Origin of the sequence: Citrobacter sp. Cm038, assembly GCF_030333105.1 — a bacterium.
In the GTDB taxonomy this organism is placed as follows: domain Bacteria; phylum Pseudomonadota; class Gammaproteobacteria; order Enterobacterales; family Enterobacteriaceae; genus Citrobacter; species Citrobacter murliniae.
This window is the reverse complement of the sequence record NZ_JAOWGO010000025.1, coordinates 632,980-690,650: the sequence shown is the minus strand read 5'-3', so window position 1 is coordinate 690,650 and position 57,671 is coordinate 632,980. Positions and strand designations below refer to the sequence as shown.

Here is a 57,671-nt window from a genome sequence, read left to right as displayed (position 1 = left end):
GATGGCGACTTTCCTTCAATAATAATGGCGTCATAGCCGGCAAATTTCATTTGCGCAGCGAAGAATCCGCCCATATGGGCATCAACCACTAAATTACCTTTTGTGAAGGTCGATAAGGAGGTGATATTGACGCGGGAACTACAAGGCGCACCAGAACCAGTTAGTGGTCCGGTGGCAAAAACCAGTTTATTACCTTCATCAAAAGGTTTGGTACCTGGCGGGACCTCGTCGTACATGATTTTATAACCAAAGCCCATCCCACCGACAAATTTTTTAAATTTACTGGAATCTTCAACGGTGATATTCCCCGTAGTGAGATTGACCCGTAAAATATTACCCGTCCAACCATTAGCCATCATATATTCCTTTGCAAGAAGGTTCGATAGATATACCCGTCACTTTGCAGGCAGCTTTTTCATTCAAAACTGCGATATTTCTGGCAATTAGTGACGCGTATCAGACATCCCTGCTATCAATCAAACAGTAATATCTTTCCACTCGATAATTTTTAATGCTCCAGTCGGACAAGCATTGGCGCATTCCCCACACAAAACGCATTTTGAGGATTTCTTCGTTTCGGTATTTACGGTTGCCATCATCCATGGGCAAGCCGTGGTACAGGCGCTACAACCAATACAGCGTTTATGATCTACCGCAATACAGCCATCTTCCTGTTTCCAGGTAATTGCGCCAATCGGGCAGACTTTCATACATTGCGGGTCTTTACACTGACGACAGGTGTCGGCGGTATAGTTTAAATCGCCATACAAACCACCACCGGAGCCTACGCCATCGTCGCCAAAAAAGAAGTTTCGATGAATTTTAATGCGGGAAAAGAAGGTACCCACAGCGCCATCGTTATAATTTGTACAAGAAATTTCGCAGCGGTGGCATCCGGTGCAACGAGCTCGCTGAGTCACCAGCACCCCTTTTGGTGTGTTGATGAGCCCCACAGTGCCGCTATCCACATCTTCCTGTTTACAGCCAAAAAGCGATAGCAGCGCGGGTGCAATGGTTAATCCCGCCAGCCCCTTCCCGGATATGCGCAGAAATTCAAGCCGCGTTAAACCACAATCTAAAAATGGACGATCAACCTGGTTCATTTATTTCGCATCCTCTTCGCAAACGCTGTAGCAGCAACACTTCCAGGCTAATATTAATGAGCGCAGGTCAGGCCATTTCGGGCCACTCATGTTGCCAACAACACGTGATTATTTGCCCTAACCTGATCGCATAAATGACGGCGGTTAAACTGAATGAATCTAATCCTTTAGGGTTAGGCATATGAATAATGTGGTTATTCTCCCCCTATAACTTTGATCGTTATCAATTAAAAAACGGAAGAAAAATAATTAATGTGGAGTGATATTTATTATCATTAAGGAAATTTGAAATAGTATTTTATATGCGCAACAAATATTTGTGACTATGCTTCAAAATACAGTGCAATATACAATTCGATATGTAATTAAATATATAACGACATTGACAATATTAGTGACAAAGCTAAATTATATTAACTGGAAGATTATTGTGATTAAAATAAGAGGGCGGCAGATTATTTCCGCCGCCCTCTTTTCTGCTTTAACCCGCCAGTGCTTTAATCACGGTCTCAATGGCCTGTTTCTCTAACTCACTGCGCTTTACACGCTGATTGGCGAGAGTCGTTCTCAGCACCCCAGCAATGACGATATGCTTAGGCTCTTGCCCCAGATCGCGCATTTCCAGCACTACTTTCCCGACTACTCTGCACATCTCACGGTACAGCTCGTCGTCTTTAGTCTGATTTCCCATATTTGCCTGCTCGTCATTGACTCAAACCAACAGCATATATCACTCTGCCCCGTTAGACAAAAATCAATGAAAATCAATGAAATGTCATAAATCTACAGCACCCGTTGCAGTCGGTTAACCAACTCTGCAAGGCTCCCGGCCTGCATTTTTTCCATCACCCTTGCCCGGTGGACCTCAACCGTACGCACGGCGATGTTCATGGCGTCAGCGATTTCCCGGTTCATCAACCCTGTCGCCACCAGCGTCGCCAGTTCACGTTCCTTGGGAGTGAGTTGTTGATAGCAGTTGACGATCTCTTGTCGCGAGCAAGCCGCTGCGGATACCTCCAGTGCGCGCTCCAGCGCGGCCTGCAGCGGTTCGGCTGAAACCGGCTTTTGCAAAAAATCGACCGCTCCGCGCTTCATTTGCTCAACCGCCATTGGTACGTCTCCATGCCCGGTGAGAAACACAACTGCCAGCGTACTTCCGCGTCGCAGCATCTCCTCATGTACACCTTGCCCGTCCAGTACCGGCATACGCATATCCAGCAACAATACGCCAGGTTGATGCAGACAGGCCTGAGCCAGGAACGTTTCGCCTTGCTCCCAGCATCGAACGTCATATCCCAAACTTTCCAGTAAAAATGCGCAGGCCTGGGTGACGGCAACGTCGTCATCCAGCAGATGAATTATCGCCACAGCGCCCTCCTTCCTGTGTCTGCTTAAAATATAATGTCACCCTGACACCCGCCTGCCCGTCAGGGGCTGTCTGGTTTTTAATCGTAATCTCACCGCCTGCGTAACGAACCAGTCGCTGGCAAATTGCCAGTCCCAGCCCCATACCTTCCTTGCGGGTGGTCATGAAGGGCTGAAAAGCCTGATAGAGCTGAGCTTCATCAATACCTCCGCCGTTATCCTGCACCATGATGCTGATCCCCATATCCTCATCCTGGGCCGTAAACCACACCGTTTTGGCCCCTGCCTGGGCCGCATTCAGCACCAGATTCGCCAACACCTGCTCGAGCAAAACGGACGGTAGTGTCACCATTAACGCATGACTGGCCTTCGTTTGTAGCGTCACTGCCGGGAACTGCTGCGCCATGCGTAATAATTGCCATACATGGTGAATGGCGTCACGCACGTTAATCGACTTCCAGTCATCAGCCATCACCGGGTTTCCCTGCGCCTGGCTGACCCACAAACGAAGATTATGCAATGTGTCTGCTCCCCGTTGCGCCTGGACATCAATCTGTTCAAGTGCGGGCAACAGTGGATGCTGTTGATCTTGTCCGCGCAGGCGAATCAGGCAGCCTTGCGCATAGTGGCGGATGGCCGAAAGCGGTTGATTGATTTCATGGGCAAATCCGGACGTCATCTCTCCAAGGACGCTCATTTGCCGGGCCGTTTCCAGTGCCTGTTCCTGCTTGCGCAACAGCACATTGTTGCGTTCCAGCTCTCGTCCGCGCCTGCGGACCAGCAGCATGACCCAGATATAATTGAGCGTGAGCAACAACAGCATGACAACCACAGCCCCCATTGCCAGCCGGTGTTGAATAAACCAACTTTTGACATCTAACCACAGATGCCGCTGCTGCGGATGCTGCCGAACGTCGCGTAACAATGCCTCAACTTCACGGGTAGACGCAGGCGCGCCCCAGCGAAAAGTAGCACTTTGCGGCGCGTTAAACAGTACCCGTGTGACGCGATCGGCAAGTTCATCACTCACCACCGGCAGTGCCGCAAATGACCAGTCAGGATAGAGCGGCGTGCTGGATAAGCAGGGAATGGAGGTGGGATAATTGAGCACTGCGATAAAATCCGCTTTATGGATCAACCCTTCTTCGTCCATTTTTTCCAGTAAACAGACGGGTACGATCGCCGCCTGAACGGCTTTTTCGCGTAATAAATACAATAAGGCATCTGCGGGAAATCCAGTGAATCTCAGACGCAGATCGCGCTCAGGGCGCAGGCCGACATCGCTGAGCGCCTTATACCCCAGTAAATAACCACCAAACGCCTGAGCATCAATCGCGCCGACTGTTTTACCTATCAGATCGTGTGGGGAAGTTATCCCGCTGTCACGTCTGACGAGGATCGCACTGCCTATCACATTACTCGTCGCTTTCCCGCCGCGTGTGGAACGTAAAGAGGCCAGCCAGCGTAGCGCAGAGCGGCTGTTTAGCTGCACGAATTGCGCCGGATTGGTCACCACAAATTGTACGTCTCCCCGATTGACTGCATCCTGCATTTGATGCAAATCCAGAGGTTGAATATGAAAGCGCTCACCGGGGATTTGCTGATTCAACAGGGTTTCAAGCGGTTGCCAGTGGTTTCGTGTAGATACTTCACCACGCATCGCCAAAATGCCAATGTTCCATGTATCTGCCCAGGTTACACTGCTAAATATCCATACGGATACCAACAACGCCAGGCGTCGTACGACTTTACATCCCACGCAATTATCCCTGTCAATTATGTTGTTTTAGATCAACAACAAGCCGGGTATGTGGTTAACCACAATAGTGCTTCCCCCGCCGCGATTTTTACACTGTAAATCATCAACATTCTTTATTCATCATACGCAAACCAACGGCGTGACCAATGTTTCGTTGTTGCATCGTGACGGGAGAAAATATGGACAGCAGTAAACGGCAGTTTCTCCAACAACTGGGTGTCCTGACCGCTGGCGCATCACTGGTTCCCCTGGCTCAGGCACAATTCCCTTTCTCACCTGAACGGCATGAAGGCTCTCTTCAGCACCGCTACGGCATGCTGATTGACCTGCGGCGGTGTATCGGCTGTCAGGCCTGCACCGTCAGTTGTGCTATTGAAAACCAGACACCTCAGGGGGAGTTTCGTACCCACGTTAACCAATATCAGGTGCAGCTTGAAGGCCAGCAAAGCGTAACCAACGTCCTGCTGCCGCGCCTGTGTAACCATTGTGATAATCCACCCTGCGTTCCCGTTTGTCCGGTGCAGGCCACCTTCCAACGTGAAGATGGCATTGTGGTGGTCGACAACACGCGCTGTGTAGGCTGCGCCTACTGCGTACAGGCGTGTCCTTACGATGCACGCTTTATAAACCATGAAACCCAAACCGCCGATAAGTGCACCTTTTGCGTTCACCGACTGGAAGCCGGATTGCTCCCTGCCTGCGTGGAGTCCTGCGTTGGTGGTGCGCGAATCATTGGCGATCTAAAAGATCCACACAGTCGGATTTCGCAGATGCTGCACGATCATCATGACGCCATCAAAGTCCTGAAACCCGAAAGCGGCACTTCGCCTCACGTGTTCTATCTCGGACTGGATGAAGCCTTTGTTACCCCGTTGATGGGACGTGCTCAACCCGCTCTCTGGCAGGAGGTTTAAATGACCCACTCATTGGTTATTGAAGAGGTTCTGGCGCATCCACAGGACGTAAGCTGGCTACCGTGGGCTGTACAATACTTCTTTTTTATCGGTATTGCCGCCTGCGCCGCGCTCTTCGCCTGCGTTCTCTACTGGCGAAAAAAAAAGCAACCGGAGTTAGAAAACCTCACTCTGCTTATCGCATTGACCTGTGCGATCACCGCCCCACTGGCGCTTACAGCGGATTTACACCAAACTGCCCGCGTCTGGCATTTCTACGCTTACCCAACGCCGTGGTCATGGATGCCCTGGGGGGCGCTATTTTTACCACTGTTCACCGGGTTTCTTGGGCTATGGTTTCTGGCACAACACATCAAACAGTTTACGCTCAAAAGTTACAGCGTCACCAAATGGTTAACCATCGGCAGCGCGCTTTCTGCAATCGGGTTGTTGGTGTACACCGGTCGTGAAGTATCGGTGGTTCAGGCGCGCCCCATCTGGTTCAGTTATGCCTTCCCGGTCGCGATGTTCCTGAGTGCGCTACAGACCTTCTTAGCTCTGCTGATCGCCGCATCGAAAAGTGAAGGCACATTGTTGCGCAAGCTGGCATGGGGACAAAGCGCGTCGTTAATCGCGCTGGCGATGGTGATGGTTATCTGGGTAAGCGGCAATACGCTTTCAGGTTCGGCTATCCGCTACTGGCTGGATATTGCGTCTTCAGCACGCCATTACGCCATCGGCTGGGTGGTGCTGTGGGTTGTTTCTCTGTGCTTTTGTGGACTGGTGTTGCGTCATCCTTTGTCACTTCCGCTGCGCGTTTTGCTGGCTTTAAGTGCAATGGCGCTGTGCTGGCTGATGCGCTGGACACTCCTGATTCAGGTCCAAACCATACCCAAGTTTAACGCGCAGTTTAACCCATACTCCCTGCCTGCCGGCACGGATGGCTGGCTTGCCATACTCGGTACCTTTGGCCTGTGGATAGCACTTATCATTATTGTTCGTGAAGTCCTGAATGCGATCGCAAGGAGAATGCAACATGGCTAATTTAACCCGTCGTCAGTGGCTTAAAGTCGGTCTCACCGTTGGAGGGATGGTAACCTTTGGGCTGAGTTACCGGGACGTGGCAAAACGTGCAATTGACGGTTTACTTGATGGATCTTCAGGAAAAATCACCCGCGATCGAATCATTGGCAACGCATTAATCCCCGAAGCCAACGCCCGGTCACGCTGGCAGCAGAATCCGCAACAGGTGATCTCAATGACGCAATGCTTCGGTTGCTGGACTCAATGCGGTGTACGCGTTCGCGTCGACAGCGAAAAAGGGAAAGTGCTGCGTATTGCGGGCAACCCGTATCATCCGTTATCTCACGAACACCACATTGATTCTTCTGTACCCTTTGCCACCGCTATGGAACAACTGGCGGGTGAAAGCGGTCTTGACGCACGTTCAACCGCCTGCGCTCGTGGCGCAACTTTACTTGAAGGCCTGTACAGTCCACTTCGCATTCTGGAGCCGATGAAGCGCGTTGGTAAGCGTGGCGAGGGTAAATGGCAGCGCATTAGCTTCGAACAGTTGATCAAAGAGGTCGTGGAAGGTGGCGATCTGTTTGGTGAGGGCCATGTTGACGGTCTACGGGCAATACACGATCCCAATACACCAATTGATGCCAGTCATCCCGGCTTTGGTCCGAAATCAAATCAGTTGCTGGTCACCAATACCAGCGATGAGGGGCGCGATACGTTTTTACGTCGCTTTGCCCTTAACAGTTTCGGCAGTAAAAACTTCGGCGCACACGGCGCTTACTGTGGGCTGGCATATCGGGCTGGATCTGGCGCGTTAATGGGCGATCTGGATAAGAATACCCACGTCAAACCTGACTGGGACAATGTCGAATTCGCGCTGTTTATGGGCACCTCTCCGGCACAGTCCGGCAACCCGTTTAAGCGCCAGGCCCGGCAGCTTGCCAGTGCCCGTTTACGCAACGATTTTCAGTATGTCGTGGTTGCGCCCGCCCTACCGTTAACCACGGTGTTGGCTGATGATCGTGGACACTGGCAACCCGTGCGTCCGGGAAGCGACTCCGCGCTGGCGATGGGGATGATCCGCTGGATAATCGACAACCAGCGCTACAACGCTGATTACCTCACCATTCCCGGTGTACAGGCGATGCAACAGGCCGGGGAAAAAAGCTGGACCAATGCCACGCATCTGGTGATCACAGATGAAATCCCAACGCTTGCCGGACAGCATTTAACCCTTGCGCATTTGCACGCAGGCGCGACCAGTGAACCGATGGTTGTTAACGAGGCTGGAGAGAGTGTAGCCGCCAGCGACTGCCAACGCGCACAACTGTTTGTGACACGCCAGGTTACGCTGACTGATGGACAAACGGTAACGGTAAAAAGCGGGTTCCAGTGTCTGAAAGAGTCCGCCGAAAAACTCTCGATGGCGCAATACAGCCAGCAGTGCGGCGTGGCGGAAGCGAAAATAAGTGCCCTGGCCGACGCATTCACCCGTCACGGGCGTAAAGCCGCAGTGATCACCCACGGTGGGATGATGGCAGGCAACGGATTTTATAATGCCTGGGCGGTGATGATGCTGAATGCGCTGATTGGCAACCTCAGCCTGGAAGGCGGCGTGTTTGTTGGTGGAGGCAAATTCAATGGTGCGACCGATGGTCCTCGCTACAATATGGACAGTTTCGCCGGAAAGGTGAAGCCAAAAGGGCTAAGCATCGCACGCAGTAAAACCGCCTATGAATCCTCTGAAGAGTACCGTAATAAAGTCGCCGCCGGGCAATCACCCTTCCCGGCCAAAGCCCCATGGTATCCTTTTGTTGCAGGTCAGCTGACCGAATTACTCGCCTCGGCGCTCGAAGGTTACCCTTACCCGCTGAAAGCGTGGATCTCCAACATGACCAACCCGTTCTACGGTGTGGCAGGGTTGCGCGGCGTAGCGGAAGAAAAACTCAAAGATCCTGCTCGTCTGCCGCTGTTTATCGCAATTGACGCCTTCATGAACGAAACAACCGCACTGGCGGATTACATCGTACCGGATACGCACAACTTCGAAAGCTGGGGATTCAGCGCACCGTGGGCTGGCGTTGCCAGCAAAGCCACAACCGCGCGCTGGCCGGTAGTTGCATCAGCGACCAGTAAAACCGAGGACGGTCAACCAGCGTCGATGGAGTCTTTCTGCATTGCAGTAGCCAAACGCATCGGGCTGCCGGGCTTTGGTGACAACGCGATCACCGATCCGCAAGGTAACCACTACCCACTTAACCGCGCAGAAGATTACTACCTCAGGGTCGCCGCAAACATTGCGTTTATGGGAAAAGCGCCTGTCGCTGAAGCCACACCTGACGATATCTCGCTAACTGGCGTGACGCGGATCCTCCCTGTAATAACGCAAACGCTGAAAGCCGATGAAATAAGCCGTGTCGCGTTTGTCTATTCGCGCGGTGGTCGCTTTGCTCCGGACAAGAGTGGTCGGGTGGAAAACCGCATCGGTAATGCGTGGGAGAAACCACTGCAAATCTGGAATGCGGACGTTGCCGCGCACCGTCATGCGATTACCGGTGAACGCTATAGCGGATGTCCGGCCTGGTATCCTGCGCGCCTCAGTGACGGTCGTTCCATTGATGAATTATTCCCTGAACGGGAGTGGCCGCTGAAGCTGATTTCATTTAAATCCAATACCATGTCCAGCGCGTCGGCGGTGATCCCTCGCCTGCATCATCTTAAACCGGTGAATCTTGTAGCGCTAAATCCGGTAGATGGTCGGCGTTTTGGGGTGTCCCATGGCGATGTAGTTCGTATTACGACCCCTGGCGGTCAGGCACAGGCGCAGATCAGTCTGCTCAATGGCGTAATGCCTGGAGTGATCGCGATTGAGCATGGTTACGGACACAGAGAAATGGGCGCGGCGCAGCATACGCTTGATGGCGAGCTGATGGCGTCTGACACCCAGATAAAATCAGGAATCAATATTAACGATCTCGGCTTTGCCGATCCGACACGTCAGGTCGCCAATACCTGGCTGGACTGGGTTTCTGGCGCCTCGGTACGTCAGGGGCTTCCGGCGAAAATCGAACGGGTGTGATCCGTGTGCCGGATGGTGGCTAAACCATCCGGCACAGTCTGGATTAGTTATTTACCGGGATCACCGCACCTTTATATTTGGTGCGGATCCAGTCCTGGATCTCTTTAGAATGCAGCGCATCAACCAGTGCCACGATATCCTTCTTCTTCTCATCGCCACGATGTACGGTAATAATGTTGGCATACGGGTTATTTTCACCGCTTTCAACGGCAATCGGATCTTTAACCGGATCCAGACCGGCGTCGATGGCGTAGTTAGCGTTAATAACGACCGCGTCGCCCTCGTCATTGTTATACATCTGCGGTAACAGTGCCGCTTCCACGTTAGGCAGGAACTTCAGCTTTTTCGGATTATCAACAATGTCGCTGATGCGTGCAGTGACTTTATCCACCCCGGGCTTAAGTTTAATCACGCCCTCTTTTTCGAAAATCGACAGAATACGACCTTCTTCAGAAACTGCGTCACGCATGATGACCTTGCCACCTTCCGGCAGGTCCTTGAGCGATTTCACCTTTTTGGAGTAAATACCGATTGGCTCAATGTGAATCGCTCCGGCGCTGACGAAATCATAAGTTTTATCGCCTGCATGATCCTTCAATACGCTATTCAGATACGGAATATGCTGGAAGTAGTTAGCATCAATCTCACGGCCTGCAAGCGCGGTGTTCGGCAAAATGTAATCCTGGAACGGTTTAATCTCCAGTTCGATCCCCTGCTTCGCCAGAATAGGCTTCGCCTGCTCAAGAATTTCAGCATGCGGCACGTTAGACGCGCCAACGGTCAGGGTATCTGCCCACGAGGCAAAGCTCAGGGCGCTAAGGGTTGCTGCAGCGAGTAATGTCAGTGATTTTTTCATGATTATGGTTTCCGTATTTTATTAGCGTTTATCTAACAGAGAGGTGATCACATCGCCGCAAAGCTGGATAATGAAGACGATGACAAGTATGGTCACCGTCGCCACCAGCGTGACGTCGCTGTGGTTGCGCTGGAATCCTTCCAGATAAGCCAAATTCCCTAAACCACCTGCACCAATCACACCAGCCATCGCGCTGTAACTAACCAACGCAATCAGCGTCACGGTGATCCCGGACACCAGAGCCGGTGATGATTCAGGCAGTAAAACCCGAAAAATAAGCGTACTCAGACGCGCGCCCATCGAGCGGGTCGCTTCAATGACACCCTTGTCCACTTCACGTAAAGCGATTTCGACCAGGCGTGCATAAAACGGCGCAGCGCCAACAATTAGTGCAGGTAACGCGGCATTGGCCCCGAGAATGGTGCCAACCATCGCTTTGGTAAACGGGATCAACAGCACGATCAGAATGATGAACGGGATCGAGCGGAAGATATTCACCACCAGTGAAATGGCGCTGTACACCGCACGGTTCGGAAATAGACCTCCACGAGCCGTCAGAAATAGCGCCAGTCCAAGCGCAATCCCCAGCACAAATGTCGCCACGCCGGACAGCGCGGTCATGTAGAGCGTTTCCTGGGTCGCGGCAAACAGTTGGTCCCATTTCAGATGGGGAAACAGATTTTCAACCATGTTGAATTACCTCCGCGTCGATGTCGCTGTGGCGCAGATCGGCCAGAATATTGCTGAGCTGTTCTTCGGTGGCCACAACGTGCACCCATAGCTGACCAAATGTGCCGTGGGCGGTTTGCGTCATCTTGCCGTGCAAAATGTTAAATGGCAGGCCGTAACGCAGAGTCAGTTCCCCAACAACAGGCCGGTGTGTGCGGTTTCCGGTAAAGGTTAATTTGATTACTACCCCGCCAAGTTCGCTTGCCAGCTGTGGGTTAAACTCATCCTCCTCAGCATACTGACTTACCTGACGGACAAACTGGCGTGTAATCGGCTGCTGCGGATGGGTGAAGACGCTAAGTACATCGCCCTCTTCAACAACTCTGCCGTTCTCCATCACTGCCACGCGATCGCAGATTTTGCGCACCACATGCATTTCATGAGTAATCAGCACAATCGTTAATTTGAAGCGGCGGTTAATATCGAGCAGTAGATCTAAAATCTGATCGGTGGTTTGCGGATCCAGCGCCGATGTGGCTTCGTCACACAGCAGCACGTCCGGATTGTTCGCAAGCGCCCGTGCAATCCCAACGCGCTGCTTTTGACCACCGCTGAGCTGCGACGGATAAGCATTTTCACGGCCACTCAGCCCAACCAGCGTAATCAGTTCGGCAACCCGTGCTTTAATTTTCGCTTTCGGAGCGCCGGCAATTTGCATCGAGAACGCAATGTTTTCGAAAACGGTTCGCGACCACAGTAAATTGAAATGCTGAAAAACCATGCTGATCTTCAGTCGCGCCTGACGCAGAGATTCTCCGCTTGCTGCTGAGATGTCATGACCATTAATAATCACACTGCCGGATGTCGGTTTTTCGAGTCCATTAAGCAGGCGTATCAGGGTGCTCTTACCGGCACCACTGTAGCCAATAATTCCGTAAATCTGTCCCTGTTCAACCGTCAGATTGACGTCATCGACAGCGGTTATGGAAAGCCTGCCTGGCGTAAACACTTTTGAAATATTTTTCAGGACAATCATGTCGTTTGGTATCCGCTGCTGCTTATCGTTATCCTGCTAGTGCCTTTAGCTGTTTAGCAGTATGGATGTCCAAACGAGTGTAATCAGTGAAGTTAGCTTTTAAAATGAATTAAAACGAATTTGATATAACTTTTAGAAATATGCAAAAATCACATTACCATGTACAGAAAACAGCCATTTCAGACGACAAATGTAGCTTGTTGCGCAACAAACCACGCCCGTGGCCAACCTCTTTATCCATACCGATGAACAAATGCGTGAATATTTTTTGTGAAACTGCACAGAACTCTTTTGAAACGCTGTTTCCATTTTCCTTTTTGATAATTTTCAGCGTATAATGCGCGCCAATTGTCTCTTGAATGGTTTCAGCACATTGACCTGTAATACTCAACGACTACAAAACTCACCTTCCCGTTGGGCTGAAACGCAAGCACACATTCCTCTGCACGCTTTATTGATGTCACCTATCCTTAGAGCGAGGCATCACAACTTTCGCAACTCAGGTTTAGCTTCCCGGCCGTGCGCGACGGAAGCCAGATTTCCATATCCTTCTCAACTTAAAGACTAAGACTGTCATGAAAAAGACGAAAATTGTTTGCACCATCGGTCCGAAAACCGAATCCGAAGAGATGTTAACCAAAATGCTGGACGCGGGCATGAACGTCATGCGTCTGAACTTCTCCCACGGTGACTACGAAGAACATGGTCAGCGCATCAAGAATTTGCGCAACGTGATGAGCAAAACTGGCAAAAAAGCAGCCATCCTGCTCGACACTAAAGGTCCGGAAATCCGTACCATTAAACTGGAAGGCGGTAATGACGTTTCTCTGAAAGCGGGCCAGACCTTCACTTTTACTACCGACAAATCTGTTGTTGGTAATAACGAAATCGTTGCTGTTACCTACGAAGGCTTCACCAAAGACCTGTCCGTAGGCAACACTGTGCTGGTTGACGACGGTCTGATCGGCATGGAAGTTACCGCTATTGAAGGTAACAAAGTTATTTGTAAAGTGCTGAACAACGGCGATCTGGGCGAAAACAAAGGCGTTAACCTGCCGGGCGTTTCCATCGCACTGCCAGCACTGGCTGAAAAAGATAAACAAGACCTGATCTTTGGTTGCGAGCAAGGCGTTGACTTCGTTGCAGCGTCCTTCATCCGTAAACGTTCTGACGTTATCGAAATCCGTGAGCACCTGAAAGCGCACGGCGGCGAAAACATCCAGATCATCTCCAAAATCGAAAACCAGGAAGGTCTGAACAACTTCGACGAAATCCTCGAAGCATCTGACGGTATCATGGTTGCTCGTGGCGACATGGGCGTTGAGATCCCTGTAGAAGAAGTTATCTTCGCACAGAAAATGATCATCGAAAAATGTATCCGCGCGCGCAAAGTCGTTATCACTGCGACCCAGATGCTGGACTCCATGATCAAAAACCCACGTCCGACCCGTGCTGAAGCTGGCGACGTAGCGAACGCCATCCTCGACGGTACCGATGCAGTAATGCTGTCCGGTGAATCCGCTAAAGGTAAGTACCCGCTGGAAGCTGTGACCATCATGGCTACCATCTGTGAACGTACCGACCGCGTAATGACCAGCCGTCTGGACTTCAACAACGACAGCCGCAAACTGCGCATTACTGAAGCCGTTTGCCGTGGCGCAGTTGAAACTGCTGAAAAACTGGACGCTCCGCTGATCGTAGTGGCTACCCAGGGCGGTAAATCTGCACGCGCAGTACGTAAATACTTCCCGGATGCCACCATCCTGGCGCTGACCACCAACGAAACTACTGCCCGTCAACTGGTGCTGAGCAAAGGCGTAGTTGCGCAGGTAGTGAAAGAAATCAGCTCTACCGATGATTTCTACCGTCTGGGTAAAGAAGTTGCACTGGAAAGCGGTCTGGCACAGAAAGGCGACGTTGTGGTGATGGTTTCCGGCGCGCTGGTACCAAGCGGCACGACCAATACTGCATCTGTTCACGTGCTGTAATAATTCCGACGTGAATTAATTTGCTAAAAAAAGCGCCCTGGTGGCGCTTTTTTTATTTTATCAATAGTCATGATTAATAAAAAATCAAATCGGATTTCACTATCTAATTAGAGATTATCTAAGATGAATCCGATGGAAGCTTTCTGTTTTCACACGGTTTTTTAGCCGTTTTTGCACAATTCGATGCTTCTTTGAGCGAACGATCAAAAATAAGTGCATTCCCATCAAAAAAATATTCTCAACATAAAAAACTTTGTGTAATACTTGTAACGCTACATGGAGATTAACTCAATCTAGAGGGTATTAATAATGAATCGTACTAAACTGGTACTGGGCGCGGTAATCCTGGGTTCTACTCTGCTGGCAGGTTGCTCCAGCAACGCTAAAATCGATCAGCTGTCTTCTGACGTTCAGACTCTGAACGCTAAAGTTGACCAGCTGAGCAACGACGTGAACGCAATGCGTTCCGACGTTCAGGCTGCTAAAGATGACGCAGCTCGCGCTAACCAGCGTCTGGACAACGCAGCTACTAAATACCGTAAGTAATAGTATCTGTGTAATAAAAATGGCGCACATTGTGCGCCATTTTTTTTGCCTTTAATTTACGCTTCCCTGTTACTGCGTTGTGCGCATTTCCTCTCCCGCGCCAGGCATTCCATTCTGCGCAGATTTAACTTCCACCCCGTTGGTGGTCTCTTGCGTCTGTCCGGCCGTTACGGTGACCGGATATCCCGCACGCCGATAAAGCGCGCGTTCCACCAGACTATGATCTACTGCATTACTTTCCTTGAACTGAGTAAAACCAGCCGGCAGCACATACGGCATGGTCTGAACGTTCTGTTCTTCTTCCGGCGATAATGGACGATGCACTTCCACGTACCGCATACCGTTTGGTTCAACAGAATATTTTATCGGCTCATTAATCACTCTGACCGGTGTTCCCGTTCTGACCTGAGCAAACAGGGCTTTGATGTCCGGCGCATTCATGCGGATGCATCCGGAGCTCACGCGCAGGCCAACGCTGTCAGGTGCGCTGGTTCCGTGAATAAGGTATTCACCGTTACCATGCGCCAGACGCAGTGCAAAGCGTCCTAGCGGGTTATTTGGCCCAGCGGGCACCACAGGAGGCAACGTAATACCACGCTCAAGAGAACGCTTACGAATGCCTGGCGTAGGTGTCCAGGTGGGATTAGGTATTTTTTGCCCGACCCGGGTTTCCATCACCGGAGTTTCCAGCCCCTGCAGACCGATGCCAATCGGGAAAACCTGAACAATATTTTCTCCCGGCGGGAAGTAATAGAGACGCAGTTCCGCCAGATTTACAATAATGCCTTCACGCGGGGCATCCGGTAACAGCAATTGCGAAGGAATAGTAATCAGGGTTCCGGGTTTCGGTACGGGAGCGATGGTGTTATTGGCTTCGAGGATCAGCATCGCCGCGGTGTCGAACCGACGGGCTATTGCCTGTAAGTTCTTATCGCTCTCCTGCACGGTATAGGTTTGATTCTGCCCAACAAGACGACTGTTTGCCTGGGGCAAAGGATAATCGACCGCCCAGGCGGCCTGTATAGCGCTGTAAGCGCCGATCAGCATTAGAGTAATAATAGACGCGCGTTTCATACTCACTCACCCCCCTGGCGTTATTGCCGGATACTGGTGAATACCTAATCCGGCCTACGAGTCACTGCGTTGTTCTGTACATAATCATCCGGGTCAACCTGAAGGATGATATGTTTTATCAGTTTAGCTAAGAGTTGCAGCTTTCGTGCGAATAGCGCGAATCATCGCTTCAAGCCCCTGTGAACGAGACGGTGTGAGATGCTGTGCGAGCGCCATTTTTTCAAACCACGGACGCACGTCAAAATTCACAATATCCTGGGCTGTCATCCGGTTATACAAAATGAATACCACGGCGATTAGCCCTTTCACAATTGCCGCATCACTGTCGCCCTGTAATTCAATAATACCGTCAGCATTCTGACGCATTACTATCCATACCTGACTCTGGCATCCCTGAATGCTGTTTTCCGGACAGCGATCGTCGGTATTTAATTCCGGCAAACGCTGACCCAATTCAATAATATACAGGTACTTCTCTTCCCAATTAGCGCAACGCAGAAAATTACGCAACAATTTTTCTTTATCCGGTAGCGCAGCCATAACGCCTCTCTATTAACCCAGTAAGTGATGAATACGTTTCAGTCCCGTCACCAGACGGTCCACTTCTTCATGGGTGTTGTACATGGCAATCGAAGCCCGACACATTGCGGGAACGTTATAGTACGCCATCAACGGCATGGCGCAGTGATGTCCCGTCCGCACGGCAATCCCGTAGTTATCAAGAAAACTGCCGACGTCGTACGCGTGATGCTTACCAAGATTAAACGCAATGACGCCCAGTCGGTCTTTAGGTCCATAGAGGATCAGGTCCGGGACGCTCGCCAGTTGCTCAAGCGCATAGCTCATCATGAACTGCTCATATTCGCTGATTTCCTCGAGCCCTAACGCACTGACATACTCGATAGCGGCTCCCAGACCGATAATCCCCCCGGTGTTAGGTGTTCCAGCCTCAAAGCGCCAGGGGGCTTTAGCCCATGTCGTCCCCTGGGTCAGGCTAACTGTCGCTATCATCGATCCCCCGCCTTCCCACGGCGGCATCTCTTGCAGCAGAGATTCCCTGGCATACAGCACGCCAATGCCGGTTGGGCCGTAAAGTTTATGCCCGGAAAAGACATAAAAGTCGCAATCCAGCGCCTGTACATCCACTTTGTGGTGCATCACAGCCTGCGCGCCATCCACCAGCACTTTCGCGCCGTGCTCATGCGCCAGCGCAATCATCTCCGACAACGGGTTTTCTGTCCCCAGCACGTTTGATACATGGGTAATAGCCAGCAGTTTGCTGCGGTCATCGAACAGCGTCGGCAGCAGATCCAGTTGCAACGTGCCATCAGTATTGAGAGGAATAATGCGCAGCTCTGCGCCTACACGGGCGCACAACATCTGCCACGGAACAATGTTGGCATGGTGCTCCATCTCGCTAATGATAATGTTATCACCTGCCCGCACATTGCTACTGCCCCAACTGTTGGCTACCAGGTTAATACCCTCCGTCGTACCACGCACAAACACCAGCTCTTCGGCTGAACGGGCGTTAATAAACAGAGAAGCCAGCTTACGCACATTCTCCATTTTCTCCGTGGCCTGGGCGCTGAGCGTATGAATACCCCGGTGGACGGCAGCATAACTATGGCGGTAAAACTCAGCCTCGGCATCAATCACCTGATTCGGCTTTTGTGCACTGGCGGCGCTGTCCAGGTAGGCCAACGGCAAACCGTTCACTTCACGCGTCAGGACAGGAAAGTCAGCCCGCACTTTTTCAATCGGAAATGTCATGCTACGCCTCCCGGCAGGCGTTGAGCGATCCGCGCCAGAACCTGTTGTTTCAGCGTTTCATCGCGCAGGGCTTCTGTTAGCTCAGCGGCAAACGCATAGAGAATCATCTGTTGAGCATCCTGCTGGCCGATCCCGCGGGATCGGAGATAGAACATCTGTTCATCGTCGATCCGCCCTACCGTCGCACCATGACTACATTTCACGTCATCAGCGTATATTTCCAGTTGCGGCTTGGTGTCCACTTCCGCCAGTTTACCAAGTAGCAAATTATTGTTGGTCATTTGCCCGTCGGTTTTGATGGCATGCTGCGCCACATTGATCAGGCCATTGAACACTGCCCGACCTTTATCGCTGACGATCGTCTTATGTAGCTGACGACTATTGCAATAGCCCTTGTTATGCTCCAGCCACGTACGGGTATCGCAGACTTCATTTTTTACCGGCATCGCCAGACTGTTAATCCGCAGCGTGGTATTTTCGCCGTTCAGTTGAGTGCTGGTGTTGTGACGCAATACCGCATCGCCGAGCAAAAAGCTGTAGCTTATGGCCGTCGCATCCGCCCCTAACTGCATGTCGTTATGAGCAAAGTGATGACTGACCGGGTTTTCAAACGCCAGCTTGATGTGATGCAAATGGGCGTTTGCCGCCACGTTCATTGTTAAGCGTGCGCCCGTAAAATGACGCGCATCGTTGAGGCTGACGTAATGTTCAACGACAGTGGCTTCCGCGCCTTCCGCCAGTTCAAGATGGTGACGATAATGCGCTGTATTGATCTCATCTCCCGCCAGTCCCTGGGTAATGTGCATGAGTAATAGCGGTTTCGTCGGGCGCTGATTACGCTTGACGTGAATGTGTGTCACGCTACGAGACAGGCTTTCAGTCAGATGCAGAAACACTTCAGGCTGAATCGGCGCCGGTAGCCCCAGGCGTGTGTCGTCAATACTCACGTCGAAACCGCTACCGTCCACGCTGTCGCTGAGCGTCGGGCAAAACTGCCCATCGACAAAAACCAGACGGATGGCATCGATACCTGTCGACAGCGCCTCGCACTGTGTCGAACTAATTTCTGAAAAACGACTGACAAACTGTCCGGTGGTTAATCCTTCCAGCGGGGTATATTTCCAGTCCTCATGTTTGCGCGTAGGCAGCCCCAGACGCAGCATCTGTTGCAGGTGCTGTTGCGCGTGTTGCGAACGATTTTCGCCCTGCGCCTCAAACAGATGGTGCCACTGTTGTAGCACATTACTGCTGTTCACTAAGCCAGCCATATCCTTGCTCCTCCAGCTGTTTGACCAGTGTGAAATCACCGGACTTCACAATTCGCCCCTGGTAGAGAACGTGAACGTAATCGGGTTTGATATAGTCCAGGATGCGCTGATAGTGGGTGACGATAATGAACGACCGCTTGCCGTCGCGTAGCGAGTTCACGCCATCCGCGACAATCTTCAACGCGTCAATATCCAGCCCGGAGTCGGACTCATCGAGAATGCACAGCTCCGGCTCCAGTACCGCCATTTGCAGAATATCGTTACGCTTTTTCTCACCGCCAGAGAAGCCCACGTTCACCGAACGGGTGAGCAAATCTTCCGGCATCTTTAACAACTCAATTTTTTCTTCCATCAAATCCTGGAAGTCAAAGCGGTCCAGAACCTCTTCCCCGCGGTAGCTACGCACCGCATTAAGTGCCGTTTGCAGGAAAAACTGATTGCTGACGCCCGGGATTTCCACCGGATACTGAAATGCCATAAATATGCCTTCTCCGGCGCGGTCTTCAGGCGACAGTTCCAGCAAATCCTTTCCGTTGAATTCAACCGTACCACCGGTCACTTCATAATCTTCACGCCCGGCGAGCGTCGCAGACAGCGTACTTTTCCCTGAACCGTTTGGTCCCATAATGGCGTGCACTTCGCCGGGGCGAATCTCAAGGCTAAGCCCACGCAGAATCGCCTTATCTTCCACACTGACCTGTAAATCTTTAATACTTAACATGTGCTTTCCTTAAATTTCAGCCGACGCTGTGTTCAAGACTAATGGCGAGAAGTTTTTGCGCTTCCACAGCAAATTCCAGCGGCAGTTCAGAGAACACGTCTTTACAAAAACCGTTGACGATCATTGAGATGGCATCTTCTTCGCTGATACCGCGCTGCAGGCAATAGAACAACTGATCTTCACCGATGCGTGAGGTTGTAGCTTCGTGTTCAAGCTGGGCGCTGTTGTTACGACACTCGACATACGGGAAGGTGTGCGCCCCGCAGTCCGCACCAATCAGCATGGAGTCACATTGGGTGTAGTTACGGGCGTTGGTGGCGGTCGGCATGATTTTCACCAGACCACGATAGCTGTTCTGGCTGTGCCCGGCGGAAATTCCCTTCGATATGATGGTTGATTTGGTGTTCTTGCCAATGTGGATCATTTTGGTGCCGGTATCAGCCTGCTGATACCCACTGGTCAGCGCGACGGAATAGAACTCACCGATAGAATTGTCACCGCGCAAAATACAGCTCGGGTATTTCCATGTGATAGCCGAGCCGGTTTCCGACTGCGTCCAGGACATCTTGCTGTTCTCACCTTCACACAGCGCACGTTTGGTGACGAAGTTCAGGATGCCGCCTGTATTTCCATCTCCGGGGAACCAGTTTTGTACCGTCGAGTACTTCACTTCAGCATCTTTGTGGATGATAACTTCCACCACCGCCGCATGCAGTTGGTAGCTGTCACGCACTGGTGCCGAACAACCTTCGATATAGCTGACGTAACTGCCCTCATCCGCCACCAGAATCGTGCGTTCAAACTGCCCGGTTTTTTCCGCATTAATACGGAAATACGTGGAAAGCTCCATCGGACAGCGCACGCCTTTCGGCACATAAATGAACGTACCGTCTGAAGCTACCGCCGCATTTAACGCGGCAAAGAAATTGTCATTACCCGGAACGACAGTACCGAGATACTGCCTCACGAGATCCGGGTGATCGTGAATGGCCTCACCGAACGAACAGAAAATAATACCCTGCTCTGCCAGCTTGTCGCGGTAGGTCGTAGCAACCGATACCGAGTCAAAAATGGCATCTACCGCCACTTCTTTACCTTCGCGGACCGGCACGCCAAGCTGTTCAAACGCGTCCTCAACTTCTTTGCTTAAAAACGCATTCGCGCCCGTCTGTTGCACCGCTCCCGGCTCCGACGCGCAGGTTTCATCACAATTACCGCAAGAAGGTGCAGAGTAATAGCTGTAATCCTGATAATTCAGTTTTTCGTAATGCGCTTTTAGCCAGTGCGGCTCTTCCATCGTCAGCCACGCTCGGAACGCGTTAAGACGAAATTCGAGCATCCACTCAGGCTCGTTGCGCTTCGCGGAAATCGCGCGAACCACCTCTTCGTTGATTCCTTTCGCGAGTTCATCGGTTTTTAGTTGGGTGAAGAACCCCTCTTTGTAATTGAGGTGCCCGCCAGACCAGGTGTTGACATCGTCAGTTGCTTCAGTGTTACGAGACATAGTACCGCCTATACCCCAAAACTTTCGCCACAGCCGCATTCGTTCTGTGCTTTCGGGTTATGAAATTTAAATAACTGATTTAATCCTTCACGAACAAAATCGACTTCAGTTCCGTCGATAAACGGCATCGCCTGTAACGCTACGTAGAGTCTGGCGCCATCCGTTTCAAATAGCAGGTCGTCTTTATCCGGTTGACTGACAGTGCCCAGCACATAGCCGAATCCCGCACATCCCGTTTGCTTCACGCCTAATCGGACGCCCAACATATCGGGCTGTTTTGCCACCAGCTCACGAATATGTGCCGCAGCGGCGGGCGTTAACGTCAATCCACGCCATGCAAAGTCGTCCGGATCAAATGTTCCTGAATGCAATTCCATAGGGTTACCTCGAGTAATTAGCCTTCAAGCTATAACATCATGTTAGTGATAATGATTATCACTTCAACCCCTCAACAGCAGGGGCATTCGGGTTAACCGCCCTTTTTGGCTACTTTTATTAAGCATAGACCCTGCGGCGAGGGTTCACAGAGATGGATTATTTTGTTCAATGCATTGATAAATAATAGATTATGAAAACCAAATCGTTCAGGCAGGTCAAACACGAAAAGATGTATAGATAATGTCTATTTAAGGAATAGGAGAAGAATTGGATGCGGGTAAACACAGGCAATAAAAAACCCTTAAGGCTGCTGGTTAGCAGGCTTAAGGGTTCCGGCCCCATCCGGCGCTTATCTCCGGCACTCACGATGGCTTAGCTCTTGAAGGGGCGTTAGGAATAGTCTCATATCCCGGTGAGCCATTTTTAACACAAACTGCGATTCGCCTGTTTTATAATCTGGCTCACTTCACATTTTTAATTTTGTGTCTGATTGAGGGCATCCAGCAACAGACGCAACCCTGCAGGCTGATGCTCACGCGAAAGGTACAATCCGTAAATCGGCAAGCGTCTCGGCTGCAACTGTGGCAGTAGTCGCACCAATTGTCCCTGCACCAGGCCTTCTCTCGCCTCCTGCTCTGGTACCAGCGCGATCCCCATTCCCGCCAGCGCCGACTCGCATAAAAGCGAAGAGATACCCGCGCTCAAATTCCCTTTTATTGCCACAGAGACAACCTCGGCGTTCTCATTCTGAAAATGCCATGATTTTCCGGCAAATCCGCTGTAGTAGAGGCAATTATGTTGTGCGAGTTCTGCAACCGTGTGGGGAGTACCATGCAGACGAAGATAATCAGCAGAGGCACATAGCACCGACTCACAGTCTCCTAACCGACGGGCGATGCTTCCTGGCTCGGGGTTGTCCGTGATACGGATCGCCACATCAATACGTTCCCCCACAAGGCTAACCGGTTGATTATTAATTTCAACCTCAATACGGAGTTCAGGATAACGCGCCAGAAAAGCGGGCAGCACCGGGGCAAGAATATGCATAGCGGTGAAATGTGCGCAGGCCACCCGTAACGTACCGGAAGGAACTTCGGTCACACTGGCGGCACCAATATCCAGCGACAATTGCGCCAGCGAGCGGGTTTTCACCAACGCCTCCTCACCGGCAGGCGTGATCGTTAACCGACGAGATGAACGGTGGATCAACCGTGCACCGGCCCATTTCTCCATCTCATCGAGATAGCGACTGACCATCGGTCTGGAAAGACCCAGCGCTCGCGCGGCGGCACTCAGACTGCCCAAATCACAAATATGATTAAATACTGTTGCCGCCATGACTCTGTCCATCGCATCCCATCCGATCGTTTTATGAAACTCAGCATGTCCTGATAGAGGAATTCTAACAGATCCGAATTTCCTTAAAATAAGAGACGTGCAAAAGACAATTTCATCTGCAAAAGGTTATTCCATTATGAAAGTTAAAAACCTGGCCCTGCTGTTGCCACTGTTCGCCTCCCCGGTATTTGCTGCCCCACTCCAGCTTGATGTTTACAACCCGCAGGAAAAGGCTATTTTCCCTGTCTCCTCAACGCTGGTGTCTGGTCCGAAAGAGGCCATTTTGTTTGATGCGCAATTCAGCACCAAAGATGGCGAAAAGCTGGTGCAGATGATCCACGCCAGCGGAAAAAAACTCAAAGCTATCGTAATTACCTCCGGCGATCCGGATTTCTATTTTGGCCTTGAACCGATTGTAAAAGCGTTCCCTGACGTAAAAGTAATGGCAACGCCTCACGTGGTGGATCATATTCGCGCCACTAAAGAGGCCAAACTGCAATTCTGGGGCCCCCAGATGAAAGACGGTGCGCCAGCGTCTCTCACCGTACCGCAAGCCACAACACAAACGCGTTTTACCGTTGATGGTGAAACCCTGGAACTCCGCCATCCTGATGATTATGCCGCTTACGTCTGGATCCCAGCCAATCGCGCAATCCTCGGTGGAACCGGTGTAGCTTCTGGTATTCATGTCTGGACGGCGGATACTCAGTCCTCTGAACAACGTGCGCAATGGCGTAATGTACTCAGTGAAATGCAGGCTTTGCAGCCAACTCAGGTCATTCCAGGCCATTACATTGGCGAACTGCCGGCGGGCGATAAAGCGATTCGCTTCACCCAGGATTACTTACAGTCGTTTGAACTGGCACTTGGAGCTAAAAAAGGCCCAGACTACGTGATTAAAACGATGACTGCCGCCTGGCCCGGCCTTGCGGATGCCAGCTCTCTGGAATTGAGTGCGAAAGTAAATACAGGTGAGATGAAGTGGTAAACAAGATTTAACGCAAAAAATAACCCCGAACAGGTGTCGGGGTTTCATCACGATTAGCATACTGGAATCAATGAACGCCCAGGCGCCAGGCAAAATAGATCTCTTCTTTCAGTTCAGTCGAAGAGAGCGTCAGTAAATCGGCAAACTCCAGCTCCAGTTGTTTCAGTCTTTTCAAATACTGAGCAGGTGAAAGATCGGTTTTATCACGACGTAAAAATTCTATTGCCAGTAGGGCCGGGTCTAATTGGGTAGACATATCATCCTCGCTTGTGTTCAAAACCTGCACAGTATAGCACCTTCCTCTGCACACATTATGACCAAAAGCAAAATGCGTCACAGTATCGCTGTCGTCAGACGCGAAGTGCAGCACAATCTCCCCTGTTCATCGAAGATTTCGATTTGCCAGACCTGGTGACGAGAACCGGTATGCAGAGCGCTACAAACGCCTCTGACGCGTCCTTCACGCGCAGAACGAATGTGGTTGGCGTTCACTTCCAGTCCCACCACTTTTTGATCACCCTGAGTGCAAAGATATCCGGCGACCGATCCAATACTCTCAGCCAGCACCACGGAGGCTCCTCCATGTAACAGGCCAAATGGTTGTTTCGTGCGATGATCCACCGGCATTGTCGCTTCCAGAGTATCGTCACCGATATGCACAAAACGAATATCAAGCAACCCAACCATGTTCCCCTCACCCATGGCATTCAGGGCCTCGAGTGTGACTTCACGTTTCCAGATCATCCTATAATCTCCAGCAGTGCCTGTAATGGATGGCGAACGCCCGTGCCTTCAACGCGTTTAACCTGGCTGCGGCAAGAATATCCTGCGGCCAGACAACGGTTACGCGGCAATCGCTGCATTGCCTGGTGCCATGATAGCTCATAGATCCCCAGTGAGTTCTGGTGATTCTTCACTTCGTGACCATACGTCCCCGCCATCCCACAACAACCTACGCTGACATTTTCCAATTTTGCCCCAAATCGAGCAAAAATGGCCGCCCACTGTGCAGGTGAGCCGGGTAAAGCCGTCACTTCGGTGCAATGTCCAAAGAAGTACCACGGTTCACCGCCGAGGGCAGTCGGTTGCTGCGATTCAAGAACAGTCGACAGCCATTCGTTAACCAACTGTACATGGAAATCACCCCGCTGCTCGCCCAGTGCCAGTTTGTACTCGTCGCGATAGCACAGCACCAACGCCGGATCGACGCCAACCATCGGGATTTTCAGCTTCGCCACACGATTAAGGAATTCGGATGTCTTTTTCGCGGTTTTAGCAAAACGGTTTAAAAAGCCCTTAATATGCTGCGCTTTGCCATTGGGCGAGAACGGCAGCAGTACCGGCTGTAACCCTAGTTTTTCCACCAGGCGGATGAAATCCGCCACCACCTGCGCATCGTAGTAGCTGGTAAACGGATCCTGCACCACCAGTACCGTGCGAGCCTTCTGTTCCGGACTCAATACCTCAAGCTGCTCCAGCGTCATGTTGGCGGAACGGTGTCCTACCAGTTGGCGTTGTAACGACGGAGCTGACAGCAATGGTAAATCCACCATACCGATATGCTTTTTAGCCAGATTGCGCACCAGCGGTTGGTTGATGAAAAAGTTAAATGTTTTCGGAGCGCGCGCCATTAACGGCGCATAGCTTTCGACGGTCGCCACCATATGATCGCGTAGCGGGCGCAGATAGCGCGTGTGGTACAACTGCAGGAAGCGCGAACGGAATTCCGGTACGTCAATTTTAATCGGACACTGCGTGGAACATGCCTTGCAGGCCAGACACCCGGACATCGCCTCTTTCACTTCATGTGAGAAATCATACTCGCCCTTGCGCGCATGCCAGCTGTTGCGGGTTCGGGCAATCAGGGTACGCAAACTGGCACGTTTCTCCGGTAACTCTTTTTCCAGCTTAACAGGATCGATCCCGCGATCGGCCAGCAGACGCAGCCATTCACGTACCAGCGTTGCCCGCCCTTTTGGCGAGTGAATACGGTTGAGGCTGATTTTCATCGACGGGCACATTGGGCTTTTCGCATCAAAGTTAAAACATAACCCGTTGCCATTACACTCCATTGCTCCACGCCATTCCTGCCTTACGGCCAGCGGGATCTGGCGGTCATAAGTGCCGCGTTTAACCGCATCCACTTTCATCATCGGGGCATCAACGCCCTCTGGTGGACAGATTTTGCCAGGATTCAGACGGTTTTGCGGGTCAAACACCGCCTTCACTTTGCGCAGTTCGCTATACAGTTCATCACCGAAAAACGCCGGGCTGTATTCTGCCCGGAACCCTTTTCCGTGCTCACCCCACAGCAGACCGCCGTATTTTGCCGTCAGTGCCACTACATCATCAGAGATGCGTTTCATCAGCACTTCCTGCTGCGGATCACACATATCCAGCGCCGGTCTGACGTGCAGTACACCCGCATCCACGTGACCAAACATGCCATAGCTCAGGCCATGGCTGTCGAGTAATGCGCGGAACTCGGCAATATAATCAGCCAAATGTTCTGGCGGTACGCAGGTATCCTCCGCAAACGGAATCGGTTTTGCGGAGCCTTTTGCATTACCCAGCAGACCAACCGCTTTTTTTCGCATCGCGTAAATACGCTCAACACCTGCCAGTTCGGTACACAACTGCCAGCCAATCACGCCGGCCTCCTGGCGGGCGATTAACCCGTCAAGGCGCTCGCAAAGGGCACTAACCTGCGTATCAATCAAAGCTTCGTCGTCACCCGCAAACTCCACGATGTTCAGACCCAGCATCTCTTTATTCGGTACATCGGTAATCAGTTCACTAACGGAGTGCCAGACAATGTCTTCACGCGCCAGATTAAGAACTTTGGAGTCGACGGTTTCCACCGATAACGCACGCGCTTCAACCATCACTGGTGCATTACGCAGCGCCGAATCAAAAGAGTCGTATTTGACGTTTACCAGGCGTCGAACTTTCGGCAACGGCGTGATATCCAGGCGGGCTTCGGTGATAAACGCCAGCGTGCCTTCAGAGCCGGTGAGGATGCGGGTTAAATCAAACTCGGTCATCTCGTCGTTAAAAACGTGCCGCAGATCGTAGCCGGTTAAAAAGCGATTGAGCTTAGGGAATTTATCGATGATCAACTGGCGCTTTTCGCGACAGCGCTGGTATACCGTCTTATAGATGCGACCAATGGAGGTATTCGTGTTGCCGAGCATTTCAGCAAGTTCAACCGGCATGGGTTGGGTATCAAGAATGTCGCCGCCCATTAGCACCGCACGTACACCCAGTACGTGATCGGAGGTCTTACCGTAAACCAGCGACCCTTGCCCGGACGCATCGGTGTTGATCATCCCGCCAAGCGTCGCCCGGTTACTGGTGGACAATTCTGGTGCGAAGAAATAGCCGTAGGGTTTCAGATACTGATTGAGCTGGTCTTTTATCACCCCGGCTTCCACCCGCACCCACCCCTCTTGCGGATTAATTTCAATAATGCGGCTCATATAGCGGGACATATCGACGATGATGCCCTGATTCAGAGCCTGACCGTTTGTTCCTGTCCCGCCGCCGCGAGGGGTAAAAATCAACGAGGAAAAAAGAGGTTCAGCCGCCAGGCGGGCGATAAGCGCCACATCTGCCGTCGAACGCGGAAAAACCACGGCATCTGGAAGAAGCTGATAGATACTGTTATCCGTCGACATTGTCAGACGATCGGCATAGCTCGTTGCCGTATCGCCCGTGAATCCTTGCTGCTCCAGCGCTTGCAAAAAATTGAGCACCAGTTGAACAACACCGGGTGCCTGAGAAATTTGTGGAATCATTATAGTGACCCTTTCCTGCGGTCTGTATTGTGAAGTTATCGTTTGCGTGTTGCGTTGTTTGTTGTATCACATTTTTTTCTAATACGCCCAACACAATTACAGGCAGAATCGGCCTGTTAAAAACCGCTGAAATTGCTCATCATTATAGGGTGTGATTTAAGTGTTCACGTCGCGTCAACGGTCTGACGCACAAAAAAGGTGAAAAGTATTTATGGTAAATTTTCGTCAGCCCAGCAATATCGCGCAAGTGATGCTATCGGTGCTGTTTTTGGCCATCATGATTGTGGCATGTCTGTGGATTGTGCAGCCCTTTATTCTCGGTTTTGCGTGGGCGGGAACAGTCGTTATTGCAACCTGGCCCATTTTACTACGCATACAGAAACTGTTGTGGGGACGCCGTTCGCTGGCCGTCCTGGTAATGACTCTGCTGTTGGTTCTTTTGTTTATCATCCCCATCGCGTTATTGGTGAATAGCATCGTTGATGGAAGTGGACCGTTAATCCATGCCGTGACAGCAGGAGATATGACACTGCCGGACCTTGCATGGCTGAACAGTATTCCGTTGGTTGGCGCAAAAATTTATGCCGCATGGCACAGCCTGCTTGATATGGGCGGTTCGGCCATTATGGCCAAAGTTCGTCCTTATATTGGCACCACCACCACCTGGTTTGTCGGTCAGGCCGCGCATATTGGTCGCTTTATGATGCATTGTGGCCTGATGTTGTTGTTCAGCGCCCTGCTGTACTGGCGAGGTGAGCAGGTTGCGTTAGGTATTCGCCATTTCGCGTGCCGTCTGGCATCTAAACGCGGCGATGCTGCCGTCCTGCTGGCTGCACAAGCAATCCGTGCGGTAGCGTTGGGCGTTGTTGTTACCGCTCTGGTACAGGCTGTCCTCGGCGGTATTGGTCTGGCGGTGACAGGTGTGCCATACGCGACGCTGTTGGCGGTACTGATGATCCTTTCCTGCCTGGTACAGTTGGGTCCCTTACCAGTACTGATCCCGGCCATTATCTGGCTTTACTGGTCGGGTGATTCAACCTGGGGCACAGTGCTGCTGGTATGGAGCGGCGTGGTGGGTACGCTGGATAACGTTATCCGTCCAATGCTGATTCGTATGGGGGCTGATTTACCGCTGATCCTCATTCTCTCCGGCGTTATCGGCGGGTTGATTGCCTTCGGCATGATTGGCTTGTTTATCGGCCCGGTTGTACTGGCTGTCTCCTGGCGTCTGTTCTCAGCCTGGGTGAACGAAGCCCCGGTACCCGGCAACGACCCGGATGAGATCCTCGAAGAGATCGCCGAAATAGAAGATAAAAAATAACCCCAGCTCAGGCGGCGCTGCCGCCTGATTGTTTAACATTGCTAATCAATTCCGTATTTCCTGTTATCTGAATTCAACATATTCCGTCTTCACAGACACATTTGCGTCGCAAATTCTTCACGGCCTTTAAACTATTGAGATGAATCCGATCGACGTAAAAAACCAGCATGCCTACTATTAGCTCAAGGCTTTAGATCAACACATTGATTTATAAGCATGGAAATCCCCTGAGTGAAACAACGAATTGCTGTGTGTAGTCTTTGCCCATCTCCCACGGTGGGCTTTTTTTTATTCTTCAAACAACACCACCTGAAGTACAGCTCCTCCTTCAACCACCCGGCCCTTTTATACGCCATCCGCTTGGTTAAATGCGCCCATTCACTCATTATTAACAAATAATATTGCACAAGATACTGTGACTCTCTTCAAGCCGAAATATCCACAGTAATGCTATTACTATTCCACCGTCTTTTAAGGTGATGAAATTATGAACGCATTTGAATTGCAGGCATTCCGGCATGTTTTTGCTATGACGATTGAAGAAAGCGCAACTTATATCGCTGCTGATGGCAACGTTACCGCCTGGCAACAATGGGAAAACGGCGAACACGAAATCCCGGAGAACATCTCTCGTCAATGTTCAGAAATGTTAGCAAAACGAAAGTTAAGAATTAACGCGATCATTGAAAAAATAAACAACCGTATCGGTAATAACACCATGCGTTTTTTTCCTAACCTCGCCTCTTTTCAGGCAGTTTATAACAGTGAAAATTTTCTCGAATGGAAACTCTATCAATCGACTGCTGTTGAACTCTATGCGCACGATCTTGAGCGTTTGTGTTAGGAGAAAATCTGACGATTATAACTTTGTACTATTAGTAACTGACATAATGCCCACGCTGATGCGAATACGGCATATTGCTATGGCCTGTACACCCGACTCGAAATACAAAATTTCCATTTAGCCTCTTCGCTGAGTAACACATTATGAAAAACGCCTATTTCTCCACTGCGATAGGGCTGTACCTTAATTACCTTGTACACGGCATGGGGGTTATTCTGATAAGCCTCAACATGTCCTCGCTTGAACAACAGTGGCAAACCGATGCAGCAGGTGTGTCAATTGTCATCTCATCTCTCGGCATCGGTCGATTAAGCGTCTTATTACTGGCGGGCTTACTTTCCGATCGCTATGGCCGTAGACCATTCGTCATTTTCGGCATGCTCTGCTATCTGCTCTTCTTTTTTGGCATTATCAATACTCACAGTATTTTCATAGCCTACGCATTTGGCTTTTTGGCGGGTATGTCTAACAGTTTTCTTGATGCCGGGACCTATCCCAGCCTGATGGAGGCGTTTCCCCGCACCCCTGGCACCGCCAATATTTTGATTAAAGCTTTTGTGTCCGGCGGGCAGTTTCTGTTACCGATGGTCATTAGTGTACTGGTGTGGGCTGAGCTTTGGTTTGGCTGGTCATTCCTGTTCGCTGCGGGGATTATGATTGTCAACGGCGTGTTTTTATTTCGCTGCCAATTCCCGGCACATCCCGGGCCTAAACCTTTCGTCAGGACATCACCTCCCGCACAGGAAGGCCCTCTACCTAAACATCGGTGTTCCATTATCGACCTGGTCAGCTACACCCTGTATGGCTACATTGCTATGGCGACATTTTACCTGATCAGCCAGTGGCTGGCTCAGTATGGTCAATTCGTCGCGGGAATGCCGTACACCTCGGCGATTAAGCTGTTGAGTATCTACACCTGCGGTTCGCTACTGTGCGTGCTGATCACCGCGCCGCTTGCGAGGAAACCAGACCGCGCGACACCGCTGTTGATGCTTTACACGTTAATTTCATTTATTGCCCTGCTGACGGTTTGTCTGCACCCCACCCCTTACGTGGTGGTCGTATTTGCGTTTGTTATCGGGTTTTCTTCCGCCGGCGGCGTCGTACAAATTGGCTTAACGTTAATGGCGGCCCGTTTTCCGCATGCAAAAGGAAAAGCAACCGGCATTTATTACAGCGCGGGCAGCATTGCTACCTTCACGATCCCACTGATCACGGCAAAGCTTTCGCAAACCAGCATTGCCCACATCATGTGGTTTGATACCGGTATAGCCGCCATTGGTTTCGTGCTGGCGCTGTTTATTGGCTATCGCAGCCGTGTTGAGTCCAGATATCAGTTAAAAATGGCATCGCTGGTGGAATAGCACCACTGCAATATTGTTCATACCTGCTGCAAAATAATTGGGTTAATTTTTAAAACATCAGTAAAACAACGGCAGTAAGAATTGGGTTTCACAAATTAGCATGCAATATACCTGGTAACTAAAACGCCATGCTATGTGGGTGAAATGACACCCTCTCGGTATATTAATAACATGAACGCCGTCATTTAAATCATAGCGACGACAATATAATAATTTTAACATCCGCAAGGAGTTGTGAAAAATGTCTCAACACAAGGCCTTTAATACGCCATTTCTTCTGGCGATAACCTGTATTTATTTAAGCTACTTTTTACACGGCATTAGTGTCATTACGCTGGCGCAAAACATGACATCCCTGGCAGAAAAATTCTCAACAGATAATGCAGGCATTGCCTATTTAATTTCGGGAATTGGCCTTGGGCGACTGGTCAGTATTCTATTTTTTGGCGTTCTCTCAGATAAATTTGGTCGTCGGGCCATCATCCTGTTGGGCGCTATTCTGTATATGTTCTTCTTCTTCGGTATTCCTGCCAGCCCAAATTTAATGATTGCATTTATTCTGGCTGTTTGTGTCGGCGTGGCAAACTCAGCCCTCGATACAGGCGGCTATCCGGCGTTAATGGAGTGTTTTCCCAAAGCATCAGGTTCAGCCGTTATTCTGGTGAAAGCCATGGTGTCATTTGGACAGATGATCTACCCCATCATCGTCAGTACCCTGCTGCTTAATCATATCTGGTACGGCTATGCGGTTATTATCCCCGGCGTATTGTTCGTCCTGATTACCCTAATGCTATTAAAAAGCCGCTTCCCGAGTCAGATAGTGGATGCTGGCGTCGCGAAAGATTTGCCGCAAATGAACAGCAAGCCACTGGTCTGGCTGGAGGGAGTGGCATCCGTGATGTTTGGGGTTGCCGCATTTTCAACGTTTTATGTCATCGTGGTCTGGATGCCCAAATACGCCATGGCGTTTGCCGGTATGGCGGAAGCCGACGCGTTGAAAACTATCTCCTACTACAGTATGGGGTCGCTGGTCTGCGTCTTTATTTTTGCTGCGCTACTGAAGAAAATGGTTCGTCCTATCTGGGCCAACGTTTTTAACGCGGGTCTGGCAACCATTACGGCGGCGGTTATCTATCTGTACCCCTCACCGCTGGTGTGTAATGCAGGCTCATTTCTCATCGGATTCTCTGCGGCAGGCGGTATTTTACAGCTCGGTGTTTCCGTGATGTCAGAGTTTTTCCCCAAGAGCAAAGCCAAAGTCACCAGTGTTTATATGATGATGGGAGGTGTCGCCAACTTTATTATCCCACTAATCACCGGATACCTTTCTAACATTGGTCTGCAATACATTATTTTGCTGGACCTCGCATTTGCTCTGCTGGCATTTATCACTGCCATTATCGTCTTTGTCCGTTACTACCGCGTATTCAATATTCCCCAAAACGATGTGCGCCTGGGCGAACGTTATTTTCAATAAACAGTTTAATAGGAGTTTCAAATGGACGTAACTGCAAAATATGAACTGATCGGTCTGATGGCCTATCCTATCAGGCACAGTCTGTCGCCCGAAATGCAGAATAAAGCATTAGAAAAAGCAGGATTACCGTTTACCTACATGGCATTTGAAGTTGATAATTCAACGTTTGCCAATGCGATTGCCGGGTTGAAAGCATTAAAAATGCGCGGTACTGGGGTATCTATGCCCAACAAGCAGCTGGCATGTGAGTATGTTGATGAATTAACCCCTGCCGCCAAACTGGTGGGCGCGATCAATACCATCGTCAATGATGACGGCTACCTTCGTGGCTACAACACGGACGGTACCGGACATATTCGCGCAATTAAAGAAAGCGGCTTCGATATTAAAGGTAAAACCATGGTACTGTTGGGTGCAGGTGGCGCATCTACGGCTATCGGTGCGCAAGCGGCAATTGAAGGTATAAAAGAGATTAAACTCTTTAACCGTAAAGATGAGTTTTTCGCAAAAGCGGTTGAGTTCGCCAAACGCGTGAATGAAAACACTGACTGCGTGGTGACCGTTATCGATCTCGCTGACCAGCAGGCGTTTGCAGAAGCGTTGACCAGTGCGGATATTTTGACTAATGGCACTAAAGTCGGCATGAAGCCACTGGAAAATGAATCCATCGTCACCGACGTCTCTTTGCTACGTCCGGATCTGTTGGTAACCGAATGCGTCTATAACCCGCATATGACCAAATTGCTGCAACAGGCACAACTTGCAGGTTGCAAAACGATTGACGGTTACGGCATGTTGTTATGGCAAGGAGCTGAGCAGTTCAAGCTCTGGACAGGAAAAGATTTCCCGCTGGAGTACGTTAAACAGGTTATGGGGTTTGCAGCCTGACGGGCAAGTATCAGTAAATATTTAAAGGGTAATCAATGAAAACCGTAACCGTAAGAAACCTCGTTATTGGCGAGGGTGCGCCGAAGATCATTGTCTCACTGATGGGTAAAGACATCTCAACGGTAAAAAGCGAAGCGCTGGCCTATCGTGAAGCAGACTTCGACATTCTGGAGTGGCGCGTTGACCATTTTGCGGATGTTTCATCAATTGACGCCGTACTGGAAGCCGCCCGCGCAATCCGCGATGTGATGACCGACAAACCGCTGTTATTTACCTTCCGCAGCGCGAAAGAAGGTGGCGAACAGGCGCTGTCTGTAGAAGAGTACCTTGCGCTTAACCGTGCGGCAGTAGATAGCGGTCTGGTGGATATGATCGATCTGGAACTTTTCACCGGCGATGAGCAGGTTAAAGCAACCGTCGAACACGCGCATGCGAAAAATGTCTTTGTGATTATGTCTAATCATGATTTCCATAAAACACCGGCGGCAGAAGAGATTATTCAGCGTCTGCGCAAAATGCAGGAACTTGGCGCAGATATTCCTAAAATTGCGCTGATGCCGCAAAGTAAAACGGATGTTCTGACGTTACTCAGCGCCACGCTGGAGATGCAGGAACGCTACGCCGATCGCCCGGTGATTACTATGTCAATGGCCAAAACTGGCGTTATTTCACGTCTGGCAGGTGAAGTCTTTGGCTCAGCTGCAACCTTTGGCGCAGTAAAAAAAGCTTCAGCCCCGGGGCAGATTTCCGTTACCGATCTGCGTACCGTACTGACAATATTACATCAGGCTTAATAACAAAATATTTCCCCGATACACAAAATCATTCAAGTTGCATCAAGGCAGTAAATAAGCGAATCCCGATGAGCTTACTTAAGGTAAGTGATTCGGGTAGGAGCGTGCAGCCAACGCAGAAGCAGCTTGCAGGATTACGGGTATAAATATAAATAACTCGCTGGCTCAGATATCCGTTTAACAGCGTATATCTGGCAATCAGCTAAGCATTATTAAAGTGAATACTATTTTATCGTATATATCGATAGGTATTCGCACACATATAATCTGGAGTTTATATGAAACTTAAAAGACCTGAACGTATTCAAGGTCGGGTACCGGTATTATCGGCAGCGGACGCAGTGAATTATATTCCTGATGAAGCGACACTTTGCGTATTAGGTGCAGGTGGCGGTATTCTTGAAGCTACCAAATTAATTACTGCATTGGCTGATAAATATAAAAACAACCAGTCCCCGCGTAATTTATCACTGATCAGTCCGACAGGATTAGGAGATCGGGCAGACCGGGGGATTAGCCCGCTGGCGCAGGAAGGTTTAGTTAAATGGGCGCTTTGCGGGCATTGGGGACAATCACCACGGATCTCCGATTTAGCCGAACAGAACAAAATCGCTGCGTACAACTACCCACAGGGGGTATTAACTCAAACGTTACGCGCCTGCGCGGCCCACCAGCCAGGTATTTTAAGCGATATCGGCCTTGGCACATTTGTTGACCCTCGCCAACAGGGTGGCAAGCTGAATGAAGTGACCACTGAAGATTTAATTAAACTGGTGGAGATCGATAACAAAGAGTACCTCTACTATAAGGCCATCGCGCCAAATATCGCCTTTATTCGCGCGACTACCTGTGACAGCGAAGGCTACGCCACCTTTGAAGATGAAGTGATGTATCTCGATGCGCTGGTCATTGCCCAGGCCGTTCACAACAACGGTGGCATCGTCATGATGCAGGTGCAAAAGATGGTTAAGAAAGCCACCCTGCATCCTAAAGCGGTTCGTATTCCGGGCTATCTGGTGGACATTGTGGTGGTTGATCCCGATCAGACTCAGCTGTACGGCGGTGCGCCAGTTAACCGCTTTATTTCAGGTGATTTTGTCCTTGATGACAGCCACCAGACCGCCCTGCCACTCAACCAGCGTAAGCTTGTTGCCAGACGCGCTCTCTTCGAAATGCGCAAAGGCGCTGTCGGTAACGTTGGTGTAGGTATTGCCGATGGTATTGGCCTTGTCGCTCGCGAAGAAGGATGTGCCGACGACTTTATTCTAACGGTCGAAACCGGCCCTGTTGGTGGCATTACCTCTCAAGGCATTGCCTTTGGTGCTAACGTTAATACCCGTGCCATTATGGATATGACCTCCCAGTTTGATTTCTACCACGGTGGCGGACTGGATGTGTGCTATTTAAGTTTTGCTGAGGTGGATCGGCATGGCAACGTTGGCGTACATAAATTTAATGGCAAGATTATGGGCACTGGCGGTTTTATCGATATTAGCGCCACCTCGAAGAAAATTATTTTCTGCGGCACATTAACCGCCGGCAGTCTGAAAACAGAAGTGACCGATGGTAAATTAAATATCGTGCAGGAAGGTCGGGTGAAGAAATTCGTTAATGAATTACCCGAAATAACTTTCAGCGGAAAAATTGCCCTCGAACGCGGACTTGATGTGCGTTATATCACCGAGCGCGCCGTGTTTACGTTAAAAGAAGACGGCCTCCATTTAGTTGAGATTGCACCAGGAGTCTCTCTGCAAGAAGACATTCTGGACAAAATGGATTTCACACCCGTTATTTCTCCGAACCTGAAACTGATGGACGAAAGATTATTTATTGATTCTTCGATGGGTTTTGTATTGCCCGACGCCGCCAATTAAAAGGAGTACCCAGATGGACTTTTCATTAACTGAAGAACAAGAGCTGCTGCTTGCCAGTATTCGGGATCTGATTACCAGTAATTTCCCGGAAGAGTATTTCCGTACCTGTGATCAGACCGCCACCTACCCCAGAGAATTTATGCGTGCCCTTGCGGATAACGGTATTTCGATGCTGGGTGTACCGGAAGAGTTTGGCGGTATACCGGCTGACTACGTCACACAGATGCTGGCTCTGATGGAAGTGTCAAAATGTGGAGCTCCCGCATTTTTAATTACCAACGGTCAGTGCATTCACAGCATGCGTCGTTTTGGTTCAGCCGAGCAACTACGTAAAACAGCAGAAAGCACAATGGAAACGGGCGATCCAGCGTATGCGTTGGCATTGACCGAACCTGGCGCCGGGTCCGACAACAACAGTGCCACGACCAGCTATACGCGTAAAAATGGCAAGGTGTACCTGAACGGACAAAAAACGTTCATTACCGGAGCCAAAGAGTATCCATACATGCTGGTGCTGGCGCGTGATCCGGAGCCTAAAGATCCGAAGAAAGCCTTTACGCTGTGGTGGGTTGACTCCAGTAAACCCGGCATCAAGATTAACCCGTTACACAAAATCGGCTGGCACATGTTAAGTACCTGCGAAGTCTATCTCGACGATGTCGAAGTTGACGAAAGCGACATGGTCGGTGAAGAAGGCATGGGCTTCCTCAACGTGATGTATAACTTTGAAATGGAACGGTTGATCAACGCTGCGCGCAGCACCGGTTTTGCGGAGTGTGCCTTCGAAGACGCAGCACGTTACGCCAACCAGCGCATTGCATTCGGCAAGCCCATTGGGCATAACCAGATGATCCAGGAGAAACTGGCACTCATGGCGGTTAAAATCGAGAACATGCGCAATATGGTATTGAAAGTCGCCTGGCAGGCCGACCAGGAGCAATCGCTGCGTACCAGCGCAGCACTGGCAAAACTGTACTGTGCTCGCACTGCGATGGAAGTGATCGACGACGCAATTCAGATTATGGGTGGTCTGGGTTATACCGATGAAGCGCGCGTTTCCCGATTCTGGCGAGACGTACGTTGCGAACGTATTGGTGGCGGCACCGATGAGATCATGATTTACGTAGCTGGTCGTCAGATCCTGAAAGATTATCAAAACAAATAAGTGATGGTAGCAACCCGGATAGCGTATAAATGCTATCCGGGCTTATGCCAGGGATCAGACTTCCGGTAGCAGGCATTCCTGCTCAATCAGATTGTTTTTAAACTGCTTACGATAGTCGCTGGGTGAACACCCCACATGCCGTTGAAAGAGTTTGGCAAAATGATCGACATTTTCATATCCCACCCGCCACGAAATCTCACCTAACGAAGCCTCAGTATTTGTCAGGGAGAATTTCGCCTCTGTCATCCGTCGCTGAATAACATAGTTAATCGGTGAAATACGATACTCTTTGGTAAATTCATGGCAGATATAACTGACGCTGGCACGAAATTTTTTGGACAACTGATCCAGCGTTATTTTTTCGCGGAAATTGTTATTTAAATAAACCAGTACATCTTTAATTAAGATATCTTTTTTAATATACCCTTGCTCCGAACGATAAGCATTTTTAAAGTTTTCATAAAATAAAACGGTTAAGGCATAAGCGAAAGCATCATAAGCCGCGGAGGTCAGATTATTTTTGCTCTGCGGGAGCATGATGCTAAGTTCATTAAAGATACTTTTAATGACCTCCTTTCCTTGCCCGGCGCTGATGACCGGACATGAATGCCCTTGCAATAGCTGATTCTCCTGCCAGCCTTCAAAACGGAAGCCGTACAATGCACAGGTATAAGTGGTCGCAGGCGAGCTGCTGTCAGAGGCGACAGCATGGAGCCGCCCTTGTTCTATCACGACAATATCGCCGGCATGCGCGACATACAGTGAAGAATCAATAATTAATCTGGCGACCCCTTTTTTGACATAAATGAGCTCTGTTTCATTGTCATGAACATGGTGGCCAGACTCCCAGTTAGGATCATCACTAATGACGAAGCGTGAAAATCTGGGCGTTTTCCCCTGCTCAAAAAGGGTTTCCATCGCATTATCAAAACATCGTTGATACATGACAACCTCCACCTTAAGACAGTAATTTTAGGAACATTTAATAATGACAAATTAAAGCGATGAGCCATGTTATACAATGATAATCCATACTAGCGAAACAAAATTATTTGTGCCAACTGCAAGATGATACTCCCGATTGGAGTGAATTATCCCCACTATTTATTTGCATTTTAAATTTATTGAAAAGGATAAATGTTATTTCTTTAGAGGCAATAATTTACATAACGGAAACAAATATCGCTCAATAGTGAATAAAAACATGATTCACTTCGCAAAGATCTCCTACAGTTTGCCTGGTCCAATTATTTCTTCCACAATCCGTTTTCCTTCCATTCTGATCAACGTTGCACTCTGAGCTCATTTTTTTTTGCAAGATTGTTAGGAATGAAAACAGATTTCCCCGTCGAAAACACATTACATCTACCGCACACTATTTTCAGTCAAATTTTACCTACTGCCGATGATGACGCACTCCGTCATCATCCGAACGTGACCCACTGGAGATACCATGAAAATAATAACCTGCTTTAAGTTGGTACCTGAAGAACAGGACATTGTTGTTACCCAGGAGCGCTCGCTTAACTTTGACCGGGCCGAAGCCAAAATCAGCCAGTTTGATTTGAACGCGATGGAAGCCGCTGCACAACTAACCGCTGAGGGTGATGAGATCGTCGCCTTAACGGTCGGAGGTTCATTGTTACAGAACTCTAAAGTGCGGAAAGACGTGTTGTCCCGCGGTCCGAATAGTCTGTTTCTGGTACAGGATGCGCAACTGGAACATTCACTGCCCAGAGACACTGCTCAGGCCCTGGCCTGCGCCGCGAAAAGTATTGGATTTGACCTGATGATATTTGGTGAAGGATCAGGCGATCTCTACGCGCAGCAGGTGGGCTTGCTGGTGGGAGAATTGCTACAACTTCCCATTATTAACGCAGTAAGCAGCATTCAACGTAACGGCGGCCATGTTCTGGTTGAGCGCGCGCTTGAAGATGAAATTGAAGTCATCGACCTCCCCCTTCCCGCCGTGCTTTGCGTCACGTCAGATATCAATACACCGCGTATTCCTTCGATGAAAGCCATTCTTGGCGCGGGTAAAAAACCCGTTACGCAGTGGCAGGCCAGTGATATTGGCTGGACACCAACGCCACCATTAGCAGAGCTGGTTGAGATCGTGGTTCCGCCGCAAGCCGAGCGCAAGCGCATCATTCTGGAAAACGACACGCCAGAAGCCATTGCCGAACTGGCTGAGCATCTGAAAAAAGCCCTGAACTAAACCCAACGGAGAGAGATTATCATGAGTAAATTAGCCAACGTCTGGGTGTTCAGCGATAACGTAGAACGCTATGCAGAGTTAATGACCGGAGCTCGCCAATGGGGTGAGCAGGTGCACATCATTGTGCAAGGTAGCGAACAGGCAAGCAGGGCTAAGCGGCTGGGTGCCGATGAAATAATCGTCCTCGAACAAATCTCCCCCTTGCAGCGTATTGAAAACTATGCGGAGACCCTCGTCGCCCTGATAAAAGAGCACTCTGGCCTGTTGCTGATGCCTGCCACCAAACGCGCCAAGGCCCTCGGTGCGCGTCTGAGTATTCAACTCAATGCAGCGATGGTGAACGATGCCACATCGGTAAGTCTTGATGCCGGGGCACTTTTCGCTGAGCACCGCATGTATGGCGGTCTCGCATTCGGCAAAGAAAAACTCAACAGTGCTCTGGCGATTATCACAATCGCCGCCGGAGTGCTGGAGCCGGTAGAAGAGAATCAGGAAAACAGCTGTCCGGTTACTTCCGCAACGTATATCACTCCGCACCATGAAGTTATCTGCCAGGAGCGTCGCACCAAACCACTTAGCAGTGTTGATCTCAGTAAAGCCAAACGCGTCGTGGGTGTTGGTCGTGGCCTGGTTGCACAGGACGACTTACAAATGGTGCATAACCTGGCTGCTGTACTGGGCGCTGAGGTGGGATGCTCACGACCGATTGCTGAAGGTGAAAACTGGATGGAGCGCGAACGCTATATTGGCGTTTCAGGCGTATTGCTGAAATCTGATCTTTACCTGACGCTGGGCATCTCAGGGCAAATTCAACATATGGTCGGCGGAAACGGTGCGAAAATTATTGTCGCCATCAACAAAGACAAAAAAGCCCCCATCTTTAATTACGCCGATTACGGTCTGGTGGGCGATATCTACAAAGTTGTTCCAGCCCTTATCGAACAGCTAAGCCGCTAACCCCCTATTTAACGCACAGATCCCGCCGCCCTCGCGGCGGGAAGGGAGCATAAAGCATGTCAGATGAAAAATTTGATGCCATTGTGGTCGGTGCTGGCGTGGCCGGTGCGGTAGCAGGCTATGTGATGGCAAGTGCAGGACTGGACGTGTTGGTTATTGAACGTGGAAACAGCGCTGGCAGTAAAAATATGACCGGTGGCCGGCTCTACGCACATAGCCTTGAAAGCATCATGCCTGGATTCGCTCAGCAAGCGCCCATCGAACGTAAAGTGACCCGCGAAAAAATCTCATTCCTGACCGAAGAAAGTGCCGTGACCCTGGACTTTCACCGTGAAAAAACCGATGCCCCAGCGCAGGAGTCGTATACCGTTTTGCGCAACCGTCTGGATCCCTGGCTGATGGAAAAAGCCGAACAAGCAGGCGCGCAGTTCATTCCTGGCGTTCGCGTCGATGCGCTGATCCGCGAGGGCAATAAAGTTACCGGTGTACAGGCTGGTGACGATATCCTCGAAGCCAATATTGTCATCCTTGCCGACGGTGTTAATTCCATGCTGGGCCGCTCACTGGGCTTAGTCCCCGCCTCCTCAGCACATCATTATGCCGTCGGTGTAAAAGAACTGATCGGCTTGTCTCCCTCTGTTATTGCAGATCGTTTCAATCTTTCGGGCAATGAAGGTGCGGCCTGGCTGTTTGCCGGCTCGCCATCTAACGGACTCATGGGCGGTGGTTTTCTGTATACCAACCATGACTCTGTTTCTCTGGGGCTGGTGTGCGGCCTGGGGGACGTAGACCACGCCACAAAAAGTATTCCGCAAATGCTGGAAGATTTTAAGCAGCATCCCACCATTCGCCCGCTGATTGAAGGAGGTGAATTGCGGGAATACTCGGCACATATGGTGCCTGAAGGTGGTCTGGCAATGGTGCCCAGACTGTTCGATGATGGCGTGATGATCGTCGGCGATGCCGCCGGTTTCTGTCTGAATTTGGGGTATACGGTACGCGGCATGGATTTAGCCATTGCTTCTGCGGAGGCGGCAGCTAAAACAGCGATTGCCGCGAAAGAACGGCAAGATTACTCCGCCAACAGCCTGATGGACTACAAGCACGCTCTCGAACAGAGTTGCGTAATGCGCGATTTACAGCATTTTCGCAAGATCCCGGCGCTGATGGAAAACCCGCGTCTGTTTACCCAATACCCACGCATGGTGGCAGATATCATGAGAGATATGTTCACCGTTGACGGACGTCCGAATCAACCGGTTCGCAAGATATTTATGTCCCATGCAAAACAGATTGGGTTAATGAACTTACTCAAAGACGGCATTAAGGGAGCAACAGCACTATGAGTCAGGACAATACCGTTAACGTTGACGTCAAACTGGGCGTCAACAAATTCAATGTCGATGAAGGCCATCCGCATATTATTCTGACCGATCATCCTGACGTTAATGAATTTCGCAAATTACTGAAAGCCTGCCCCGCCGGACTGTATAAGCAGGACGAAAGCGGAAATATTCATTTTGATTCTGCAGGGTGTCTGGAGTGTGGGACTTGTCGGGTACTTTGCGGTGAAACAATCCTCGAACAATGGGAATACCCGGCAGGGACATTTGGTGTGGAGTTCCGCTACGGCTAACGGATTTTGCATTTTACAGGCCGGATCGGATGCTACTGCCGTCCGGCAAGAAGTATGCCGAAAATAATCCAGGGACAAACAATGAAAGTCACGCTAACGTTTAATGCCGAGCGTCGAAAAACATACCGACAGCAGGGATTTTGGGGGGATGCATCACTCGGCGACTACTGGCACCAAACTGCTCAGGCCGTGCCGGACAAAATCGCTGTAGTCGATAATCAGGGCGATTCATATACCTATGCCGCACTCGACAGTGCAGCCAACAGCCTGGCATCCTGGTTTTTATCCTGCGGGATCCAACCTGGCGATCGTATTGCTTTTCAACTGCCGGGCTGGTGCGAATTTACTCTTATTTATCTGGCCTGTCTGAAAACGGGGGCCGTTTCCGTTCCTCTGTTACCCGCCTGGCGCGAGGCAGAACTGGTGTGGGTACTGAACAAATGTAAAGCGAAGATCTTTTTCGCGCCGACCCTGTTTAAGCAGACCCGACCGGTCGATCTGATCCTGCCCCTACAAAATCAGTTACCGCATCTGCAACAGATTGTCGCCGTGGATAAACTGGCCCCTGCAACGGCATCATTGGCGCTCAGTCAGCTACTTACGACCCCACCGTTAACCAAAGCGATGAGCGTTCATGCCGACGAACTGGCCGCAGTGCTTTTTACCTCCGGTACTGAAGGGATGCCGAAAGGCGTGATGCTGACCCATAACAACATCCTTGCCAGCGAGCGCGCCTACTGCGCCCGCCTCAACCTCAACTGGCAGGATGTGTTTTTAATGCCTGCTCCGCTTGGGCACGCCACCGGTTTTCTGCATGGCGTAACAGCGCCGTTTTTAATTGGTGCGCGCAGCGTGCTGCTGGATATTTTTACCCCAACAACCTGCCTCGAACTGTTGCAGCAACAGCGTTGTACCTGCGTACTCGGCGCAACACCCTTCGTCTATGACATCCTGTGCTGTGTCGAAAAGCAACCTTACGATCTCTCATCACTGCGCTTCTTCTTATGCGGTGGCACAACTATTCCGAGAAAAATTGCCCGCGACTGTCAGCAGCTCGGCATCAAACTGTTGAGCGTCTATGGCTCGACGGAAAGTTCACCGCATGCAGTAGTAAACCTTGATGACTCACTTTCTCGCATGATGAATACCGACGGCTACGCCGCCGCTGGCGTCGAAATAAAAGTGGTCGATGAAGCGCGAAAAACGCTGCCACCAGGCACAGAAGGTGAAGAAGCTTCGCGCGGGCCCAACGTCTTTATGGGCTACCTTGATGAGCCAGAAATGACTGCCAGAGCGCTGGATAGCGACGGTTGGTACTACAGTGGTGATTTGTGCCGAATGGACGACGCGGGATACATAAAAATTACCGGACGTAAGAAAGATATTATCGTGCGAGGTGGCGAGAATATCAGTAGTCGTGAGGTTGAAGACATTCTATTGCAGCATCCGCGCATACATGATGCCTGTGTTGTTGCCATGCCAGACGATCGATTAGGGGAAAGGTCGTGCGCCTACGTAGTGCTCAAGTCCCCGCATCACTCGCTTTCGCTGGAATCTGTGGTGGCTTTTTTTAGTCGTAAACGGGTGGCAAAGTACAAATATCCGGAACATCTTGTGGTGATCGAAAAATTACCCAGAACAGCGTCCGGTAAAATTCAGAAGTTCTTGTTACGTCAGGATATTATTCAGCGCCTACAGGCTGAATGTGTTGAGGTATGAGTGTGGCAGAGATGACAGGATGGCGACGCGAACGCCGCCATCCTGGTTGATATTACTTTTTCAGTTCAGCCAGACTCAGCCATGTCTGTACAACGGTATCCGGGTTCAACGACAGGCTGTCGATCCCCTCTTCCATCAGCCAGGCAGCGAAGTCTTCGTGGTCAGATGGACCCTGACCGCAAATACCAACGTATTTACCCTGTTTCTTGGCAGCGCGAATCGCCATCGACAGCAGTGCTTTCACCGCGTCGTTACGCTCATCAAACAGCTCAGAAACAACGCCAGAGTCACGGTCCAGACCCAACGCCAGCTGCGTCATGTCGTTAGAGCCAATAGAGAAGCCGTCGAAGTGCTCAAGGAACTGCTCAGCCAGCAAGGCGTTGGATGGGATCTCACACATCATGATGATCTTCAGCCCGTTCTCGCCACGTTTCAGCCCCTGACGCGCCAGCTCATCCACCACCGCTTTTGCCTGGGCCACAGTTCGTACGAACGGTACCATCACTTCAACGTTCGTCAGTCCCATTTCGTTGCGCACGCGTTTCACCGCGTCACATTCGAGGGCAAAACAGTCGCGGAAGCTATCTGAAACATAACGACCCGCGCCACGGAAGCCCAACATCGGGTTCTCTTCATGCGGTTCATAACGCTCGCCGCCGACCAGGTTGGCGTATTCGTTGGACTTAAAGTCCGACATACGGACAATGACACGTTTTGGATAAAACGCCGCACCCAGCGTCGCGATCCCTTCGGTCAGACGACCAACATAGAATTCACGAGGGGAGTCGAACCCTTTCATCATTGAGCAGATTTCTTTTTGCAGCTCAGGCGTCTGATCATCAAACTCCAGCAGTGCGCGAGGATGCACGCCAATCATGCGGTTGATGATAAATTCCAGACGCGCCAGTCCAACGCCTTCGTTCGGCAGACAGGCGAAATCGAAAGCCCGGTCCGGGTTGCCGACGTTCATCATCACCTTCAACGGCAGATCCGGCATGGTCTCCACGCTGGAACTTTTCACGCTGAAGTCGAGCATGTCAGCATACACATAGCCGGTATCGCCTTCGGCGCAGGAGACAGTCACCTTCTCGCCATCTTTCATGCGCTCGGTAGCATCACCACAACCTACGACAGCCGGGATCCCCAGCTCGCGAGCGATGATCGCCGCGTGACAGGTACGACCGCCGCGGTTGGTGACAATCGCTGCCGCTTTTTTCATGATCGGCTCCCAGTCAGGGTCGGTCATGTCGGTGACAAGTACGTCGCCTGGGTCAATGCGGTTCATTTCGCTGATGTCGTGAATCACCTTCACCGGACCCGCGCCAATGCGATGACCGATAGCACGGCCTTCAGCAATGATTTTACCCTGAGCATGCAGCGTATAACGCTCCATCACCTGGCCGCGAGAACGTACGGTTTCCGGACGAGCCTGCACAATGAACAGCTTGCCGGTGTGACCATCTTTAGCCCATTCGATGTCCATAGGACGACCGTAGTGCTTCTCGATCTGTACCGCCTGCTTCGCCAGTTCCTGCACTTCCTCGTTCGTCAGCGAGAAAATATCACGTTGATCTTGCGGAACATCTTCAATCGTAACCTGTTTACCGTGTTCCTGCGTCGGCGCATAAATCATGCGGATTTTTTTCGAACCCATCGTGCGACGCACAATTGCCGGGCGGTTAGCGGCCAGCGTCGGTTTGTGCACGTAGAATTCATCAGGGTTGACAGCGCCCTGCACGACCATTTCTCCCAGACCCCAGGCTGAGGTGATAAACACCACCTGGTCGAAACCGGATTCGGTGTCGATAGAGAACATCACGCCGGAAGACGCAAGGTCAGAGCGCACCATACGCTGGACACCCGCAGAGAGCGCCACCCCACGATGGTCATAACCCTGGTGAACACGGTAGGAGATCGCCCGGTCGTTAAACAGCGAAGCAAATACGTGTTTTATTGCCACCAGAACCGCATCAAAACCCTGGACGTTGAGGAAAGTTTCCTGCTGACCGGCAAATGAAGCATCTGGCATATCTTCTGCGGTTGCAGAAGAACGCACGGCAAAAGAGGCATTAGCATCATCCGCGGAAAGCTGCGCGTAGGCATCGCGGACGGCATTTTCCAGCTCAGGCTGGAAAGGAGTGTCGATAATCCACTGGCGGATCTGCGCACCGGCTTTCGCAAGCGCGGTAACATCGTCAATATCCGTTTTATCCAGCAGCTCATAAATGCGCTGGTTTACACCGCTCTGGTCCAGAAACTGGTTAAACGCATCGGCGGTCGTTGCAAAACCATTCGGTACGGAAACACCCATACCGGAAAGGTTAGTAATCATTTCACCCAGGGAGGCATTTTTGCCCCCAACTCTGTCTACATCATTCATGCCGAGTTGGTTATACCAAAGCACCAGCGGTGACGAGCCATTGTTGGACATCGAACAATCCTTATATATGAACGAGGTTAGGAAACTCAATTTTGCGTAATTATCTTTGCATATTTACTTCAGCGAAAAAAACGGTGAATCGTTCAAGCAACTTTATTTTTTATTTTTTAAGATTGTTTACGCATTTGCGCAAACCCGCGAGCGGCACGGGATCACCACAAAAACTGTCGGTATAAACATTTGTTCCGAAAAATGAAATGTACTTTTCATTAAATATAAAAATACCGTTTCATTTTATAAAATAAGTATCGTTATATTCGCTTCTGGCGAATTTTAATTTATGCTTTCAGAGAATTATGTCAGCCCCCAGGATGAGCAAAATGGATAATGCTGTTGATCGTCATGTATTTTATATTTCTGATGGTACGGCCATCACCGCAGAGGTATTAGGCCACGCGGTAATGTCGCAGTTTCCAGTTACGATCAGCAGTATCACGCTGCCGTTTGTGGAAAATGAGAGTCGGGCCCGCGCGGTAAAAGACCAGATAGACGCCATTTATCAACAAACTGGCGTGCGCCCTCTGGTGTTTTACTCCATCGTGTTGCCGGAAATCCGCTCTATTATTTTGCAAAGTGAAGGGTTCTGCCAGGATATCGTGCAGGCACTGGTCGCTCCCCTGCAACATGAGATGAAGCTCGACCCCACGCCGATTGCCCATCGCACGCACGGTCTTAATCCGGGTAATCTCATCAAGTACGACGCACGCATCGCGGCGATTGATTATACGCTCGCTCATGACGACGGTATTTCGTTGCGCAACCTCGATCAGGCTCAGGTGATCCTGCTCGGCGTTTCCCGCTGCGGTAAAACCCCTACCAGCCTGTATCTGGCGATGCAGTTTGGGATCCGGGCGGCCAACTACCCCTTTATTGCCGATGATATGGATAATCTCGTGCTACCGGCATCACTGAAACCGTTACAGCATAAATTATTTGGCCTGACGATCGACCCTGAACGCCTGACGGCGATCCGTGAAGAGCGCCGGGAAAATAGCCGTTACGCATCACTGCGCCAGTGCCGGATGGAGGTGGCAGAAGTAGAAGCGCTGTACCGGAAGAATCAGATCCCGTGGTTAAACAGTACTAATTATTCGGTAGAAGAAATTGCCACTAAGATCCTCGATATTATGGGGCTGAATCGCCGAATGTACTAGAACGCTAGTGCATTGGTTCAATTTTTTGTTATTATGCTCGCCAGTAGGCAGGATGAGTGTGTTATTGTGATGTACATCACTTCCCGGTAGTCCTGCCGTTGAAGCAACAAATTTCTGAGACAAGTAATGAACAGAACCGATGAACTCCGTACTGCGCGTATTGACAACCTGGTCACTCCAGCAGAGCTTGCGCAGCGGCATCCTGTTTCGTCCTCCGTCGCCCGTCATGTGACGGATTCCCGACGCCGGATAGAAAAAATATTGAATGGTGAAGATCCCCGTTTACTGGTGATCGTTGGGCCCTGCTCGATTCACGATCTTGACGCAGCTATGGAGTACGCCACTCGTTTACAGACGTTGCGTACCAGGCACCAGGCGCGTCTGGAAATCGTGATGCGTACCTATTTTGAAAAGCCGCGCACCGTTGTTGGCTGGAAAGGCTTAATTTCTGACCCGGATTTAAACGGCAGCTACCGCGTCAACCACGGTATTGAGCTGGCGCGTAAATTACTGCTGCAGGTTAACGAGCTTGGGGTGCCAACGGCAACGGAATTCCTCGATATGGTTACCGGCCAGTTTATTGCCGATTTAATCAGTTGGGGAGCCATTGGCGCGCGTACCACTGAAAGCCAGATCCACCGAGAGATGGCCTCTGCGCTCTCCTGTCCGGTAGGGTTTAAAAACGGGACGGATGGTAATACACGTATTGCCGTCGATGCTATTCGCGCTTCCCGAGCCAGTCATATGTTCCTCTCTCCGGATAAAACCGGGCAGATGACCATCTATCAGACCAGCGGTAACCCGTATGGACATATCATCATGCGCGGAGGTAAAAAGCCGAATTACTCTGCAGCTGATATCGCCGCCGCCTGTGATACCCTGCATGAGTTCTCCTTACCGGAGCATCTGGTAGTCGATTTTAGTCACGGCAATTGCCAGAAGCAGCACCGTCGTCAGTTAGAGGTTTGCGATGATGTTTGTCAGCAAATTCGCAATGGCTCGACGGCTATCGCCGGGATTATGGCAGAAAGTTTCTTGCGTGAAGGCACGCAAAAAATTGTCAGTGGCCAACCGCTGGTCTATGGTCAGTCGATCACCGATCCATGTCTGAACTGGGAAGATACTGAACTGCTGGTCGAAAAACTCGCCTCTGCCGTTGATAGTCGTTTCTGACCTTTTCACCGGGTGGAATAACTTCGCCCGGTGACAATCCCTTGTTTTTCCCTTCATTTTTGCTCAAAAAATATTCTCGTCACAATTTTTTCACAAAAAGGCTTGCCGCAAAATTTTAGTTTGTTGATAATGATTATCATTGTTACATTGATTGTTATTTTTAAACACTATGTCACGTATGGATAACACCACGGCAACACCCGTAAAAGACAATACACCACCCTCTCCCGTTCAAACTGAGCGTCGAATTGACAGCAAAAGTCTGCTCGGAAACGAGGGGCGGGTGATTATCGAGCATGACGGACAGCATTACCTGCTGAGACAAACGCATGCCGGAAAACTGATTCTGACTAAATAAACAACACATTTCGCCAGCCACCCAGGTGATCCCCAGGCAGCCAGCGCTTTTCGATTTCCTAATGGAGAGTTGCTATGCCATACCTGCACACCGCGGCTTTGCGCCCATCACTTTTGGCGCTGGCGATCATGAGTCATCTGTCCGCAACCGCTTATGCCGCGACTGATGATATTACCGTTACCGCCACCGGCAATGCCCGTAGCGCCTTTGAAGCGCCGATGATGGTCAGCGTCATCGACGCCAGCGCACCGGAAAACCAAACCGCCAGCTCGGCTGCCGATCTGTTACGTAAAGTACCTGGTCTGACTCTGGACGGTACGGGGCGCACTAATGGACAGGACGTTAATCTGCGCGGTTACGACCGACGCGGCGTTCTGGTCCTGGTTGATGGTGTACGTCAGGGTACCGATACCGGGCACCTGAATAGCACCTTCCTCGACCCTGCTCTCATCAAACGAATTGAAGTGGTTCGCGGCCCGTCTGCTCTGCTGTATGGCAGCGGTGCGCTGGGTGGCGTGATCGCGTACGAAACCGCAGATGCTAAAGATCTGCTGGAAGTCGGCAAAAACAGCGGCTACCGCGTATTTGGTACCGCAGCAACGGGCGATCACAGCCTCGGAATGGGAGCCAGCGCATATGGTCGCAGCGATACGCTGGACGGACTGCTCGCCTGGTCCAGCCGTGACCGTGGTGATTTGCGTCAGAGCAACGGAACCACCGCGCCGAACGACGAAACAATTAACAATATGTTGGCAAAAGGCAGTTGGAAACTTGACAGCGCCCAGACACTGGCAGGTTCGCTACGTTATTACAACAATGATGCGCAGGAACCTAAAAATCCACAGGCCAGTGATGCTGATAGCAGCAGTAATCCTATGACCGATCGTTCGACTATCCAGCGTGATGCCCAACTGACGTATACCCTCGCACCAGCGGATAATGACTGGCTGAATGCTGATGCTCGCATTTACTGGTCTGAAGCACGCATTAACGCGCAGAACCCCGATGCAACCAACGAGTTTCGCAAACAAACGACCAAAGGCGGGAAAATTGATAACCGCAGTCGCCTGTTTACCGATTCCCCTGGCTCTCATCTGTTGACCTATGGCGGTGAGTATTATCGCCAGGAGCAACGTCCAGGTGGCTCGACCACAGGTTTCCCGCAGGCAAAAATTGATTTCAGCTCCGGCTGGCTACAGGACGAGATCACCTTGCGAGACCTGCCGATAACGATACTGGGTGGCACTCGTTATGACTCTTACCGCGGCAGCAGTGAGGGATATGCGGATGTTGATGCTGATAAATGGTCCTCTCGCGCGGGAATGACCGTTACGCCTGCTGACTGGTTGATGCTGTTTGGCTCCTGGGCGCAAGCCTTCCGCGCACCGACTATGGGTGAGATGTATAACGATGCGAAACACTTCTCCATCGGTCGGTTTTACACCAACTACTGGGTGCCAAACCCTAACCTGCGCCCGGAAACCAACGAAACCCAGGAGTATGGTTTTGGCCTGCGCTTTGATGATCTGATGCTGGCGAACGACGCCCTCGAATTTAAAGCCAGCTATTTTGATACCAAAGCAAAAGATTACATCTCCACCAGCGTCGATTTTGCCTCTGCGACAACGATGTCCTACAACGTACCCAACGCCAAAATTTGGGGCTGGGATGTCATGACGAAATACACCACCGACCTGTTCAGTCTGGATCTGGCCTATAACCGTACGCGCGGCAAAGATACTGACACCGGTGAATACATTTCCAGCATTAACCCGGACACGGTCACCAGCAAACTAAACATTCCTGTAGCACACAGCGGCTTCTCAGTCGGCTGGCTCGGTACCTTTGCCGATCGCTCCACTCATATCAGCAGTAGCTACACTAAACAACCAGGCTATGCGGTAAACGACTTCTATGTGAGCTATCAGGGCCAACAGGCACTGAAAGGCGTGACCACTACGCTGGTTCTGGGTAACGCCTTCGACAAAGAATACTGGTCTCCGCAGGGCATTCCGCAGGATGGTCGTAACGGCAAAATTTTCGTGAGTTATCAGTGGTAATCACCCTGCCCCGGCTCGCCGGGGCAGCAATCTGGAAGGAAGAGGCAATGAATCATTACACACGCTGGCTGGAACTGAAAAAAGAAAATCCTGGAAAATATGCGCGTGACATCGCGGGTCTGATGAACATCAGTGAAGCTGAGCTGACCTTTGCACGCGTCGGTCATGACGCATGGCGTTTACGTGGCGAAGTACGCGAGATCCTGGGCGCACTGGAAGCCGTAGGGGAAACTAAATGTATCTGCCGTAACGAATACGCCGTTCATGAGCAAGTTGGCGCATTCACCAATCAGCACCTTAATGGACATGCCGGACTGGTGCTGAATCCCCGCGCCCTCGACCTGCGGTTGTTTCTGAACCAGTGGGCAAGTGCGTTTCATATCAGCGAAGCGACCGCCCGCGGAGAGCGCCAGAGCATTCAATTTTTTGATAATCAGGGTGATGCGCTGTTAAAAGTCTACACCACGGAGAATACCGACGTCGCGGAATGGGGCTCGCTGCTGACCCGCTTCATCTTCGCCGAAAACCCGCCGCTGGAGTTGCAATCCATTGAGGATGCTGCCCCTGCCGCGGTTGCGGTAGACGCTGAGACCGTTGATAAAGAGTGGCGCGCTATGACCGATGTGCATCAGTTCTTCGGCTTGTTGAAACGTCACAACCTTACGCGTCAACAGGCATTTAGCCTGGTGGGCGACGATCTGGCCTGTAAAGTCACCAATGGGGCACTGGCACAACTGCTGGAAACAGCACGTCAGGATGGTAACGAAATTATGGTATTTGTTGGCAACCGCGGCTGCGTGCAGATTTTTACCGGTGTTGTAGAAAAACTGGTGCCAATGAAAGGCTGGCTGAATATTTTCAATCCAACCTTTACCCTGCATCTGCTGGAAGAGACCATTGCAGAAACCTGGGTAACGCGCAAACCCACTGCGGATGGCCACGTGACCAGTCTGGAACTGTTTGCCGCAGATGGGACGCAAATCGCTCAGCTCTATGGTCAGCGTACAGAAGGCGAACCAGAGCAGAAGCAATGGCGTGCGCAAATTGACGCATTAACGCCAAAAGGGCTGGCCGCATGAAAAAACTGCTCGTCCTGATTGCACTCCTGCCTGCTGCGGCGCTGGCTACACCCGAGGAAAAAATAGTTTCTCTTGGCGGCGATGTCACTGAGATTGTGTATGCGCTGGGTGCACAGTCATCCCTCGTTGCACGAGACAGCACCAGCCAATGGCCTGAAGAAGCAACCGCATTACCTGATGTGGGTTATTTACGCCAACTCAACGCCGAAGGGATCCTTGCAACTCGCCCAACGCTGGTCCTTGCCAGCGCGCAGGCACAGCCGTCTCTGGTGCTTAAACAGGTCGGGCAAAGCAAAGTCCGTGTTGTCACGGTGCCTGCAAGTAACGAACTGAGCGTGATTGATGAGAAAGTTCAGGTAATTGCGCAGGCTACACATCGCGAGTCACAAGGCGAAGCGCTGCGTCAAACCTTGCGTCAGGAACTGGCGATGCTGCCATCATCGACACTCAATAAACGCGTACTGTTCATTCTCAATCACGGTGGGATGACCGCGATGGCCGCCGGGCAACAAACCGGAGCTGACGCTGCCATCCGTGCCGCTGGTTTGCAAAACGCGATGCAGGGGTTCAATCGCTACCAGCCACTGTCGCAAGAAGGTGTAATCGCCAGCCAGCCCGATCTGGTGGTGATCTCACAGGATGGCGTCAAGGCAATGGGTGGAGAAGCTAACCTGTGGTCGCTACCGGGACTTGCGCAAACACCGGCTGGTCGCAATAAACAGGTGTTACAGATTGACGATATGGCATTGTTGGGCTTCAGCGTCCGGACTCCGCAGGCAATCCAGCAACTTCGTACCAAAGCGGAGCAATTGCCCTGATGTCACGGCATATCACCTGCTCTCTGTGGATACTGGCTTTTACGCTGGCATTGACGACAGTTCTGGCTACCGGTTTTGGCGCGTTGCGTCTGCCGGTGAGTCTTTTCTGGCGCGATGGCGATGATGCCCTGCGTCAAATCTGGCTAACCATTCGACTTCCCCGCGTACTGCTGGCGCTAGTGATTGGCGGTTCGCTGGCTCTGGCGGGTTGTGTGATGCAGGGGCTATTTCGTAACCCACTTGCCGATCCAGGATTGCTGGGGATCAGCAGCGGTGCTGCCTGCGCCGTCGCATTGTGGGTGGTATTGCCGATCACGTTGCCCGCTCTGCTGATGCTGTATGCGCCAATGTTGGCGGCGTTTCTCGGTGCGCTCGCTGCAACGGTGGTGATTTTTATCCTCAGCCAACAACGTGACAGTTCGCTGTCGCGTCTGTTGCTGGTCGGTATTGCCATCAATGCACTTTGTGGATCCGCAGTGGGCGTTTTGTCGTGGGTCAGCAATGATGCCCAACTGCGCCAGCTATCGCTATGGGGAATGGGCAGCCTGGGCTCCGCGCAGTGGTCTACTCTGCTGGCGGTAGCATCGCTAATGCTGCCGACTGTACTGGTCATCTGGCGTTTGGCCCCGGCGCTGAACCTGCTGCAGTTGGGGGAAGAGGAAGCTCACTATCTCGGCGTCGATGTGCGCATGGTTCAGCGTATTTTGCTGCTCTGCAGCGCACTGTTAGTTGCCGCCGCAGTGGCGGTTAGCGGTGTGATTGGATTTATCGGACTGGTTATTCCGCATTTACTACGTATGTGGCTCGGTCCGGATCATCGCGCCGTGATCCCCGGCTCAGTCCTGGCTGGCGCTTTTTTGCTGCTGATTGCCGATACCCTCGCCCGCACTGCCGTTGCGCCTGCTGAGATGCCGGTCGGTCTGTTAACCAGTATTCTCGGTGCGCCCTGGTTTCTGTGGCTTATTTTTCGTCAGAGAGGGCCGCATGGCTGAATATTTAATTGCCGAAGGGCTGAGCTACCACGTTGCTGGCCGAACGGTTATTCGCGACGTTTCGCTCAACCTCGCCAGGGGCGAACTGGTCGCGCTGATCGGGCCTAACGGCGCAGGAAAATCGACTTTGCTACGACTGCTGACCGGATTTCTTAAACCCGATGCCGGGCGTTGTTTACTGGACGGGAGAACGCTTGGTGACTGGAGTACACAAGCACTGTCGCGCCATCGCGCGGTCATGCGTCAGCAAACACAGGTAGGATTCGACTGGCAGGTAGAAGCCGTTATTGCCATGGGGCGTGCCCCCTGGACCCAACAGCCCGAACCTGCACTTATCGCCCAGGTGATGGAAATGACCGGTTGTTTAACGCTGGCCGGTAGACACTACACCGCGCTATCTGGTGGTGAGCAGCAGCGCGTCCAGCTTGCGCGTGCACTGGCGCAGCTATGGCGTAACGGCGCGCCACGTGGCTGGTTATTCCTTGATGAACCCACTTCAGCATTGGATCTCTACCACCAACAGCATCTGCTGAGGCTGCTGAAGACACTGGCAATTCAGGGCGATCTGCATGTTTGTATCGTACTTCACGACCTCAACCTTGCAGCTCTGTGGGCTGACCGAATCGTGTTGCTCCATAACGGTAATATTGTTTCGCAGGGGGCACCGGACGCCGTATTGCAGGCCGATGATTTGATGCGCTGGTACGGCGCCCAAATTCATGTTGGCCAGCACCCGGCCAACGATTCTCCCCACGTTTTTCTCACACCTTAGCTTGAACAACTCACTTCCAGCCGTTTACCCCAGTCAGGTGGACGGCTGACATAATCATCATTACGATCGTCAAAGGGAGTACGTAGAGCAAGGTGCAATTGGTGCAACTCTGTGTAATCCCCCTTCTCTGCCAGGCTGATTGCCCTCTGCGCCAGCCAGTTACGTAAAACCAGTGCCGGGTTAGCCGCTTTCATCTGCGCCTGTCTGATATCGTCATCAACATTATCCTGTTGCAAACGCGACCGATAGCGTGCGAACCAGTCATCAAATGCGGCGCGATCGATAAACTCATCTCTCAGTGGAGATGATGCGCTGTGCTGCTCCGTCTGGCTTAGCATACGAAACGTTCGCGTATAGTCGCTTCCTTCACGCGCCATCAAACTAAACAGTTCGCTAAGCAGCTCGTTATCGTTTTTTTGCTCGCTAAAGAAGCCCAGTTTTTGCCGCATCCGTTGCCCGTAACGTGTGAGCAGCGCCAATTGATAGCTATCCAGCGCATCGTTTAGCGCATCGACCGGGATAAAAGGCGACAGGGTTTGTGCCAGACGCTGTAAATTCCACAGAGCTGCCGCCGGTTGATTGTCGAAACTGTATCGCCCCTGATGATCGGAGTGGTTACAGATGTAGTCAGGCACATAGTCATCCAGAAAACCAAACGGACCGTAATCCATCGTCAGCCCCAGAATCGACATGTTGTCGGTGTTCATCACCCCATGCGCGAATCCCACTGTTTGCCAGTCAGCGATCAACGTCGCGGTACGCGTGACGACGTCCTGAAACCACAGTTGATAACAGTCTGATTCATCCTGCCATTGCGACCAGTAGTGGCGAATAGCAAAGTCTGCCAACTGGCGGACTTTTTCCGGTTCGCGACGATAGTAAAAGTGTTCAAAATGACCAAAGCGCATATGGCTTTGTGCCACACGAATGAGCATCGCGCCCGCTTCTGTGGTCTCTCGCTGTACCGGCGTGTCACTGGTAACAATAGACAGAGCTCGTGTAGTCGGTATCCCAAGATAGTGCATCGCTTCGCTGGCCAGACTTTCCCGAATCGTAGAACGTAGCACTGCGCGTCCATCACCCATGCGGGAATATGGCGTCAACCCGGCGCCCTTGAGGTGCCAGTCAAGTATTGAACCATCTGCGAGCTGCTGTTCGCCGAGAAGGATCCCGCGTCCGTCGCCAAGTTGGCCGGCCCAAACACCAAACTGATGCCCGCTGTAAACCTGTGCTAAAGGCGACATGCCGGCAAAAAGCGACTCTCCCCCCCAAACGCCAGAGCCATCTGGAATATCAAACAAGTCTGCAGAAATGCCTAATTGTTCAGCCAGCACATCGTTATGCCAGATTACGCGCGCATTTCTCAAAGGGGTGGGTAAAAGTGCGGTATAGGTTGCTGGTAATTCATCACGCCAGCGGGTGGTAAAAGACAGGGTCATAGGGCCTCCTGTCACTAGTGTAGACTGTTAATGGTCTGTTAAACACCAGCAAAGAACAGGGTTATCCCTTCACCAGCGAGATTATCTTCGCGGGAGATACTGCAGGCCACAGTGCGCCCTGCATGGCGTTAAACCCCAGAGGCAATACTCGCGTCAGCATCTCCTGCGAATCAACCCCGCTAATAATGATTGATTCACAACTTGGGGATATTTGCGCCAGGATAGCTCGCATAAACGGCTCAAACGAAATATGCGCAATCCGTTGTTGCACAAAGTTTTTATCCAGCACAACTCGTTTAAAAAGACCATCAAAAATGGCCCGTGTTGATATGCCTCCGGCGCCAAAATTTGTCAGTATTAATGGAAAGCGCGTAGCTAATGCTGCCAGTGTTGGATTTTCTTTTCCGTTGTTTAACTCTGGATAACTTTCATTAATCGCCAGTTCAAGAAATGAAAATCGTTCAACACGTGATGCATATTCCGTATCTGATAATAAAGAATTAGCAACTGCCGGTGTTAAATTAATCCAGGCAGAAATTCCGCGCTGAATAAAAAAGTGTTGGCACGTTTCGATTAATTCAAGTTTTTCGGCAAATAAACGGCATTGTTCATCATCCGACAAACGAGGTAAGACCAGCTCAGTTGGCATGTGTACGACCCCATCCTGGCTGACAAAATTTGTGATGATATCGACGAACTCAAGGTCGCCATTTTCGCTTCTCGCAGGAAGAAAAGAGAACTCAGAATGATAAATATTATCCAGTGAAACAATCATTGTGCCAGCCCCGCAGCATGGGTGTTATCCGGCATCCTGTAGCAAAGGATGGAAAAATACGTCATTTCAGATGCAAATAGAGGCCCTTTCATTTTTCCCTTTTAGCCAGTAAATCGAATCCTTTTTTTTAGCTTATCCTGATTATAAACGAATATCCAGTTTTGTACTTTTTAATAACTCGCCATAAATCATATTTTTAGTAAAATACACTCTTGTTGCGCAAGGTTATTGCTGACTGGAAGTCATAAATGAAAGTTAGCTTTTAAATGATGATGGTGAGGCTACTCACTCGCCGGTAGCCTCATCATCCTTGAGATTAAATACGTCGTGCCTGCCAAAAGTTTTTACGCCAGTAGACATTATCAAGTGATGAACGCATCACCCCACGACTGGTTGACGCATGAATAAATTGATTATTGGTGTCATAAATACCGACATGCAGACCACTTTCTCCCGACCCGGTTTTAAAGAAAACCAGATCGCCAGGCAGCAATTCATCTTTATCGATTTCCGTACCAATCTTCGATTGTGTGCGTGTATCGCGTGGCAGTTGTAAATCGAATTTGTCGCGCATCGTCATCAGTACAAATCCAGAGCAATCCACACCGCTGCGGCTCATGCCGCCATAACGATAGGGTGTTCCATGCCAGGTTTGTAGCTGGTCGTTAAGACCAGCGATGACGGCGATAGAATCCGACAATCGGGCATTTGGCGCAGGAGCGCGATGGCTGCTACACCCTGCTAAAAACAGTGCTGTGATGAAAATGAGCCAAAAACGCATTCAGGACGAATCCTCTGATTTTTATTTTTGTGCCAATTTAGCGTGGAAATTATGTGGTTTTCAAGAACCCATTTAACTTAAGTGGTTGATATGAGCATTCTGTGGCCTTCAATATCCAAACGACGGAAGTTTACGCCATAAGCCCGAGACAGGTTGGAAGGCGTCAGCACCACATCGCGAGAGCCGCTGGCCAGCAGCTTCCCTCGCTTGAGTAACCAGGCCTTATGCGCATGACGTAATGTATGATTAAGGTCATGGCTACTCATTACAATCGCTATCCCCTGCCGACAAAGCTGCCCCAATAGCCTGTCCAGCGCGTTTTGTTGCGCGACATCCAGGCTGTTCATCGGTTCATCTAACAGCAAAAGCTGACCATGCGGATTAGCCTGTGGGCAAATTTGCAGGATAACCGCTG

General features: G+C 50.8%; 54 protein-coding genes and 1 other RNA gene (2 of these 55 only partly in view). 29 read left to right on the top strand and 26 right to left on the bottom strand.

The genetic code is table 11. The annotated features are described in order from the left end of the window. The 5 genes from OGY01_RS22785 to ttrS form a co-directional block, all read right to left on the bottom strand. Positions 1 to 356, bottom strand: the 5' portion of a protein-coding gene (locus OGY01_RS22785; RefSeq protein WP_286493808.1) for an aldehyde ferredoxin oxidoreductase. Its footprint begins 1,747 nt before the window's first position; the window shows 356 of its 2,103 coding nt (coding positions 1-356); the start codon lies at positions 354 to 356; the stop codon falls past the left edge of the window. A 120-nt stretch (positions 357 to 476) separates the two neighbouring features. Further along, positions 477 to 1,103 carry a ferredoxin-like protein gene (locus OGY01_RS22780; protein WP_003029338.1) on the bottom strand — a complete coding sequence of 209 codons (627 nt, stop codon included), beginning with the start codon at positions 1,101 to 1,103 and terminating at the stop codon, positions 477 to 479. Positions 1,104 to 1,584: 481 nt separating this feature from the next. After that, positions 1,585 to 1,794: a fumarate hydratase FumD gene (gene fumD / locus OGY01_RS22775; protein WP_003029345.1), complete on the bottom strand. Its 210-nt coding sequence runs from the start codon at positions 1,792 to 1,794 to the stop codon at positions 1,585 to 1,587. 92 nt (positions 1,795 to 1,886) lie between these two features. Then, complete coding sequence (gene ttrR / locus OGY01_RS22770) at positions 1,887 to 2,471, bottom strand: tetrathionate respiration response regulator TtrR (RefSeq protein ID WP_045442269.1); 585 nt, start codon at positions 2,469 to 2,471, stop codon at positions 1,887 to 1,889. Beyond that, entirely contained in the window at positions 2,446 to 4,227 is a 1,782-nt protein-coding gene (gene ttrS, locus OGY01_RS22765) for a tetrathionate respiration histidine kinase TtrS (protein ID WP_286493757.1), read from the bottom strand. Before ttrS ends, ttrR begins: the two co-directional genes overlap by 26 nt. Positions 4,228 to 4,406: 179 nt before the next feature. On the opposite strand from ttrS, the gene ttrB reads away from it, so the two are divergent. Genes ttrB through ttrA form a run of 3 tightly spaced genes read left to right on the top strand, consistent with a single transcriptional unit; the run spans position 4,407 to position 9,222 of the window. Then, positions 4,407 to 5,141: a tetrathionate reductase subunit TtrB gene (ttrB, locus tag OGY01_RS22760; RefSeq protein WP_048221568.1), complete on the top strand. Its 735-nt coding sequence runs from the start codon at positions 4,407 to 4,409 to the stop codon at positions 5,139 to 5,141. Then, positions 5,142 to 6,164 carry a tetrathionate reductase subunit TtrC gene (ttrC, locus tag OGY01_RS22755; RefSeq protein ID WP_286493755.1) on the top strand — a complete coding sequence of 341 codons (1,023 nt, stop codon included), beginning with the start codon at positions 5,142 to 5,144 and terminating at the stop codon, positions 6,162 to 6,164. Then, a complete protein-coding gene (ttrA, locus tag OGY01_RS22750; protein ID WP_286493754.1) occupies positions 6,157 to 9,222 on the top strand; it encodes a tetrathionate reductase subunit TtrA in 3,066 nt (1,021 codons plus the stop codon). The genes ttrC and ttrA overlap by 8 nt, the downstream gene beginning before the upstream one ends. 43 nt (positions 9,223 to 9,265) lie before the next feature. On the opposite strand, the gene OGY01_RS22745 is transcribed toward ttrA, so the two are convergent. From OGY01_RS22745 to OGY01_RS22730, 4 genes are all read right to left on the bottom strand, one after another. Further along, positions 9,266 to 10,078 (bottom strand): MetQ/NlpA family ABC transporter substrate-binding protein, encoded by an 813-nt coding sequence (locus tag OGY01_RS22745; RefSeq protein ID WP_045442239.1) that lies wholly within the window; start codon positions 10,076 to 10,078, stop codon positions 9,266 to 9,268. Positions 10,079 to 10,099: 21 nt separating this feature from the next. After that, positions 10,100 to 10,768, bottom strand: a complete 669-nt coding sequence (locus tag OGY01_RS22740; RefSeq protein WP_045442237.1) for a methionine ABC transporter permease — start codon at positions 10,766 to 10,768, stop codon at positions 10,100 to 10,102. Next, on the bottom strand, positions 10,761 to 11,783 hold the full coding sequence (locus OGY01_RS22735; RefSeq protein WP_045442234.1) for a methionine ABC transporter ATP-binding protein: 1,023 nt from the start codon (positions 11,781 to 11,783) through the stop codon (positions 10,761 to 10,763). Before OGY01_RS22735 ends, OGY01_RS22740 begins: the two co-directional genes overlap by 8 nt. Before the next feature lie 154 nt (positions 11,784 to 11,937). Continuing rightward, positions 11,938 to 12,174 carry a hypothetical protein gene (locus OGY01_RS22730; protein ID WP_048221572.1) on the bottom strand — a complete coding sequence of 79 codons (237 nt, stop codon included), beginning with the start codon at positions 12,172 to 12,174 and terminating at the stop codon, positions 11,938 to 11,940. On the opposite strand from OGY01_RS22730, the gene ynhH reads away from it, so the two are divergent. From ynhH to lpp, 3 genes are all read left to right on the top strand, one after another. Next, positions 12,121 to 12,351, top strand: coding sequence for a protein YnhH (gene ynhH / locus OGY01_RS23825; RefSeq protein ID WP_420808585.1), 231 nt, complete (start codon positions 12,121 to 12,123; stop codon positions 12,349 to 12,351). The two genes, OGY01_RS22730 and ynhH, sit on opposite strands and share 54 nt — an antisense overlap. A gap of 7 nt (positions 12,352 to 12,358) precedes the next feature. Continuing rightward, positions 12,359 to 13,771: a pyruvate kinase PykF gene (pykF, locus tag OGY01_RS22725; RefSeq protein WP_045442228.1), complete on the top strand. Its 1,413-nt coding sequence runs from the start codon at positions 12,359 to 12,361 to the stop codon at positions 13,769 to 13,771. Between the two features lie 309 nt (positions 13,772 to 14,080). Continuing rightward, on the top strand, positions 14,081 to 14,317 hold the full coding sequence (gene lpp, locus OGY01_RS22720; RefSeq protein ID WP_003029373.1) for a murein lipoprotein Lpp: 237 nt from the start codon (positions 14,081 to 14,083) through the stop codon (positions 14,315 to 14,317). Between the two features lie 69 nt (positions 14,318 to 14,386). On the opposite strand, the gene ldtE is transcribed toward lpp, so the two are convergent. From ldtE to OGY01_RS22680, 8 genes are all read right to left on the bottom strand, one after another. Further along, positions 14,387 to 15,391, bottom strand: coding sequence for a L,D-transpeptidase LdtE (gene ldtE, locus OGY01_RS22715; RefSeq protein WP_048221573.1), 1,005 nt, complete (start codon positions 15,389 to 15,391; stop codon positions 14,387 to 14,389). A gap of 123 nt (positions 15,392 to 15,514) precedes the next feature. Further along, positions 15,515 to 15,931 carry a cysteine desulfuration protein SufE gene (gene sufE / locus OGY01_RS22710; protein WP_045442222.1) on the bottom strand — a complete coding sequence of 139 codons (417 nt, stop codon included), beginning with the start codon at positions 15,929 to 15,931 and terminating at the stop codon, positions 15,515 to 15,517. Positions 15,932 to 15,943: 12 nt separating this feature from the next. Then, entirely contained in the window at positions 15,944 to 17,164 is a 1,221-nt protein-coding gene (gene sufS / locus OGY01_RS22705; RefSeq protein ID WP_045442219.1) for a cysteine desulfurase SufS, read from the bottom strand. After that, positions 17,161 to 18,432 (bottom strand): Fe-S cluster assembly protein SufD, encoded by a 1,272-nt coding sequence (gene sufD, locus OGY01_RS22700; RefSeq protein ID WP_200011688.1) that lies wholly within the window; start codon positions 18,430 to 18,432, stop codon positions 17,161 to 17,163. The genes sufS and sufD overlap by 4 nt, the downstream gene beginning before the upstream one ends. After that, positions 18,407 to 19,153 (bottom strand): Fe-S cluster assembly ATPase SufC, encoded by a 747-nt coding sequence (gene sufC, locus OGY01_RS22695; protein WP_045442214.1) that lies wholly within the window; start codon positions 19,151 to 19,153, stop codon positions 18,407 to 18,409. Before sufC ends, sufD begins: the two co-directional genes overlap by 26 nt. A 16-nt stretch (positions 19,154 to 19,169) precedes the next feature. Continuing rightward, positions 19,170 to 20,657 (bottom strand): Fe-S cluster assembly protein SufB, encoded by a 1,488-nt coding sequence (sufB, locus tag OGY01_RS22690; protein WP_045442211.1) that lies wholly within the window; start codon positions 20,655 to 20,657, stop codon positions 19,170 to 19,172. A gap of 8 nt (positions 20,658 to 20,665) precedes the next feature. Further along, entirely contained in the window at positions 20,666 to 21,034 is a 369-nt protein-coding gene (sufA, locus tag OGY01_RS22685; RefSeq protein ID WP_048221575.1) for a Fe-S cluster assembly scaffold SufA, read from the bottom strand. 475 nt (positions 21,035 to 21,509) lie between these two features. Next, on the bottom strand, positions 21,510 to 22,385 hold the full coding sequence (locus tag OGY01_RS22680; protein ID WP_286493753.1) for a LysR family transcriptional regulator: 876 nt from the start codon (positions 22,383 to 22,385) through the stop codon (positions 21,510 to 21,512). Between the two features lie 124 nt (positions 22,386 to 22,509). Here OGY01_RS22680 and OGY01_RS22675 point away from each other — a divergent pair, with 124 nt between their 5' ends. Continuing rightward, complete coding sequence (locus OGY01_RS22675) at positions 22,510 to 23,361, top strand: Vmh family MBL fold metallo-hydrolase (RefSeq protein ID WP_286493751.1); 852 nt, start codon at positions 22,510 to 22,512, stop codon at positions 23,359 to 23,361. Positions 23,362 to 23,428: 67 nt separating this feature from the next. Here the strand turns inward: OGY01_RS22675 and OGY01_RS22670 are convergent, their stop codons facing one another. The 3 genes from OGY01_RS22670 to ydiJ all read right to left on the bottom strand — a co-directional run bounded on the left by OGY01_RS22670 (position 23,429) and on the right by ydiJ (position 27,158). Then, complete coding sequence (locus tag OGY01_RS22670) at positions 23,429 to 23,617, bottom strand: YdiH family protein (protein WP_045449579.1); 189 nt, start codon at positions 23,615 to 23,617, stop codon at positions 23,429 to 23,431. A 77-nt stretch (positions 23,618 to 23,694) separates the two neighbouring features. Beyond that, positions 23,695 to 24,105, bottom strand: a complete 411-nt coding sequence (gene menI, locus OGY01_RS22665; protein ID WP_045442199.1) for a 1,4-dihydroxy-2-naphthoyl-CoA hydrolase — start codon at positions 24,103 to 24,105, stop codon at positions 23,695 to 23,697. Then, positions 24,102 to 27,158 carry a D-2-hydroxyglutarate dehydrogenase YdiJ gene (ydiJ, locus tag OGY01_RS22660; protein ID WP_286493749.1) on the bottom strand — a complete coding sequence of 1,019 codons (3,057 nt, stop codon included), beginning with the start codon at positions 27,156 to 27,158 and terminating at the stop codon, positions 24,102 to 24,104. The genes menI and ydiJ overlap by 4 nt, the downstream gene beginning before the upstream one ends. Positions 27,159 to 27,369: 211 nt before the next feature. On the opposite strand from ydiJ, the gene ydiK reads away from it, so the two are divergent. From ydiK to OGY01_RS22615, 9 genes are all read left to right on the top strand, one after another. After that, on the top strand, positions 27,370 to 28,479 hold the full coding sequence (gene ydiK / locus OGY01_RS22655; protein WP_045442195.1) for an AI-2E family transporter YdiK: 1,110 nt from the start codon (positions 27,370 to 27,372) through the stop codon (positions 28,477 to 28,479). A 184-nt stretch (positions 28,480 to 28,663) separates the two neighbouring features. Then, positions 28,664 to 28,771, top strand: an RNA gene (gene rprA / locus OGY01_RS22650) — antisense sRNA RprA. Positions 28,772 to 28,966: 195 nt separating this feature from the next. Further along, on the top strand, positions 28,967 to 29,323 hold the full coding sequence (locus tag OGY01_RS22645) for a YdiL family protein (RefSeq protein ID WP_045442192.1): 357 nt from the start codon (positions 28,967 to 28,969) through the stop codon (positions 29,321 to 29,323). Positions 29,324 to 29,466: 143 nt separating this feature from the next. After that, positions 29,467 to 30,687, top strand: a complete 1,221-nt coding sequence (locus OGY01_RS22640) for an MFS transporter (protein WP_048221579.1) — start codon at positions 29,467 to 29,469, stop codon at positions 30,685 to 30,687. A gap of 241 nt (positions 30,688 to 30,928) precedes the next feature. After that, the gene (locus OGY01_RS22635) at positions 30,929 to 32,164 is read left to right on the top strand and encodes an MFS transporter (RefSeq protein ID WP_048221580.1); all 1,236 of its coding nucleotides are present in this window, start codon (positions 30,929 to 30,931) and stop codon (positions 32,162 to 32,164) included. A gap of 21 nt (positions 32,165 to 32,185) precedes the next feature. Next, on the top strand, positions 32,186 to 33,052 hold the full coding sequence (gene ydiB, locus OGY01_RS22630) for a quinate/shikimate dehydrogenase (protein ID WP_136345553.1): 867 nt from the start codon (positions 32,186 to 32,188) through the stop codon (positions 33,050 to 33,052). Positions 33,053 to 33,087: 35 nt separating this feature from the next. Further along, positions 33,088 to 33,846 carry a type I 3-dehydroquinate dehydratase gene (gene aroD, locus OGY01_RS22625; protein ID WP_045442184.1) on the top strand — a complete coding sequence of 253 codons (759 nt, stop codon included), beginning with the start codon at positions 33,088 to 33,090 and terminating at the stop codon, positions 33,844 to 33,846. Positions 33,847 to 34,124: 278 nt separating this feature from the next. Continuing rightward, a complete protein-coding gene (locus OGY01_RS22620) occupies positions 34,125 to 35,720 on the top strand; it encodes an acyl CoA:acetate/3-ketoacid CoA transferase (RefSeq protein WP_045442181.1) in 1,596 nt (531 codons plus the stop codon). 13 nt (positions 35,721 to 35,733) lie between these two features. Next, on the top strand, positions 35,734 to 36,885 hold the full coding sequence (locus tag OGY01_RS22615; protein ID WP_045442178.1) for an acyl-CoA dehydrogenase: 1,152 nt from the start codon (positions 35,734 to 35,736) through the stop codon (positions 36,883 to 36,885). A gap of 54 nt (positions 36,886 to 36,939) precedes the next feature. Here OGY01_RS22615 and OGY01_RS22610 read toward each other — a convergent pair whose 3' ends face one another. After that, entirely contained in the window at positions 36,940 to 37,830 is an 891-nt protein-coding gene (locus tag OGY01_RS22610; protein WP_045442176.1) for an AraC family transcriptional regulator, read from the bottom strand. A 508-nt stretch (positions 37,831 to 38,338) separates the two neighbouring features. On the opposite strand from OGY01_RS22610, the gene OGY01_RS22605 reads away from it, so the two are divergent. From OGY01_RS22605 to fadK, 5 genes are all read left to right on the top strand, one after another. After that, positions 38,339 to 39,103: an electron transfer flavoprotein gene (locus tag OGY01_RS22605; protein WP_286493747.1), complete on the top strand. Its 765-nt coding sequence runs from the start codon at positions 38,339 to 38,341 to the stop codon at positions 39,101 to 39,103. Between the two features lie 21 nt (positions 39,104 to 39,124). Then, complete coding sequence (locus tag OGY01_RS22600; RefSeq protein WP_225760846.1) at positions 39,125 to 40,060, top strand: electron transfer flavoprotein subunit alpha; 936 nt, start codon at positions 39,125 to 39,127, stop codon at positions 40,058 to 40,060. A 56-nt stretch (positions 40,061 to 40,116) separates the two neighbouring features. After that, positions 40,117 to 41,406, top strand: a complete 1,290-nt coding sequence (locus tag OGY01_RS22595; RefSeq protein WP_286493746.1) for an FAD-dependent oxidoreductase — start codon at positions 40,117 to 40,119, stop codon at positions 41,404 to 41,406. Continuing rightward, a complete protein-coding gene (locus OGY01_RS22590; RefSeq protein ID WP_045442166.1) occupies positions 41,403 to 41,696 on the top strand; it encodes a ferredoxin family protein in 294 nt (97 codons plus the stop codon). The genes OGY01_RS22595 and OGY01_RS22590 overlap by 4 nt, the downstream gene beginning before the upstream one ends. Before the next feature lie 81 nt (positions 41,697 to 41,777). Then, the gene (gene fadK / locus OGY01_RS22585; RefSeq protein WP_286493745.1) at positions 41,778 to 43,415 is read left to right on the top strand and encodes a medium-chain fatty-acid--CoA ligase; all 1,638 of its coding nucleotides are present in this window, start codon (positions 41,778 to 41,780) and stop codon (positions 43,413 to 43,415) included. A 52-nt stretch (positions 43,416 to 43,467) separates the two neighbouring features. On the opposite strand, the gene ppsA is transcribed toward fadK, so the two are convergent. Next, positions 43,468 to 45,846, bottom strand: a complete 2,379-nt coding sequence (gene ppsA / locus OGY01_RS22580) for a phosphoenolpyruvate synthase (protein ID WP_286493744.1) — start codon at positions 45,844 to 45,846, stop codon at positions 43,468 to 43,470. Between the two features lie 329 nt (positions 45,847 to 46,175). Here ppsA and ppsR point away from each other — a divergent pair, with 329 nt between their 5' ends. The 8 genes from ppsR (at position 46,176) to OGY01_RS22540 (ending at position 54,261) form a co-directional block, all read left to right on the top strand. Beyond that, positions 46,176 to 47,009, top strand: coding sequence for a posphoenolpyruvate synthetase regulatory kinase/phosphorylase PpsR (gene ppsR, locus OGY01_RS22575; RefSeq protein ID WP_045442159.1), 834 nt, complete (start codon positions 46,176 to 46,178; stop codon positions 47,007 to 47,009). A gap of 126 nt (positions 47,010 to 47,135) precedes the next feature. Then, the gene (gene aroH / locus OGY01_RS22570; protein WP_045442157.1) at positions 47,136 to 48,182 is read left to right on the top strand and encodes a 3-deoxy-7-phosphoheptulonate synthase AroH; all 1,047 of its coding nucleotides are present in this window, start codon (positions 47,136 to 47,138) and stop codon (positions 48,180 to 48,182) included. 169 nt (positions 48,183 to 48,351) lie between these two features. Further along, positions 48,352 to 48,540, top strand: a complete 189-nt coding sequence (hemP, locus tag OGY01_RS22565) for a hemin uptake protein HemP (protein ID WP_071828921.1) — start codon at positions 48,352 to 48,354, stop codon at positions 48,538 to 48,540. Positions 48,541 to 48,614: 74 nt separating this feature from the next. Continuing rightward, positions 48,615 to 50,600, top strand: a complete 1,986-nt coding sequence (locus OGY01_RS22560; RefSeq protein WP_286493742.1) for a TonB-dependent hemoglobin/transferrin/lactoferrin family receptor — start codon at positions 48,615 to 48,617, stop codon at positions 50,598 to 50,600. Positions 50,601 to 50,647: 47 nt separating this feature from the next. Continuing rightward, positions 50,648 to 51,679: a hematinate-forming heme oxygenase ChuS gene (chuS, locus tag OGY01_RS22555; RefSeq protein WP_286493739.1), complete on the top strand. Its 1,032-nt coding sequence runs from the start codon at positions 50,648 to 50,650 to the stop codon at positions 51,677 to 51,679. Further along, positions 51,676 to 52,497, top strand: a complete 822-nt coding sequence (locus OGY01_RS22550) for a heme/hemin ABC transporter substrate-binding protein (RefSeq protein WP_045442151.1) — start codon at positions 51,676 to 51,678, stop codon at positions 52,495 to 52,497. Before chuS ends, OGY01_RS22550 begins: the two co-directional genes overlap by 4 nt. Continuing rightward, complete coding sequence (locus OGY01_RS22545) at positions 52,497 to 53,489, top strand: FecCD family ABC transporter permease (RefSeq protein ID WP_045442149.1); 993 nt, start codon at positions 52,497 to 52,499, stop codon at positions 53,487 to 53,489. Before OGY01_RS22550 ends, OGY01_RS22545 begins: the two co-directional genes overlap by 1 nt. Continuing rightward, a complete protein-coding gene (locus tag OGY01_RS22540) occupies positions 53,482 to 54,261 on the top strand; it encodes a heme ABC transporter ATP-binding protein (protein ID WP_048221588.1) in 780 nt (259 codons plus the stop codon). The genes OGY01_RS22545 and OGY01_RS22540 overlap by 8 nt, the downstream gene beginning before the upstream one ends. On the opposite strand, the gene selO is transcribed toward OGY01_RS22540, so the two are convergent. From selO to btuD, 4 genes are all read right to left on the bottom strand, one after another. Further along, positions 54,258 to 55,700, bottom strand: coding sequence for a protein adenylyltransferase SelO (gene selO / locus OGY01_RS22535; protein ID WP_045442143.1), 1,443 nt, complete (start codon positions 55,698 to 55,700; stop codon positions 54,258 to 54,260). The two genes, OGY01_RS22540 and selO, sit on opposite strands and share 4 nt — an antisense overlap. A 61-nt stretch (positions 55,701 to 55,761) precedes the next feature. After that, a complete protein-coding gene (locus OGY01_RS22530) occupies positions 55,762 to 56,475 on the bottom strand; it encodes an EAL domain-containing protein (RefSeq protein WP_045442140.1) in 714 nt (237 codons plus the stop codon). 316 nt (positions 56,476 to 56,791) lie between these two features. Continuing rightward, positions 56,792 to 57,256, bottom strand: a complete 465-nt coding sequence (locus OGY01_RS22525) for a C40 family peptidase (RefSeq protein WP_045442137.1) — start codon at positions 57,254 to 57,256, stop codon at positions 56,792 to 56,794. Positions 57,257 to 57,333: 77 nt separating this feature from the next. Then, positions 57,334 to 57,671: the 3' end of a vitamin B12 ABC transporter ATP-binding protein BtuD gene (btuD, locus tag OGY01_RS22520; protein WP_225760838.1), read on the bottom strand. Its footprint extends 412 nt past the window's final position; only the last 338 of its 750 coding nucleotides appear in the window; its start codon lies off the right edge, out of view; its stop codon occupies positions 57,334 to 57,336.

What these genes read in the sequence shown, in the direction of transcription:
- ydiK (WP_045442195.1), top strand. Translation starts at nt 27,370, where the DNA reads ATGGTAAATTTTCGTCAGCCCAGCAATATCGCGCAAGTGATGCTATCG.
- OGY01_RS22530 (WP_045442140.1), bottom strand. Translation starts at nt 56,475, where the DNA reads ATGATTGTTTCACTGGATAATATTTATCATTCTGAGTTCTCTTTTCTT.
- sufC (WP_045442214.1), bottom strand. Translation starts at nt 19,153, where the DNA reads ATGTTAAGTATTAAAGATTTACAGGTCAGTGTGGAAGATAAGGCGATT.
- menI (WP_045442199.1), bottom strand. Translation starts at nt 24,105, where the DNA reads ATGATCTGGAAACGTGAAGTCACACTCGAGGCCCTGAATGCCATGGGT.
- OGY01_RS22615 (WP_045442178.1), top strand. Translation starts at nt 35,734, where the DNA reads ATGGACTTTTCATTAACTGAAGAACAAGAGCTGCTGCTTGCCAGTATT.
- OGY01_RS22560 (WP_286493742.1), top strand. Translation starts at nt 48,615, where the DNA reads ATGCCATACCTGCACACCGCGGCTTTGCGCCCATCACTTTTGGCGCTG.
- lpp (WP_003029373.1), top strand. Translation starts at nt 14,081, where the DNA reads ATGAATCGTACTAAACTGGTACTGGGCGCGGTAATCCTGGGTTCTACT.
- OGY01_RS22735 (WP_045442234.1), bottom strand. Translation starts at nt 11,783, where the DNA reads ATGATTGTCCTGAAAAATATTTCAAAAGTGTTTACGCCAGGCAGGCTT.
- OGY01_RS22670 (WP_045449579.1), bottom strand. Translation starts at nt 23,617, where the DNA reads ATGTCTACCCAATTAGACCCGGCCCTACTGGCAATAGAATTTTTACGT.
- OGY01_RS22600 (WP_225760846.1), top strand. Translation starts at nt 39,125, where the DNA reads ATGAGTAAATTAGCCAACGTCTGGGTGTTCAGCGATAACGTAGAACGC.
- OGY01_RS22680 (WP_286493753.1), bottom strand. Translation starts at nt 22,385, where the DNA reads ATGGACAGAGTCATGGCGGCAACAGTATTTAATCATATTTGTGATTTG.
- OGY01_RS22645 (WP_045442192.1), top strand. Translation starts at nt 28,967, where the DNA reads ATGAACGCATTTGAATTGCAGGCATTCCGGCATGTTTTTGCTATGACG.
- sufB (WP_045442211.1), bottom strand. Translation starts at nt 20,657, where the DNA reads ATGTCTCGTAACACTGAAGCAACTGACGATGTCAACACCTGGTCTGGC.
- OGY01_RS22640 (WP_048221579.1), top strand. Translation starts at nt 29,467, where the DNA reads ATGAAAAACGCCTATTTCTCCACTGCGATAGGGCTGTACCTTAATTAC.
- OGY01_RS22780 (WP_003029338.1), bottom strand. Translation starts at nt 1,103, where the DNA reads ATGAACCAGGTTGATCGTCCATTTTTAGATTGTGGTTTAACGCGGCTT.
- ttrC (WP_286493755.1), top strand. Translation starts at nt 5,142, where the DNA reads ATGACCCACTCATTGGTTATTGAAGAGGTTCTGGCGCATCCACAGGAC.
- sufD (WP_200011688.1), bottom strand. Translation starts at nt 18,432, where the DNA reads ATGGCTGGCTTAGTGAACAGCAGTAATGTGCTACAACAGTGGCACCAT.
- OGY01_RS22545 (WP_045442149.1), top strand. Translation starts at nt 52,497, where the DNA reads ATGTCACGGCATATCACCTGCTCTCTGTGGATACTGGCTTTTACGCTG.
- hemP (WP_071828921.1), top strand. Translation starts at nt 48,352, where the DNA reads ATGTCACGTATGGATAACACCACGGCAACACCCGTAAAAGACAATACA.
- sufE (WP_045442222.1), bottom strand. Translation starts at nt 15,931, where the DNA reads ATGGCTGCGCTACCGGATAAAGAAAAATTGTTGCGTAATTTTCTGCGT.
- ldtE (WP_048221573.1), bottom strand. Translation starts at nt 15,391, where the DNA reads ATGAAACGCGCGTCTATTATTACTCTAATGCTGATCGGCGCTTACAGC.
- aroH (WP_045442157.1), top strand. Translation starts at nt 47,136, where the DNA reads ATGAACAGAACCGATGAACTCCGTACTGCGCGTATTGACAACCTGGTC.
- ttrB (WP_048221568.1), top strand. Translation starts at nt 4,407, where the DNA reads ATGGACAGCAGTAAACGGCAGTTTCTCCAACAACTGGGTGTCCTGACC.
- OGY01_RS22525 (WP_045442137.1), bottom strand. Translation starts at nt 57,256, where the DNA reads ATGCGTTTTTGGCTCATTTTCATCACAGCACTGTTTTTAGCAGGGTGT.
- ydiJ (WP_286493749.1), bottom strand. Translation starts at nt 27,158, where the DNA reads ATGATTCCACAAATTTCTCAGGCACCCGGTGTTGTTCAACTGGTGCTC.
- ttrA (WP_286493754.1), top strand. Translation starts at nt 6,157, where the DNA reads ATGGCTAATTTAACCCGTCGTCAGTGGCTTAAAGTCGGTCTCACCGTT.
- fadK (WP_286493745.1), top strand. Translation starts at nt 41,778, where the DNA reads ATGAAAGTCACGCTAACGTTTAATGCCGAGCGTCGAAAAACATACCGA.
- sufA (WP_048221575.1), bottom strand. Translation starts at nt 21,034, where the DNA reads ATGGAATTGCATTCAGGAACATTTGATCCGGACGACTTTGCATGGCGT.
- OGY01_RS22590 (WP_045442166.1), top strand. Translation starts at nt 41,403, where the DNA reads ATGAGTCAGGACAATACCGTTAACGTTGACGTCAAACTGGGCGTCAAC.
- OGY01_RS22620 (WP_045442181.1), top strand. Translation starts at nt 34,125, where the DNA reads ATGAAACTTAAAAGACCTGAACGTATTCAAGGTCGGGTACCGGTATTA.
- OGY01_RS22540 (WP_048221588.1), top strand. Translation starts at nt 53,482, where the DNA reads ATGGCTGAATATTTAATTGCCGAAGGGCTGAGCTACCACGTTGCTGGC.
- fumD (WP_003029345.1), bottom strand. Translation starts at nt 1,794, where the DNA reads ATGGGAAATCAGACTAAAGACGACGAGCTGTACCGTGAGATGTGCAGA.
- sufS (WP_045442219.1), bottom strand. Translation starts at nt 17,164, where the DNA reads ATGACATTTCCGATTGAAAAAGTGCGGGCTGACTTTCCTGTCCTGACG.
- OGY01_RS22595 (WP_286493746.1), top strand. Translation starts at nt 40,117, where the DNA reads ATGTCAGATGAAAAATTTGATGCCATTGTGGTCGGTGCTGGCGTGGCC.
- OGY01_RS22605 (WP_286493747.1), top strand. Translation starts at nt 38,339, where the DNA reads ATGAAAATAATAACCTGCTTTAAGTTGGTACCTGAAGAACAGGACATT.
- OGY01_RS22740 (WP_045442237.1), bottom strand. Translation starts at nt 10,768, where the DNA reads ATGGTTGAAAATCTGTTTCCCCATCTGAAATGGGACCAACTGTTTGCC.
- chuS (WP_286493739.1), top strand. Translation starts at nt 50,648, where the DNA reads ATGAATCATTACACACGCTGGCTGGAACTGAAAAAAGAAAATCCTGGA.
- pykF (WP_045442228.1), top strand. Translation starts at nt 12,359, where the DNA reads ATGAAAAAGACGAAAATTGTTTGCACCATCGGTCCGAAAACCGAATCC.
- OGY01_RS22550 (WP_045442151.1), top strand. Translation starts at nt 51,676, where the DNA reads ATGAAAAAACTGCTCGTCCTGATTGCACTCCTGCCTGCTGCGGCGCTG.
- OGY01_RS22635 (WP_048221580.1), top strand. Translation starts at nt 30,929, where the DNA reads ATGTCTCAACACAAGGCCTTTAATACGCCATTTCTTCTGGCGATAACC.
- ppsA (WP_286493744.1), bottom strand. Translation starts at nt 45,846, where the DNA reads ATGTCCAACAATGGCTCGTCACCGCTGGTGCTTTGGTATAACCAACTC.
- ydiB (WP_136345553.1), top strand. Translation starts at nt 32,186, where the DNA reads ATGGACGTAACTGCAAAATATGAACTGATCGGTCTGATGGCCTATCCT.
- selO (WP_045442143.1), bottom strand. Translation starts at nt 55,700, where the DNA reads ATGACCCTGTCTTTTACCACCCGCTGGCGTGATGAATTACCAGCAACC.
- OGY01_RS22745 (WP_045442239.1), bottom strand. Translation starts at nt 10,078, where the DNA reads ATGAAAAAATCACTGACATTACTCGCTGCAGCAACCCTTAGCGCCCTG.
- aroD (WP_045442184.1), top strand. Translation starts at nt 33,088, where the DNA reads ATGAAAACCGTAACCGTAAGAAACCTCGTTATTGGCGAGGGTGCGCCG.
- OGY01_RS22675 (WP_286493751.1), top strand. Translation starts at nt 22,510, where the DNA reads ATGAAAGTTAAAAACCTGGCCCTGCTGTTGCCACTGTTCGCCTCCCCG.
- OGY01_RS22610 (WP_045442176.1), bottom strand. Translation starts at nt 37,830, where the DNA reads ATGTATCAACGATGTTTTGATAATGCGATGGAAACCCTTTTTGAGCAG.
- ynhH (WP_420808585.1), top strand. Translation starts at nt 12,121, where the DNA reads ATGCGCGCCAATTGTCTCTTGAATGGTTTCAGCACATTGACCTGTAAT.
- ppsR (WP_045442159.1), top strand. Translation starts at nt 46,176, where the DNA reads ATGGATAATGCTGTTGATCGTCATGTATTTTATATTTCTGATGGTACG.